This window comes from Natronomonas sp. CBA1123 (genome assembly GCF_009741925.1).
Taxonomy (GTDB): Archaea; Halobacteriota; Halobacteria; order Halobacteriales; family Haloarculaceae; genus Natronomonas.
Window position 1 is genome coordinate 169,620 of sequence record NZ_WPCC01000001.1, and the last position, 56,636, is coordinate 226,255.

The following is a 56,636-nucleotide window of genomic DNA, read 5'->3' on the forward strand; positions in this document are numbered from 1 at the left end:
AACCCGACTGGACGGCCGACCGCGACGACCGCATCTTCGAGCTCGAGAACGGCACTGATCTGTATCGCTACCTGATCGGTAAGTGGATCGCCGACTTCTTCACTGGCACCCATGACCGCGAGCGATCCAGCCACAACGAGACGACACCCCGCCGTGACCGGTACGACACGCATGCCTCCGGCACCCGCCATGACAGCGGCTACGGCTCCAGCCCAACCCAGTCGTCGCCGGATCTCCAGCCATCGGAGACTCGACGCATCGAGGCGCTCAACGCCGTGGACACCCGGCAGTCGTTCACGGTCAACGCTCGGGCCGTCGCGCTCGACACCGACCCTGATCCAGCGGATGCGACCTGCCGCCCGCTCGTCGATGCGTTCCAGCCGCTGACCGGCGCTCACTACTGCATCGAAGGCCGCCGCTACAGCTACGGCTCGAAAGCCGCCAACGACGTCTTCGAGGCACTACTGGACCGAACACTGCAGACGAATCCGGAGCGTCGCCGCCACATCGTCCCCGGCATACCGAATCGCAGCCCCGCGATCGTCGTCGGACCGGCCGCTCTCGGTGGCCTCTGTCTCACGGGCGGCCCTGCACTCGAGAGCGACGCCCGCCGCGCCCTCGAAACGACCCCTCGGGAACGAACCGGCTTAGAGCTGCCGCCACGAGCCGTCCTCAACCGCTATCTCGAAGCCGAGGGCATGCACATCGGTCATCCCTGTACGGCCGACCGCGAGCCGCTGAATGCCACTGTGTCGTTGCCGCCCACCGTCCAACAGCTCCACACCGCGATTACCGGGCAATCGGGGACCGGCAAATCCGCACTCGGCCACGGGATGCTCGCGGGGAACTTCGAGGCCACCGACGGCGCCAACATCTACATCGATTCCAAAGGTGACGGCGGCCCTGATGCCTATCTCCGAGCGCATTACGCCCGCCATGGGGACCTCGATGACGTGTACTACTTCGACTGCGCAGAACTCCTGCCCGGTCTCCCACTACTGTCCATCAAGCCCCAGCTCGACGCCGACATCGACCGCGTCCAGGCCGTCGAGAACGTCGCTGACCGCCACCTCGAAATCCTCGCCGGCTACATGGGCCAAGAGACGTTCCACAGTGCGCCGATGGCCGTCGACGTCGTCGAGGCGCTCATCAAGGCGCTGTTCGACCCGGTGCACGGCTCCGACACCATCTCCCAGACCGCGCTCTTGCAGGCGGCCGCCCGCATGCACCGCAGCGGGGAGGCGCCACCCGTCTCCGACCCGCATCTCCGGGAAACGCTCGACGACGTCACCGCCAACAGCGACCGTGTCTTCGACAACATCATGGGGGCTGCCGGCCGCCGCATCCGGCAGGCCTCCAAGGACGCCCGCCTCGCACCACTGTTCACCCATACCGATGGCACTGACGCCGCGTTCGATCTCCGTGATCACCTGGACGAACAGTGTGTCATCATCTTCGACACCAGCGGCTATCGCGACGACCCACGAAGCCTCCTGACACTCGCCATCATCTCGGAGCTGTGGACGGCACTCACACGCCGCGCCGAGGACGCCGATCCCCACGACGACCTCCCGCAAGTGAACCTCTTCCTCGAGGAGGCGGCCGACATCGCGGCCTCCGAACTCCTCACCGACCTGCTCTCACAGGGGCGGGCGTTCGGCGTCGGTGTCACCGTCATGCTCCAGTTCCCGGAACAACTCCGCGACGATTACCCCCGCGTGTATCGCGAACTCATCAACGACATCGGTACCCACATCACCGGGCCCGTCAACGACGCCACCGGCCTCGCTCGGGCCTTCGCCACCGACGCCCACCCGGTCGACGACATCGCCACCCGAATCAGCAACCTCGAACGCGGCGACTGGCTCGTCAACCCCGCCGCGCCCTTCGCTGACACGCCACCCACGCCGTTCTACTGTCAGTCCCGCTCGCTCCCACCCGGCCATCCCGATGGTGAGGACCCACTCGACGAAACCACCAATACATCGTACGACGCCCAACGCACACTGCTTGAGACCCGTATGTACCGTAAGTACGGCCTCGCGATCGCCGAACACACCATCACTACCAGTGAAAGCGAGGCAATCGAATCGACTCCCACTGACGGCGAATCCACACCCGACACCACGCCGCTCCACACCACTATTCCACACACCAACCGCCTTCCCGACTGTCTCACATACGTCGACGACCCACCCTATCCACTCGTTTGCACGGCCTGTGAACGGCGGTACGCGCCCTCGACAGAGGGCCTCCGCAACGCCATCCAGTGCTGTCACGAACTCGCGGCTATCGACCGCGCCGACATCCCGATTACGACCCTCGACGTTCCGCTGACGGCCAGTGACCGGCGCCGAAGCCCCCTAAGCGACGCCCAACTCCGCTTTCTCGCCGCCATCTACATGGCCCACCAGCAGCGCTTCGACCCCGACATCGAATTCGACATCGTCCGTGACAGCATGGTTCGCCTCCAAGAGTACGTCGGCATCGATTCCGACGCCGTCCGCGACCTCATCGATGACGGCCTCCTCAAACGCGACTGTACCCATCCCCACTACCTCTACACCGTCACGCCCGACGGCCGCGACGCACTCGAAATCGAACACCGCGAAGGCATCGCCCACGGCGACGGCAAAGGCGACCTCAGCGAATCCAGCCTCCACGTCGCCCTCGTCGAAGCCGGCTACCGCTTCCTCACACAGGCGTACGTCGACACCCCCGACTCACCCGCCGTCGAGGCCACCCGCTATCTCGACGTCGAGGGCGGCCGCCTCGACGCCGCCGCACTCGACGCCGACGACAACGTCGTCGTCACCCTCGAAGCCGAACTCTCCAACAACGACACCCGCCGCGCCGTCCCCAGCGACTTCGATACGATGGCCGCTTGTGACCCGAACGCCAGTATCTGGGTCGTCAAGAACCGCGACGGCGCCCACGAAGTGCTGCAGGCACTCAACGACCCCGCCGAGGGCGACCCACGCGTCCAGAAAACCTACAGCGAAAACATGCGCCCACAGGACTTCACCATCGACACCGCCGGCCTCACCGACGTCTACACCTTCCAGACCATCCGGAACCAACTCACGACCGAGTAGCTACCGCCGACGACTCCTGTCAACGCCGAGGGCAACTCTAGACGCGTACCCTGTCAGTCTCTCACGCCAGCCCGACCGATGGCCAGCTATGACGCTCGCCGGCGTCCCCAGACAGCGACCTTCCCAGCCCACATCAGTACGGTCGATGACCCGCTCTGGCAAACCGCGTATGCCCAGGTCAACAGCTACCCGATAGGGTTGTTAGCGCGCCACCTGCGCTCACCAAAATACTACAGTGCCGAATCTCCCGGAAGAATACGTGAACCGGGGATTCTGTACACCAACCAAGCGGGACCCACGAGTGGACGAATAGCGGACAGCAGATGGGATTCTAAATCAATCGATAGAGCGCGTCTCAACACAGGTTTGCAGGACGGTTGAAGAAACCATCATTAGAACTATAACAAGAACGATATCCATAAAACCCACAGCAAGCGATACGGTGTAGCTAGCTATATGGCGGTATAGATTCCAGAATTATCAAAATAAAGTTGTATCCTCCATCACACCGAACGTAGCTCAGACGCCCGATATCGAGCGTATGAGTTCGGTTCCGCCTCGATTCGAGTACACAAGCCTGCTCGCACCAACACCGCGTCGATACCCAGCAAACCACCAGCAAGCGGCCGCCTGTACCGTTCCAGGACACCTCGAATCAGAGCAACCCAACCCCCGGGACCTCACTCCCGAACCCCCGAACGTCACAGCACAGTCCGACATACCCACGTTCACCACCATGCGACACATTCCATCTCCATACGCACCTTCACCATCCATAATGCTAATTTTGGCCCCGAACTACAGCCTGTAACCACCTGTATTATTGCGGTTAAGCGACTCTCTGTAGAGACAACCAGCTGAAATTGTCCGAAATATCGTCGATATCGGGCTTTGTCATGGGGGAGTGGAGAATAGGTTAAGTCTCAACCGGTAGAATCAGCATCAGAAGGCTGCTAACCGCTGGTTTGTTCGCTGTAGTAGCGATTCGTGTGATGGAATTTCCGATTTCGCACACCTGGATTTCTACGAGTATGATTTCTACACAGGGCGAATCAGCCACTGACCGGAATGTATCGAGTGGAGCATCCAGATTGTGGAAGATTATACCCTAGATAATCATACTTTTGAGTATGCAATTTCAGAGTACCATTTTCCTAGCGGGACGACACCCAATTTGCCAACTACTCGAAGCGTCCACTGGACTCTGAGACCGTTTCCGACGGGAATGCGCTTGGCCGCAAACGGAAGCCTAGTAAAGAAATCGCAAATTCGGAAATCTAGATTTCCGAAATCAAAAGTTCTACACTGATGGACGTGGTACGGTAGCCATGGATCGATTCGTCGATCGGGAAACCGAACTCGAGCAACTCACCGGCTGCTATGAGTCCGAGACGGCAGACTTCGTCGTGCTGTACGGCCGGCGGCGTCTCGGGAAGAGCGAACTCGTCCGCCAGTCGATTACCGACCGGGACGACGCGATCTACTACCAAGCCGTCGAATCGACCGCCGAGAACCAGCTCGAACAGTTCGTCGACGCCGCCACCTCACAGTTCCCCGCATTGGAAACCGTCCGCCGCGACTGGGAGACACTGCTCGAAGCCCTCGGTGGACAAGACGCGATTGTGATTATCGACGAGTTCCCCTTTCTCATCGAGGAGGATGAGTCACTGCCCTCGCGAATCCAGCGCGTCTGGGACACGGCGTTACAGGAGACCGGGATGACACTGGTCCTCGTTGGCTCTTCGATTAGCGTCATGGAAGACAAGGTCCTCTCCGGGAGCGCACCGCTGTATGGCCGCCGAACAGCAACGATTGACCTCAAACCGCTCTCCGTTGCTAATGCACGTCAGTTCTTCCCGGCGTACGACTCCGAGACCGCAATCACCGCATGGTCGATCTACGGTGGGACGCCGTATTATCTCCAAACGATCGATCCCGACGAGCCATTGGAATCGAACGTCCAAGAGACGATTCTCTCAGAACAGGGGCTGTTGTACTCCGAACCGGAGTTCCTTCTCCGCATCGAACTCCGACAACCGAATACGTACTTCAGTATTCTCCGCGCACTCGCCCACGGACGTCGGACACCCAACGAAATCGCGGGCATGGCTGGCGTCGAATCCAGTTCGCTCAGTACGTACCTCCAGACGCTTCGTCGGCTGCGTCTCGTCGAACGTCACATCCCCGTGACTGCATCGCCAACGGCCTCAAAACGCGGTCGGTATCGAATCGTGGCACCGCTGTTCCGATTCTGGTTTCGGTTCGTCTACGGGAGGCAAGACCAACTCGGGCTGCTCGGGGGCGACGCCTACGAGGAACTCGTTGCGCCCGATCTTCCGGATTACGTCAGTCCGCTGTTCGAGCGCCTCTGCCAAGAGGCGCTCCCAGGGCTCATCGACCGGCGATTTCGGAACGTCGGCCAATGGTGGTTCAAAGAACACGAACTCGACGTTCTCGGTCTCACTACCGAGGGACTCGTCGCCGGCGAGTGTAAGTTCACCAGCCAGCCGGTGAGTGAAGGCGTCCTCGCCGATCTTGAACGAACAGCATCGGAAGTGCGGTGGTCGGAGGCCCCAGCAGATGGGAAACCACTCTTCGTTCTGTTCAGCCGCTCGGGATTTACCGACGACCTCCAACAGGTCGCTGACACGCGCCGGGATGTGCGGCTCTTCGGGCTCTCAGATCTCCTTTAATGTTTCAGATGGGTGGTCATGCTGGGGTATCCCCACACCCCTCGCGGTGAGTGAACCACCAGTGCCGAGGCGGCCAATCACAGCCAATCAGGAGTAATGTACGTCACTGTTTCCATCGCCTCTCGGTCGTGGAACGCTTCGATAACGCGCTGGATGATGCGGTAGAGTTCATCTGGGGGAAGCGATTGGTCAGGGACGTAGAACACGCCACGATGTGAGTCTACAGGGATTTGGACGAAGTCGTCGTCGCTGGTGACGATTAGACGGTCCTCTTGGACGGCGTACTGGCAGATCGTGGTGTCGTCGACTCCTTCGCCCAACTCACTCACGTCGACAACACGCTCGACGTCGTGGCCTGCTTTCTCGAGTTTGTCAGACAGTGGCGCTGCGATGTTCTCGTCAAGCAGAAACGACACCTCCATGACTACGAGTCCGGCAGGTCCTCGGGGCCGGTGATGATTTTCGGGTCGTCTGCTGCGGCTTCCTGAAGCTCTCGACGGCGTTCTTCGACCGCCCGCATCTCTTCGGGGTGGTCGTGATAGTACGCCAGTGCGTGGTAGACATCCGAGGCCGTGAGGTCAAAGCGGTCCGCTACCGTCCGCGCGTCGAGGCCGCGCTCTTCCACCAGCGTGTGAATGTGGCTCACCGTGATTCGGCGGTCCCGAATATGGGGCTCGTCGTGAATCTCCGACTCGTCACCGGAGACGACGGTGTTCATCTGCCTCGACATAGTGTCTACTACCATTGCAGTGGCCTTCAGTCTTTGCCGCCCGCCATCAGCCGGCGGCACTGTGACTATCTGGCCGACGAGGCACGAGCGACGGTCGACGACAACGAGATGTTTGCTCCCGAGCCCTTGAGAGAACTGTTTGCACGAATCGAGCACAGCGACCGGTTTTGCGAACTCGCCGGGCAGCCACGGCCGTCAGTAGACGCAAAAACCACCTCACGACCAGACTAATTACTCAGGGAGACGCTGTCAAGTTGTTCGCGGTGGTGGTTCAGAGGAAGGACAGCAATCTCGATTCGTATAGATCGGATTTGGATAGGGGGAGCCCCTCAGCCGCCGAACGGCGATCGTTTCTCCCCATGTCGGCTTCCACGGCTAATGCCGTGTATTTCCGCCTCGGAATTTCTATAGCGGATGAAGGCCCTCGATCGCTCGGCATCCCGCGATCACCACCGTAGTCATCGTACCTGTGGTCCCTTCGTCGCCGGGGGTCGTCGAGCCCGCCTCGCACTTTCAGTCCACCAGGGAGACCACGTGGTTCGAGTCCCGTAGACGTCCAGAACGGATCAGCGGAGAAAGAATTGTAACCCTCTTTCGAGTATAGCCGCCAGTGAGTGACGTATCAACCGACCGTTGTGGCTACACGTGGCCCTGTGACCACGAAATCGATGATGACCCGAACAAGCAGAATTGCTGTTGGCGGGAGGCACTCCCAGAGACAGACCGTTGTGCCTGGCATGCTGACCCGCACGAAACCGAGGCTGTCACTACTGCTTCACTCCAATCAGGCCGCATCCCTCCAGAAGACACGGAAAATCCACCATCGTACGAACTGTTGGATGGAATAACCGTATCTGCGAACGTAATAGACGATACGATCTCCTTTGAGCGTGTGATTATCCGTGACGGTGATCTCTCCGGAGTTGATCTTCAAGCTGCGAACTTTTCGGATTCAGTCATCATAAACACCGATTTTCGTGGCTCAGATCTCACTGATTCTGTTCTCGATGACGCGCTATTTCAGGACTGTAACCTTTCAGAAACGAACCTTACTGGGGCATCACTCTGGGACACCCGGTTCAGTAATACGGACCTTTCAAACTCCGATCTAACTACTGCTCGCCTCGGAAACACGAGATTTCAGGAAACAACTCTCACAGGTTCCAACCTATCACATCTGGATCTGGCCAATTCATACTTCGAAGAAGTAGATCTTACAGCGGCAACTCTCCATAATTGTGACCTCTCGAAGCTCAATTCGATACATGCTACCCTGGCAGATGCAGACCTCACAGATGCGAATCTCTCCTCGGTACGTCTCCCAAACGCCGATCTCTCCGGCGCAAATCTCGCCGGGGCAGACCTCACAAACATATGGCTTCCCGATGGGAATCTCTCTGACGTTTCTCTCAGAGGCGCTATCCTCTCAGATAGCACGCTTGATCGTGCCACCTTCAGTAACGCCGATGTAGCCGGCGCTGATTTTACTGATGCGAGTCTTGATGATGCTGATTTCACCGACGCGGATCTCTCCGACGCCACTCTTCGCCGTTGCAGTCTTACAGCAGCGAATTTGACATCAGCAAGTCTACTTCATACTGATTTGAAAAACGCGAATCTCCATGATGGTACCCTTGCTGAGGCCACTCTCAGTACCGCAGACCTTACCAACACTGATCTTTCGGCCGCTGATCTCACCGGTGCGGATTTATCAGACGCCACGATATGTGAGGCGAACCTGGAAAATGCGTTCTTGAGTCGGGCGATGCTGTTTGATGCTGATCTGCGTGGAGCAAAACTCCACGGGAGCGTTATCGGTGACGCACAAATTAATGAAGACACAGCGATTATCGGGGCACCAAACACCGAGGGGATGCAGTCTCCACACACGGTGACTGCGATCCACTCGAAGCGAGGCTGCGTGTATGATCCCGCGTATCCGAACGGAGAAGCTGAAACGGATACTGACAAAGCCAAAAGCGTGTATCGAGCACTGGAGGAACTCGGGCGGCGACGGGCTCGGCCCCGGTTACAGGCACGATGCTTCGTCCGACGGCAAGATCTACAAAAACGAGATTATTGGGAAGACGCAACAGCGAACGCCACTTCAGTTGAAGAACGGATCATAGCAGGCTCCCGGTGGAGTCGAGCGAAAGTCGCACGAGCGACACTCCTCTACGGGGAAAGTCCATGGCGAGTGATTGCATGGAGCCTCAGCATAATCCTCTCGTTTGCACTCCTGTATCCGCTCGGTGGATGGATAAAGCCGACAGGCGGTGATCCGCTGACCTATGCAACTATTTCGTCTAACCCTGTCGAGATCCTCAATTCGGTGTACTACTCTACCTTGACGTACACGGCGCTCGGCTTCGGTGACTTTCAGCCAGTTGGGTTCGGACGACTATTGACCACTCTCGAGACAGGGTTTGGAGCAGTGATGCTCGCGCTGCTCGTATTCATCCTCGGTCGCAGAGCGGCAAGGTGACCTCCTCCAACGGCTGAATCCGTGGGCTTCCGCTCGCACCGTGTCAGATACGACGACCGGCTGATCTGCGTCGATGAGGAATCGTAGCTCAAACTTTTTATTCGCCACACCCCCGGGAGTCTCATGACGGACGTGATTATCGACTACGAGGTAGAAGACCGAATCGGAACGCTCACGCTCTCGCGACCGCCCGTGAACGCGATGCGCTATGAGGATCTCGGCGCGCTTGCGGACTTCCTCTCTGAACTCCCACGTGGTGAGGAACTTTCGGTCGTCTTTGAGACGGCCGGCGAAAAGACGTTCATGGCCGGCCACGACGTCAACGAGTTCTTAGACTACGACCTTGAAGAGGAACCCGCACACACCGAGACGTACCTCTCGTTGCTCGATACAGTGTATGAATTCCCCCTGCCAATCATCGCCGCCGTCGACGGTCCTGCTGTGGGCGCGGGGTGCATCCTACCCTCGCTTTGTGACATTCGCGTCGCGAGTCCGGACGCCCATTTCGCCGTCACGGAAATAAACGTCGGCGTCATCGGCGGTCTCGGCCCCATGAAGCGTGTCTTCCCCGACGGCATCGCCCGGCGGATGGCCTACACCGGCGATTCAGTCTCGGCCGAACGAGCCTACGAGGTAGGGATGGTCGAAGAACTGGCCGACGACCCGACTGCTGCGGCCCAGGCTATCGCCGCCGACATCGCCGCGAAGAGCCCCGACGCCGTCCGCGCGGCCAAAGAGTCGGCCATCGAGGGACAACCCGAATGGCCAGTCGAGGAGTACGCCCAAGAACGCGAGTACAACGCCAAACTCCGGGCCGGCGAGAACGCAGAAGAGGCCGCAGCGGCTTTTCTAGAGAATCGCGACCCCGAGTTTGAGTACTAGAGCGATTTAGGTTGCCCACACTGGCCGTAAGTCACCGTCCCGGACATCCTCACGGACGGTGAGCCGAATCTGGATTCGGTCCCCACTATCAGCGAACCACTTGCCTGCACGAATCGCAGTGCGTTTCGACGTCAGCGACACGTTCACGTGAACGATATGCCCGGTGGCCTTGTTCACGTACAGTTCGCCACTCGTATTCGAGATGTACCAGTCGGGGTCGTCATCGACAGTTCCCGGTGTCTGAACCCAACCGGAGGTGGGTACGTATCTCTCGACACGATTACCTCTGAACGTTGTCGACCCATCGTGCTCGAACGGCACTCGGTCGATGAATCCAAGCGGAGGCATCAACTCAGGGACGACCTCAAAGGCGCTTTGTGGTCGCTTTCGGTAGTGGACGTACGTTTGCGACGTGTCGTTGACGGAGAGCGACTCCGTCTCCGGGTCCAAGTCGTCACGAATGGAATCGACTCTGGAGTCGAAGGCGTCCGATTCGGGATGGTGATACCGATTGTACTCTTGAGTTGCGTTTTGAGAGTACCGCTGATACTGCCCCATAGATACCTCGCCGTCCTCGATCGTGGAGTTGAGCCACCCGAGACGCTCCTCCGCGTCGGAATCGTACATAACTCTGGCCGACCAGTTCGTCGTATCGGACGGCTCCTCGATAGCTTGGGTCGTTACCGCCGCAGTCATCGTGAATTCTGGTGGCGCTGTCGAGAGGTTTGGATCCGGCGTGGTTGCATTCAGGTCGCTTTCAGTCGGTGACGGCGTAGCAACGAACAGAAACCACAGGCCCGCAACCACCACAACCGTCACCACGAGAACGGCGAGGCCGGCTTTCAGGAGCCGATTCCGCTTCATCGTGGCGTGGGTGTATTCCCTCACTATTCATTTTTTGCCGATTTTCAGGCACTAGCTCCGCAATGGATTACCTCCAAGCACTCAGCCTCCAGCCGAAGCCGTCGATTGGCCACCGAATGTCGTCGCTAGCCAACTCCCGACGAACCCGCCAAGTCGCCCGGACAGTCCACACAGCGCGAGCAGGAACGAACAGACCATGATTGCGATAACAATCGCTGGCGTGGCTGCCCACGAGGCAGCTACGTCGCGAAGGTAAATGACAGTCTTCCCCAACAGTAATAGCCCTGTATGAGAGATCCTACCTTGGGTGCAACACCGTTGCTGAACACGCAGATATCCCGGAGTCGTTGCACCCTTCGTAGGCATCGTTCGCGCCATCGAACTGCTAACGAATCAGTGGGTTTTCACACTCCCGCTTTCGGCCGCCGCATCTCTCATGCGGACTCCGGGATTTCGACGCAGGTCGGCATACTTGTGTCTGAATAATTACTTATTGTCACCTATTCCACTGAAATCACCACCTCCAACTTATTGGAGCCGAATCGGCCGACATGGTCCCCACACGACGACGCCTCCTCCAAGTCGGCGGGGCAGCGATGCTGCCCGCGCTGGCCGGCTGTACGGCCGGCGATCTGTTCGGGTCGAACGAACCGACGACTGAATACACCCTCAGTATCGATTCAATCGAGGTTGACCCAATCGAACACGCTCTCTACGAGCCCGACGATGGAGCAGTGTTCGGAGCGCCAGCCCGGACTGCACTTGCCGCGATTCTTCCGGACGGGCGCCATACGACGTACGGCTATCGACCGCTCCCGGAGGATGCCTACGTCGAGCACGACGATGCGTACTACCAGACGAAATACATCGTCACCGGGCGGTCGAAACAATCCCGCCAAATCGTTCGCGTGGACTCGGTCCCCAAAGAAGACGTTCCCGAGGACGCCGTTTTAACCGACACGCTTGCACAGCCGAGTGCCCGCGTGCTCAAAATCCTCCACACCCACACCCAGAGTGATGGCGAGGCGAGTACCGCCGAAGTACTCCGTGGGGACGGCTACGTATTGCGGCGGCCAGCAGAACGCGAGAGTCGACTTGCAACCGGCGATCTCGACGGACGAGTCGTCACGATGACCGACAGCGGAAATTGGGCGTATCGCGTCGATGTCACCGAAGAAGAACTCCGCGAACCAGCACACACGGCACTCGCCATCAAGGTCGCTGCCTCCCGCTCGCAGTTTCGGTCGGTCGTGTTCGGTTCCCGAGTCGATGCCGAACTCACGCCAGCAGCGCTTTCGAGCGACGCCCAAGAGCTGCTTGCACAGGCGATTGCACGTGGTACGTATACGGAATCGGCGCCGATTTCGGAGTCATTGGACGCCCTCCTTGGCGCTCTCGGGCTCAAAGCAGTCGACAGCGCAGCGACCGGGAAACAACTCTGGTACGACGAGCAGTTCTATCGATACGGGCTCTACATCGACGACGATTAGTGAGTCGATTTTCGCTGAGACGTAGCGTCGTTTGATTACGGCAGCGTCGGAGCATGTTCTACCCCTTGGACAAGCCGTCCCGTGGCCAAATCCCGAAGTTTCTGGGCCGCCCGTAGGAATACGTCTCGAGAGGCTCTATTGGAATCCCATTCTTCAGATAAATTCCCGCCTGAAACAGTCGGTCGATGAGGGTGCGAACTGGCCGGCTATTTCACCCATGAATTTGGATAGAGAAATCGTATCGGCAACTGCGACTACCGATGTGCTCGGCTATGCGGCTTCGTCTTCCTCAGCACTATAGATTTTCCAAGTACCGTCATCTGTTTGGAGGTAGTAGATTTGAGATCTCGTTGATTCCTCATCGGCTTCTGGATTTTCAAGAGTGACCACCGTGTCAACCGTGGCGGTGTTCTCACTTTCTTCGGTAATCTCAAGCGATTGGATTGTCAGATTGAGAGCCTCATTTCGTTCGGCCGCGTCCTCGGTGTACTCACTAACCTCCCCATCAGGGTGGATGAGGGCATTCGCCTCCTTCACTTGACCCGCGAATATCGCGGTCAAGTATGACCGAACAGCTTCTTTGGGAGTTTCTGCGGCAGTCTGGGACGTGGTTGTTTCTGGTTGTGCTGTAGGAGATGGTGTAGGGGTCTCTGTGGAGCCTTGTCTATCGTTACCATCGGATGCCTGAGAGCAGCCTGCGACACTAGGTACCGCCGCAGCCACCCCGAGAAGGTATCGTCTCCGATTCACAATCTGGCATTTCCGTGATAAATATTAATAGTACCGATAGGCTGAATTTTTTCGAGGCTACCCCACGGTTTGTGCGTCTTTTTGAGGAGTTGCCAGCGCAGTTTCTTCACTCAGCCCCACATTTATAACCAGAATTACATTTAAGAATTTAAATCGATAAGTAAAGCGACTGTATTGACCGGACCGAGTTAGAACCTGTCTCTTTCTGATGATTTCAAAAGAGCTTCTCTAGAACGCTACGGCAACGTATAGCGCTGGTAGCATCGGACGGCATACCGATACGATCCGTACGATACGCCGAACGTCACGGTGAGATACACGCCGAGGCCGACAAGTACCAAGGGTGTGGCGGCGAGGTGACCGGAGAGTCCGTACCAGGTCGTCAGCAACCCGATTACGATACCGCCGGCAACCACGAAGAGATACACGAGCATCACAATCGTCGAGGGCACGACAGTCACCGTCCCCCAGAACTCTCGCTCGTCTGCGTTATGGGAGGGCATCGGACGCGTCCGTGTTGTTGATGTTGTCGCCTAATCGTTACGAAATGGAGTGGGTCGCTCGTTCAGAATCGAAGGAATCAACGGCCGAATGACCACCAATGCTACCGAGACAAGGCGAACCACACAGTTTTATGCTGCCAAACTGAGTAGTTCTGTGCGATGCCCTCCACAAGCACCACTGGAAAGGTTACCGACTGGATGACGGCCCAGCAGAACGTCACCGTCTTCACGGCAATCCTCGTCGCGCTCCCGTTGTTGTACGCGTTCAATACGGCCGTGTCCGATTCCTCCGGAAGTTTCCTCTTCTTGATTACGCTCGCCGTCGTGGTACCCACGGCATACAACGAACTGTGGCCGCAGTACGAACAGACGTGGAAAGCCATCGGCTGGGTGGTTGTCGGCTGTACGGTGGCGGCCATCGAATTCACTGGCATCTATCTGGTCAGTGTTGAAATCGGAGCTCCCTCCTCGCTCATTGCCAGTACCGCCGCCTTCCTCGTTACGACACTCGGCAACATCGCGTGGCTCACCATCCGAAAACGCCGATGATTACCCACGGCTAGAGACGGAGGATTTGTCCCGTTCTTGCTCCCACCCAAAATTGAAGGCCGTGCGAAAGAGCCCGAACTACGCTGCCGTGACGTCTTCGAGGTCGCCGAGGTAGGTCTTCCGCTGGACGGTTCGGTCGCCGTCGTCCGTCCCCACCGAGAGGCTGTACACGCGTCCACCCATCACACCGGTCAACTGGTCCTCGTCGGTTTGGACGAAGAAGCCACGCTTGCCCTCCGACTCGGGCACCTGGAGGACGGTGCCCGTCCGTGAGACCTCACCGCCGGAGCGGTCAGACAGATACGAGATTTCGACACGGTCGCCGCGTTCAAATGCTTCAAACATACGTCCACAATTCAGTTCCCCCGAAATAAAACTGTAGTAGTATTACGGCGGGGGCGAAACCAGATGCCACCGAGAGCGAGACATTAACTGGCGCAAACACTTACTAGAGACATGAATCGCAGGGAGGTCAGGGACGCTTGGGAGGCCATCGCAGCGACGTACGCCGACCGCCGGGATGCCGACGGCTCCGATGCGGCGCTGGTCGGTGAGTTGGCAGCATCGCTCCCGCCGGAAGCGACGGTCCTCGATGTCGGTTGCGGTGACGGCGCGCGGACGCTTTCGAACCTGCCGCCGGGCAGCGTTGGACTTGACCTCTCTCGCGAGGGCTTGAGGCTGGCTCGCCAGAACGTCCCGGAGGCGCGACTGCTCCAGGGCGATATGACCGCGCTGCCAGTTGCCGACGCCTCTGTCGACGCCATCACCGCCTACCACGCCGTGTTTCACGTCCACCGCGAGGACCACCCGACGGTGTACCGCGAGTTCGCCAGAGTGTTGCGCCCCGGCGGGACGCTGTTGATGACGCTACCGAGCGGACGGTTCCACACCGTCCGGGAAGGGTGGATGGGCGGACGGATGCTGTTTTCGGCGCCCGGCCCCGAGCGAACCCGCTCGCACCTGGCCGACGCTGGCTTCGAGAACCTGCGAACAGAGGAGGTATCCGACCCGCTGGGCAGCACCGCCACGTTCGTCTTCGCCGACCGTACAGCCGACGCTGGCGGTGACGACGACGAGCAGTAGACCCCGTCACCGACCGGCATTCGAACAACGGCCGAGGAACGTCGCCAGTCAGGGCCTCGATTCCGCGCCAGCGTCCTCTTCAACGAGTTCCGCGAAGTTCCGAAGAAACGTCTTCTCGTCGGTTTTACCCGCCTCAGCTTCGACGAGCAACGACTCTAAGCCGTCTCGTGAGTGATTGCATCGCTCTTTGTCGCAAGGCTTACAGAGGTACTCGAATCGCTTGCCGTCGCGATTCCAGCGGTCGCCGTACTTGTCGTACTCCCGCGCTGCCGATCGCGAGACGGTGTCGCCACAGGCGATACAAACGACCGAATCGTCGTCGGCGTCAGTGGTGTTCCAGCGTCCCATCTCTATCACCGTCCCTCGTCGAACGTCTCGGTCGACACACAAGCTGTCGAAGGTGACCACATCGAACCGCCACGCTCGGGGAAAGCGTTCGCCCGCTCGGCGCGACTCCCACCGGCTTCCATCGGGTCGTTTTCGTCGAACCACATATCTAGATGGAGACCCGCTACCGCGGACTGAATTGCGCCGTACGCACTAGCTTGTTTAAGTCGCGACGAATACAGCTACCGCGGCTACAGCGGCGAATGTTATAACGCGACCGTAATCTCGAACGGCGACGAGGAATCACCCCTCGATGCGATGCGGATGCTCGTCGACGCGTCCCGACTACCGATACCCAAGCAACCGAAGCCCGTTCAGCGAGACGAGTACTGTCGAGCCCTCGTGACCGATTACTGCAAGTGGCAGCGGGATGCCCCAGAGCAGAATCGTGCCGACCATGAGCGCGATCGCGCCGAACGCGATGGCGAGATTGACGGTGAGCGTCCGGCGGGTCTTGCGTCCGAGCCCGAGGACGTAGGGAATCTTGCTGAGGTCGTCGCCCATCAGTACCACGTCGGCAGTGTCGAGGGCAACGTCGGTTCCGGCACCGCCCATCGCGATGCCGAGCGTCGCCGTCGCCAGCGCCGGCGCGTCGTTGACGCCGTCGCCAACCATCGCCACGTTCTCGTGGCGGTCGACGAGAGCTTCGATAGTCGTCACTTTCTCCTCGGGCAGCAGTTCCGCCTGCACTTCGTCGATACCGACCTCGTCGGCGATCCGCTGTGCGACGCGCTCGTTGTCGCCCGTCAGCATCACGATGTGCTCCACGCCGAGCGACCGCAGTTCGGCGATCATCTCGGCAGCTCCGGGCCGAACCGTGTCGGTGAACGCGAGCCACCCCAGAACGGTAACGGTGTCGCCGTCCTCTCGGGCGACGATGACGCTCGTTTTCCCCTCTTCCTCCAGCGTTTGGAGGCGGTCGAGGCCGGGGTCGAGCCCCTCGATTGCTGCGTCATCGAGGACGGTCCCGAAGTAACTCCGATTCCCGATGTGGACGGTGCTGGCTTCGACGTCGGCACGAACGCCTTTCCCCGCAGCGGACTGAAACCGCCGTGCGTCGGGGACGTCGAGTGACCGCTCGTCTGCTGCTGCCACCGTCGCACGAGCAAGGTGGTGTTCCGAGCGGGACTGTACTGCGGCCGCAAGCGAGAGCAGCCCGTCGTCGGTTAGCGCCTCCGCGGCCGTCTCGCGAACGAAGACGTCCGTCAACTGTGTATCGCCTCGCGTGAGCGTCCCCGTCTTGTCGAAGGCGACCGCGTCGATGTTCGCTGCCGCCTCCACGTGTTCGCCGCCCTTGAACAGGACGCCCTGTCGGCCGCCGGAGGCGATTGCCGAGAGGACCGCCGCGGGCGCGAGATGATGACTGCACACGGCGACGCGGCGACCATGAGCGTCATCGCACGGTAGAACGTGCTGGTGAACTCGCTTCCGAGCGCGAGCGGAAGACCGATCGCCGCGATCGTGAGTGCGAACACGCCGAGGACGTACGGTTGTTCGAGGCGGTCGATGAGTCGCTGGGTCGGCGCCTTCTCGCTTTGTGCGTTTTCGACCATATCGATGAGGCGGCTGATCGCCGACTCGTGGGCCTGCCGCGTGACTTCGATTTCGAGACTCCCGCTCTCGTTTATCGTCCCGCCGAACACCTCGTCGCCGGACTCCTTCGGCACGGGCACGGACTCGCCGGTGAGGGAGGCCTGGTCGACCGTTCCTTCGCCGGACGTGACGACGCCGTCGAGCGGGATGCGGTCGCCGGGGCGGACGACGAACACGTCGCCAACGACGACATCATCGATAGGGACGGTAACTTCCTCCCCGTCGCGGAGTACCTGGGCTTCGTCCGGCCGCATCTCGATGAGGGACTTGATCGCCCGCCGCGAGCGCCCGATCGCGTAATGCTGGAGTGTATTCGACAGCGAGAACAGAAAGAGGAGCATCGCGCCCTCGAACGGAGCTCCAATCGAGAGGGCGCCGACTGCGGCGACGATCATCAAGAGGTCGATGTCGACGGCGCGGTGGCGAAGTGTCTCGATTGCGCCTTTGAGTCCGTACCAGCCGCCGAAGACGTAGGCGACGCCGTAGCCGGCCCACATGAGCAGTGGCGGGCCACTGAGCCACCCCGTCAGGAGACCGGTCACCATCCCGAACAGCGTCAGCCCGACGAACACCGCCTCGCGTCGGAGTTCCGACCGCGTACTCACCTCGTCCGTTGTCGTGTCGGGGTCGTCCTGAATCGAGACGTTCCGGTCGCGGACCGCGTCGCGAATCGTCTCCTCGGAGATGACTTTCTCGTCGTAGGTGATCCGAGCGCTCCCCGTTCGGAAGGAGACATCAACGTCGTGGACGCCGGACATACCCTTGAGGTGGCCTTCGAGTGCCCGCGCGCCCGCTTCGCCACGACCTCCCCGTCGTTCAATCTGAACCGTACACGTAGAGAGCGGGGGAGATTCAGTAACGGCCACGTTCTCTATACCATTGGCGTGTCAGGATTTGACGTTTTAGATTCGCTAACGAGTTTCTCGAGTCCTTCGAGACTCTTGAACGCGTGTTCGTTCTGTTCTGCTTGAATCATGCGATGATCGTAACTGGAATTCGCGCTCGTCGGGTGACGGTCTCGGCAACGCTGCCGAGAAATGTCCGGTCGATTCCCGAGCGGCCGTGACTGCCCATGACAATCTGATCGATGTCTTCTTCGTCAGCATATTTCAGGATCGCTCGTGCGGGCCTGCCCACTTCGGTTACCGTCTTGAGGTCGATGTCGTGTTCTACCGCGATGTCCGTGGCCGTCCCGTGGATGCTGGTTGCGCGCGATTTGGCATTGTCGTACCAGTCCTCAGCCGCTGATAAACCGCCGGCCTCTACGTCCATCACCGAGTTAATCGGGTTGATGACGTACATCGCAGTGAGGGTCGCATCCGAGAAGTTCTCTATCGCGTACGTGAGCGCACGCTCGGCAAGCGGTGACCCGTCGAAGGCGATGAGAACGTTCTCGGGCATACGAAGAGACTTTGACCCGGACAGAAAAGAGTGTACTGCTCAGAACACCGTGTGGCGGAACTCCGTCAAGGCGTGTTTCTACTACACGGGTTTGTGGCTGTTCGGGTGTCTCACTCTCCGTCCAGCAGGAACGACCGGACGTCGGGGGCCGTCCGCGTTGGGTCCTCTTCCATCGGGATGTGGCCTAACCCCTCGTAGACGACGAGTTCGGCACCAGCTATCTCACGGGCGAACCGCTCGCCGTGTGCCGGCGGGATGATTGCGTCCTCGCTGCCCCACAGCACGAGCGTCGGCGTGTTGACCCGCGGGACGTCGGCGCTCCGATCGCCCGTCTGGACGTCCAGATCGGCGATCGCGTCGCGGTTGCCCGCCCGCAGGAGTAAGTCGTGGTAGCGAGTCACCGTCTCGGGTGCCATCCGCGCAGGGTTGCCGTAGGCCTTCCGGACGGCGAGCAACGTCAACGTTCGTGGCGTGAGGTGTCTGAGTGGCCACGAGAGCGGGCCGAGGTCCCGTACCCGTCGCAGCCACCGCGTCTCCGTGCGTGGATAGCCCGCGGCGCCGACCAACACCAGACGGTCGACGCGGTCGGGGTAGTCAACCGCGAACCGCCAGGCAATCTCGCCGCCCCGGGAGCTCCCTGCAAGCGACGCCCGCTCGATGCCAACGGCGTCGAGGAAGGCCGCGAGAAAGTCGACGGTCTCCTGGATGCCGTTGTGTCCTTGCGGGTGGGGGCCGGTGAGGCCGAACCCCGGTAGATCGAGGCTCACGATTCGCACCTCATCTGAGAGTTCCTCGGTCCACCCCTCCCAGGTATGGAGCGACGCGAAAACCCCGTGACAACACACCAGCGTCGGCGCGTCGGGGTCCTCGGGGCCGACGTCGCGGTAGTGAACGGCCAACCCGTCGACGGTCACGAACCGTGAGTCCGGATACGTGTACCGCTCGCGGAGTATCTCCGGCTCCCGGTCCGATTCGTAGCCCGCATACAGCGCCAGACCCAGCATGCCGCCTGCAAGAGACCGGCGAATCCACCGGCCGAGTCCCCTCTCGTCACGCCCCGTTTCGCCGTCCCCGTTATCCAGCCACCCGGGGACCAGGTTATCCATGGAGGTACCACGGCGACTGCCCCCAAGTGCTTAGGGGATTCGCCTCCGGAAGGGCCCAGCTACTACTGTCACCCTCTTAATCACAAAAGAGATAATGTACTCGCCCACGACTACTCACCTGCACGCAGGTCAGTTCTGTGTCCCAACCACTGCACTGCTGTGTGCCAGCCCGGTCACGTCGTGTGACCGGATTCCTACTACCGGCCGTCAGCCCAACCGATGAACAACGACCCAATCGAAGACCCCCAGTCGGCAGCAATCGAGCAACTCGAGCGATTCGGGTTGAGTGCGTACGCCGCACGGACGTTCGTCGCCCTCGCGAGTCTGGGGACGGGAACGGCCAGAGACATCAGTCAGGTATCAGACGTACCACGTACCCGCGTGTACGATGCGGTCGACGAATTACACGACCGGGGACTCGTCGATATCCTCCAGTCCTCACCCAAGCAGTTCTGGGCGATTTCCGCCGAAACCGCGAGTCGAACCTTCGAACACGAACTCCAAAATCGGACTGACATCCTTCGAGCGGCACTGAGTGAGCTCGAACCCATCGAACGACGAACCGAACAGCGGGGCGTCTGGACGGTCGATGGACAGCGGTCGGTCACGGACCGAGTCATCGAGTTCTTCGAGAACGCGGAGGAGGAAATCGTCTACATGACAGTCGAGGACCTCCTCACCGACGACCTAATCGATGCGTTGAGCGAGGCCGCAGCGCGTGGTGTCTCCATCAAGCTTGGCGGCGTCTCGGCACCTGTCCAAGAGCGCATCCAAGACGACATCCCTGGGGCGACGATGTTCGAGTCGCTGTGGGTCTGGTCGGACACGTCCGCGGGCCGGCTCATGATGATCGACGGGCGAAAGACCCTCGTGAGCGCACTCGTCAACGGCGCGGACGCGTCGCCATCCGACCCACGCTCGGAGACCGCCATCTGGGGCGAAGGCGACAGGAACAGTCTGGTCGTCGTGTTGAAGGCGATTTTTACCTGGCGACTTGATCCAGAGACCCCAGAGGAATAACCGCCAACGAACCCCCACTCTGTGTAATCCTTCATATGAACCCACAATCAGAATCACACCAACCCGCACGGAAGAGAAATCAGTCATGACGACACCGAATCGACCAGGGGAAGATGATTCAGTTCCTGATGAGAACCCGATAGTTCAAACGGAGTTCGACTGGGAGTCGGTCGCTCCAAGTACGGCCGTTATCGAGACGATAGCCATCGCAGCGAACACGGACCCGTCTGAAATCGAGCCGCTGTACGACTCCGTCAACTCGGATGCCTTAGACAACCTCATCGAGTCAAGTGCGACACGTCCAACCAATGGCGTCACTACCGTCTCGTTTACCGCCTCGGCGTACGAGGTGAGCGTCACCGGTAGCGGAACTGTCGCCGTTCGCCACATCGACGAAGAGAGCTGATACTGCCTGATGCCCCACGTGTCTCTCGGATAATCAAAATTCCATCACCTGTGAAAATTGATGAGTTGAAACGGTAGCGCACCCTATCCCGTTGGAAGATGAATGACCTTGATGGAGTGATGCATGCGCTATCGGACGAGCGCCGTCGACAGATACTAATCGCACTCCGCAAGGAGGAGCAAGTCCGTCCGTTCTCCGGTGGCGAGGCCGAAGAAGACGGAGCTATCCAGCTCCACCACGTCCACCTCCCGCTCCTCGAGAAACACGACCTCGTCGCGTGGAATCAGGAAACGGGCACCGTGAAGCGAGGGAGCGATTTCGAGGCCGCCGAATCCATACTCACCGCGTTGGAGGCCCGCAGTGACGTACTGCCCGACGACTATCTTCCCGAGGAGGGGAGAATATGTTAGGGAAAGTCAAGACCATACTTGGCCGACTGCAGATGGGGGTCGCAGACGGGGTCGGTAACGGGTGGCCACAGGGGCACACTTCGGTTAGCGGGCATGGCGGGCCGCCGGACGACTCCACCACGGAAGGGTCTGGTGTCGCCCAGCAACCGTATCTGTACAGCTGTTCGTCATGTGACCAAATCTACGTGGCCACCGACAAACACACGTGTTCGACGTGCGGCACCGCCGTCGAGCGCGTCGAACGGACCGAGTGAACGACGGGATTCGTTCGCAGTAAGATAGCGATTGTGAGTTGTCGAGTAAAACAGTAGTAGCACGAACGAGTCCGCGTTGTGTCCGTCTGTTTTCTCGAAGAGTAGTTGTACTTTTCTGAGTGACAATACGCCAGCCATTCATCCCCGCAGCAGGCGAATGTCTGCTTTGTGAGAGGTACAAACCGTCCCGTGTGACATCGAAGTAATGTTTCGAGTGACAACCTCTATCCGTATCCCGTGACAATTGGTAGTCTAGCCCGTTCAAACGGGACGGTTGGGACACAATGAATGCACCCGAAAACATCGAAGAGGCGATCGAAGTACTCCAGCAACTCGGGTTGAAGGAATACGAGGCGCGGTGTTTCGTCGGCTTGTCACGGGTAGAGACGGGGACGGCGAAGAAACTCAGCGAGTTGACCGAGGTGCCTCGAACCAGGGTGTACGACGCGATTCGGGTACTGCAGGCCCAAGGGCTGGTCGAAATCCACCATTCGAGTCCACAACGGTTCCGCGCGGTTTCACTCGAAGAAGCGACCGAAACGCTCCGCGACCAATACGAGGCCCGCGTCGAACGACTTCAGGACGCCCTCGACACCGTCGAAATCGTCGATGAAGACGACGAAGAGCCGGTTCAACAAGTGTGGTCGATGTCCGGGAACGACGGCATCGAAAATCGAGCCGAAGAGCTCATCGAGACGGCAGACGACGAAATCGTACTCGTCATCGGCGACGAGTCGCTACTGACAGAGAGCCTCGTCACCACCCTCAACGAGGTCGAAAGCGGCGCCGAGTTACTCATCGGCGCGTTGACTGAACCGCTACAGGAACAGATTCAAGCCGCCATCCCTGACGCTACGACGTTTATCTCGGGGCTGGAGTGGTTACACGGTGTGGACGCCACCGAAGACGAAACCGCCATCGGTCGGTTGTTGCTAATCGACCGCTCGACGATTCTCGTGAGTTCGATTATGCCCGTGACGAAAGAGGAACAAGCGATCTTCGGAGAGGGATTCGGAAACGGCCTCATCGTTATCGCCCGCCGGCTCATGTCACAGGGGCTGTTGACCGAGCGCGACCCCGCCTCGTAGGCCCTCGGATGCCGCCCGCTGGCCCGTCACCCGAGGTCGCCGTCAGCCCCGTTCGAACGCTCGTTGCGGATATCGGATTCGAGTTGTTCGAGCGTGAGGTACTCGCCGTTGTCGACCGTAACCCAGCACCGGCTGTAGACGAACGTCAGACGGCCGCCCACTCGTGAGCGGCCGTCACCCTGCGAGCCGAACAGCGAATCCAACGCAGTGGGTTCGAGAACGTCCGCCAGCGGCCGGAGCGACCGCGGGTCACGACCCTCGACGGCGCTCACCGCACGGACCACGGCCGTACTCGTGGCTTCTTCCGGTCCGATCTCGTACTCCATACTACCGTATCGTGGTGGACGAAGAAAACGCACCTGAATTTCACCCATATTATCAAAACAGTACTTCAGGCTAGTCCAAACCGTGAAATTGGCCGTGCCTATTCCGCGAGCGTCCGACCACCTGCTGTCTCTTAAATAAGTGCGTCGTACCGGAAAATGGCGCTAAATAACTAACCGTGGGTATCGCCACCGACGATATGTACCATGCCACTGTATATGGACGTCCACAGAGATGTCGATGCAAGCGTTGAGGATGTCGTAGAAGCACACAAGAAGGATCTCGAGACCCAGGAGAAACACGGTGTGAAATACCTGAATTACTGGGTGGACGAAGACGAGGGGGCCGTCTTTTGCCTCTTTGAAGGCCCCAGCAAAGAAGCCGGTGAGAAGGTCCACAAAGAAGCCCACGGTCTCACCGCGGACGAGATCTTCGAAGTCGAACAGGGCGAGTAAATATTGACGACCGAGACGCCACTTTTGACGACTTGCCAGACGTATTCCCTGTATTCCCCAGTCCGGCCTCAGTTCGTGAGAATTTCACTAGAGCCGACCGCCACTACTAGCTCATGAACGCTTCACAACCCACCAACGACCTCGCCGCGACTCTGGATGACGGAGATATCGCACTCGGAATACTCGATAACACGTACAGTCCGACGCTCGTGGAGTTCTACGGTGAACTCGGCGTCGACTTCGTCTGGTTGGATTTCGAACACGGTGGACCGGACCCGTGGAATGGGAGTCGGATGGAAGACCTGCTCCGCGCAGCCGAACGGACGGACGTGGAGTTACTCGTCCGGATTCCCGATACGGAGCCCACACTCGTCCGGAAAACACTGGACCTCGGCGTACGGAACGTGTTCCTCCCCCGAGTGGAAACCGCCGACGAAGTCCGCGAGGCGGTTCGGTCCGCTCGATTCCGGTACGACGATGGCCCCGGTCATCGAGGCCTGGCGTCGCCACGCGCTCGCCGCTGGGGGCTCGCTGAGGAGTACGTCGCGACCGAAGACAGAGAAACCCTCGTCGGTGTGACCATCGAGACCAAGGCGTCCGTCGAGAACCTCGACGAAATCCTGGCCGTCCCGGAACTGGGCTTCGTCTTCATCGGCCCGCTCGACCTCTCGGTGTCGCTCGGCCATCCCGGTGAAATCGACCATCCGGATGTGCAGGACGCCGTCGAGACGGTTCGATCGAAGGCCGTCGATGCGGGCGTTCCCGTTGCAGGCCTCGGGTTCGGGATGGACGATGTCAATGAAAAAGCGGCAAACGGCTACCAGATGCTGAATCTCGGGAGCACGACCGGGGCGCTCAAGCAGACAATCACTGGCTGGTTCGATGCCTACGAAGGGACCGACGACTGAGCTGGACACGACTGTTGCAACCGGTGGCGATATTTTCGATTCCGCTGGTGTACCTCGGAGTACTCCTCGGCGTCGCCGCCAGTCATTGAACGAATCTCTCCGCGGTCGGAGGTACGTCGACCGGAAGAAGCGCGAGTGCGCGCCTGAGCAGTGGCGGCGTCATCACGGACGTAACGATAGCGACGAACACGATAACAGCGTAGATAGTCGGCGTGAGGATTCCGATTGCCAACCCGAGGGCCGCAACGACGAGTTCCATCGCACCGCGAGCGTTGAGCCCGATGGCGAGACAGACCGTTTCGGCTCGGGAGAGGTCGGTGAACATCGATCCGAATACCACGCCAAGTGCCTTTCCGAGCACGGCCACAGCGAGTGTGACGCCTGCGACCAGTAGCGTATCGAGCGTAAACAGGCCACTCAAATCGACTTGTAACCCGGCCGTTGCAAAGAAGATGGGCGCGAACAGTCCGAGCGTCACCATCTGAAATACTCGTTCGGTCTCTGCGTCTAGTCGAGTTCTCACGAGAATGCCTGCGAGGAACGCGCCGAGAACGGCCTCCAATCCGAGTGCGAGCGAGCCACCGGCCATCGCAAGCCCGACGACAATGACGATCGAGAATCCGGTCAACACCGGCGAGCGAACGTATGCGGTCACATCGAACAGCGCATCGACGATTCGTGGCCCGAGAACAACAGCGACGCCGACGAACACAGCGAGGACGGCGAGTGTTCGACTGACCCCGAACGGGTTTATTTGGCCCACACGAGCGATATCAGAGACTATCGTGAGCATGATCCATCCCGCCGCATCGATAACGACAGCGACGGTAAGGGTGAGCTGCCCTACTGTGCGGTCCATCGCATCGAGATCGATAAGCACACGGACGGCGACGGGGACCGCCGAGATGCTCAGCGCCGTCGCCAAGAACAGCGCAAACGGCAGTCGCTGCTCGGGGGCGACGAGGAACCTCGCAGGGAGAACCCACCCTAAGGCGAATCCCAGAAGGAACGGGACGACGGAGGCCCCGGTAGCGAGCGCGATGGTCGGTCGAACGTAGCGACGGACCGTCTGAACGTCGACTTCCGTTCCAGCCAAGACGAGAAGGAAGATGAGTCCGAGCGACGCGAGGGCGGCCAACCGATCGGGTACCGGGACGACCAGCGCCGTGACGTTCGGCGCGACGAACCCGAGAACCGAGGGGCCGAGCACCAACCCGGTGAGGAGTTCGCCGACGACCGGTGCGAACCCGAGTCGGTCAGCCACCATCCCAAGCGTATGCGCAACGGCCAAGACGAGCGTCAACCCGGCGAGGAAGGTCAGTAACAGACCCGACTCAACGACCATGAGTGTATTCACTCCTGTAGGTCAATCAACGTACGCCGATTGGTTAATCAATCGTCAACGAAGCCGCTTTGCAGTCGTCGAACGTACCGTTCGTGAAAACCGTTACCCGGCCGTCCTCTTCGCTGAGCGTAATCGCCGCGAGTACTTCCTCGCGTGTTGAAGTTTCCAGCGCACTCATGTGACGGGCACCCATCCAACCTGCAAATGGAAGGTCGTCGTTTCGTCGGCCTTCAGCCGCAGAGAGTTGCTTGACTCGAACCATCGTCTCCTCGATCGTGCCATCGTCGTGAACGACGACTGCGCCATCGCGGGACAGCGCGACCTCTCGTGCGGTCTCGAGAAACACGTCGGTCTCGGCAAAGACACTCGCACAGTCCTCGACCGGCCAGCGGTTCGCTCCCATTGGAGCCGCGAATTCGGTCTTGGAGTTACGTTCGACGACAAAATAGAGCCCGGGGCCACGGGCGCGGGGGTCGTCCCATCGCTCGAACCCGAGGCTGATGTCCTTGAGACACCCCACGATTCGTTCGAGTATCGCGTCGGTGTCTGCACCAGCAGCTGTCAGCTCCGCCGTCGCAGAACTGGGGATGGGCTCAGTCATTCCGTTCACACTAGAATACGGCTGCCGAGAGGATAGTAGCCCCGAATTTCTCAGTGAGACGGTGTACTGAGTAACCGGGTGAATCACCCGTTGCGCCGCAGCGAATCCGCGGACGCCGACGTACTTCGTTCCCTGAGTACCCGCGCGTCCCGCTCGGACGCCGAACGTCCCGCCACCGTGTTGACTCGAGTACCCAACCGAGAACGAAACCGAACATCCTCGGCCGACTACCTTTCTACAGCGAGAGAGTCCCGTCGTTCACGACGGGGAGGATGTCAGACCGGGTCGAGTTCGTCCTCGTCGTCGGTGATGAGGTCCTGTATCTCCTGGTCGCGCCGCTGTTCGGCGGCAGTGATTCGTTCTTTGGCATCGACGGCCTGCTGTTGGAGTTCCTTGACGCGCTGGATGTCGGTCACGTTCGACAGCAACACCGCCACGGAAATCACGTCGCGAGCCCTCCGTGGGTCGTCACCGGCGAGCACTTCGTTGCTGTCGGTTTCGCCTTCGAGCCAGCGCCGACCGCTTTCGACTCCCTTTCGGGACAACACCTCCGAGGGCCCGGAGACGACGATGAGCGACCGCTCGGCCGACGAGACAGTCGATGGGCAGGTCAGCCGGGACTGAACGCTTTTCTGGACGAGACTGCTGATTTTCGTCGCCGAGTCGGCGCCGTCGGTGTCGGCCGGCGCGGTGCCGCGGAGCCGGTCGAGCAGCCCCGTCCGGTCGGCGCTGCGGCGGTCGGCCTCGGCGTAACCGATGACGCTGAGGCCGCCGGTCGCGAGGGTTCGGCGGATGTCGCTGGAGTCCATCGCGTTTTCCGACACCTGTGAGCCGTCGATTTCGCCGGCCGAAAGGAGCGTCGCCACGCGTTTGGCGAGTTCCTCGTTCGTCGATTCGTACCCTGCCTCGACGGTGTCACCGCTCTGCCGCCAAGCGTCGTTATCGAAGAGGATGAGGTTCTCGGTGGCGTCCGCAAACGACTGCAACGACCGGGCGGCGTTCAGCGCCGGTCGGCCACCCTCCTCGGTGCTCGGAAGGACACCCAGCCCGTACACCGGTTCGTTGTACGTCTCTCGGAGCGTCTCGGCCAACACCGGCGCGCCGCCGCTGCCCGTGCCGCCGCCGAGGCCGGCAACGATGAGGAAGGCATCGATTGCGTAAATTGGGACTCGGTCGAGTGCACGCTCGATTTCGTGGGCGTCTTGTTCGGCGATTTCGGCGCCGAGGTCGGGGTCGCCACCCGCGCCGTGACCCTTCGACCGGTGGTCGGTTTGCCCGATGAGAACTCGATTCTCCTCGGGGACGTACTCGAGCCGTTCGAGGTCGACTCGTGCGGAGTTGACGGCGAGCGCGGCGCTAGTCAGCGTCCGACCGGTTTCGCGTTCGAATTCGAGGAGTTTGTCCGTAATCTTCGACCCCGCGTTCCCGAAGCCAATGAGGGCGAGTTTCATCGTCTCCAGTGGTCGTCCTCGTTTCGGCTTAGTTAATTGCTAGCTATGAACGTACTTCGAGCCGTACTCGGTCAAACCCGTTGTCGAAGCAACAGCCCCGCATATTCATTTGTTGAAAGTATCGCATCTCTGTTTGATAATCCGGGTTAACAGCAGAGGTTTCTGCATAGACCGTGACTTTATCCACACCACGTTCAAGCGAATGGATACCCCGTCGGGACATGGTGAGACAAAACATGACCGCACCTTCACAACAGCTGTCGACCGATACAGCCTTCGAGTTATTAGCCAACAAGCAGCGACGAAGGGCCCTCCGACACGTCGTTGGCGAAGACGGACACACGACGGTTGACCAACTCGTCGACGCACTCCTGACGGACACGTCACTCTCGGTCGACCCGGAAACGGCGCGTGAGCAACTCGAGATTCGACTTCACCACACGCATCTGCCGCTGTTGCAGGAGGCGGGCGTCATCGAATACGACCCGCAGCGCGAAACGATTCGGTACCACGCCACCGACATCGTCGAGGAGCTACTGAAGCAGTGTTAGTGGAAATCACCGCACCCGCCAGCGTGCTGGGGCTTCTCGAGAACCGACCACTTCCGGAGGGGACCGAACTCGAATTCGAACGAACCGCCTTCGGGTTCGATGGCCGGCTCCACTCGCTCGTAGTGACTGGCGACGATGTTTCGAGTGTGACGCGCTCACTCAGAGAGCGGCCGGCTATCGACGGCGTCACGGCCACGAGCGACACCGAGACAGTGTTGCGGCTGCGTTTCGACACCATCATTCCGGAGTTACTGAAGTGTATTCGAGAGACGGACGGCACCATACGTTCGGCGACCGCCACGACCGACACCTGGACGTTCGAGGTTCGGTTCCCCAACACGGATGCTTCCTCTCGGTTTTACAGGCGCTACGACGACGAGAGACATCCGATTACCGTCCGACGTCTGAACCACCAGGGAACGACCGACCGACGCTCGAACGGACAGCTCACGGCCGACCAGCGGGATGCGCTCGCTCGTGCGGTAGCCGCGGGGTATTTCGAGGTGCCCCGGCGGACGACACTCGTCGAACTCGCGGACGAGTTGGACATCTCCGATACCGCGGTTTCACAGCGAATCAGACGTGGGATGGCGAACGTGCTTCAGGACTCGGCGTTGGCGTCCGAAGCGGATGACACCACTGTTCACCACGACGAGTAAACTACCCCACCCTACTCGCTCACGGCTTCGCCGTTCGCTTCGTTGAGGGTGGGGCTTTCGCGTGGACTCCCGTTCTGGCCACTGCTGGCAGGCTCATAATCGCCGTTCACGTTCAACGTCCCGCGATTCAAGCGCACATTTACGGGTGCGCCTCCGCCCGACGACGTTTGCGCCGAGCGGAGATGCTTCAGACCGATGTTCTTCGCCGCGTTGTAGTCCGCGTGCGGTGAGTACCCGCACTTCAGACACTCGAATACGTCCTGTCCGTCCGATGCCGGGCGGTTGTTCTCGTGAGTGAACCCACACTTAGAACACCGCTGGCTCGTGTACGCGGGACTCACCTGCTCGACCGAGATACCCTCTACTTCGGCCTTATACTCGACGTAGTCGTACAGTCGACGGAACGCCCATGCGTGGAACTTCTTGGCACGAGGCATCCGCTCACGAATCCCCGTCAGGTTCTCAAACGCGATTACGTCACAGTCGTGTTCGACGGCTTCCGCGACGAGTTCCTTCGAGACAGTGTGTAAGAAGTGGTCGTAGCGGCCTGTCTCCGTGCGTCCGACCGATTTCATAGTTTCGTGAGCGGCTCGCGTTCCACGCTGTTGGAGCGACCCGCGCCGCTTCTCAAACTCGCGGTGCCAGTGGTTCACCTCCGACCCGTTCCAGAACTCGCCGGTTGAGGTGACAGCGACGTTTTCGATGCCAAGGTCAACGCCGAGGACTGTGCTGTGCCCGTCGTTGCCGTCGTCGGCAGTCTCGAACTCCACGTCCGCCTTTGTTCGGACGTGAAGGTAGAACTCACCATCTCGGTAGTGGAGTTCTGCGCCCGTCACTTCGTAGTCGTCGTTGAATAGGTACTCCGAGTGGGGCGTCTCGCGGCCCTCGTCGGGAAGAACGTACTCGGCAGTGATGCGTCCTTCGACGGTTGAGAGCGTTGCGTGGTCGTCGTTGAACGTCGCACATCGCTTGTCATAGACGAGCGTCGGGGCGGTGAAGTTCGGTTTCCCCGCGTAGTCACCGTGCTTCCACCGAGCGACGACGCTCTGGACGGCGTCGGCGGCCTTGTTGCGGGCGTTCTGGACGAGATTCGCTTGGAGTCTCGTTTCGGCCCGCACGTCGTCGTAGGTTTCGCGCTGAAGTTCGGCTTTGCTCGTAGTCTTGTACTCGCCTTGCCATGCGTGGTCGACGACGTAGTTGGCGGCCCACAGGAACTCGGTGATGGTTTCGTGGAGGAGGTCGGCGTCGCTGTCGGCCACGTCAAGTTTGACGGGGACGGTGCGACGTACCTCCATCCGTGTTTCAGATGTAGTGCCATGCCTTTATACTACCAACGATTTGGTGGGGGAGTCGGCCAGTCATCGAGCGTGGTTGGTGTAGTACCATGTCGGTTTCCTCTCCGACCTACTCGCTCGCTACGCTCGCTCCTTGAGGTCGGAGGCTCCACCTCGAACGACGGTGATTCGAGGGTATGTCTGGAACAGTTCTCAAAAACCACCGAGTAGGGTGGTTCCGGCGTGTAGTGACAGAGAGGTTGGGACCAGTCTGCGGCCACACGCCATATTATCCTGCGTGCCAATCCCACATAGATGTACTGTGATTAACTGGGTTAATCCACTCACAGAGGCAGTCGTTCGATGCCTCGAACCCGTGCTATCGACGAATATCGTGACTACCCGAGTGACAGTTCGTGAGTACGAAACGACGTACTAAACACCTAGGACATGAACGAACCGCTAGCGGTTGAGGTTGGGACCAATGGATCATACGTCAAAACAAGAACACGCGATTGGATTGCTCCAGGAACTTGGGCTCAAGGAGTACGAGGCCAAGTCGTTCGTGGCACTCACGCGCCGGCAGAGTGGCACGGCGAAAGACATCAGCGAGACCTCCGAAGTTCCCCGGACGCGCGTCTACGACGCGATTCGGGTCCTCGAAGAGAAGGGGCTGGTCGAGACCCAACACTCCAATCCACAGGTGTTTCGAGCCGTCTCGATAGACGAGGCCATCAACACCCTTCAGGCGGAGTACACCGAGCGCACCGAATCGCTCCGTGACACGCTGCGGGGCCTCGAACCGGTCGAGGACACAGAATCGACGGACGTCACCCACGAGGTGTGGATGCTCTCCGACGACCAAGGCATCACGAGTCGGACGGAGCAATTAATCGAGCAGGCCGAAGAGGAAGTGATTCTCGTCGTCGGCCACGAGAGTATTTTCACCGACCACCTGACCGAGCAGTTGCGGGCGGCCCAAAGGCGGGGCGTCGACGTCATCGTCGGCACCATCGACGAGGCGCTCCACACCGAGATTCAAGGGTCGCTCCCCGAAGTCGAGGTGTTCGTGTCGGAACTGGAGTGGTTGAGTCAGTCCCCACTACCGGACGACGACACCGAAATCAGTCGGCTGTTGATGGTCGACCGAGAAGCGATTCTGGTGAGTTCGTTCACCGAAACCGAAGCGGAGCGGCGAGCGCACGAACAGGGCGTGTTCGGGACCGGATTCGACAACGGCCTCGTCACCATCGTTCGGCGGCTGATGGCCACCGGACTGCTGTTCGAGAACGGCCGAGTGGACACCGACAGCTGAACAGCCCGCACAGAATGCGGTGGTTAGGTGAGCCGCCAGAGCAACGACCGGAGTTTGTAGCTCACCGACCCGTTCTGGTAGCCCCGCCAGCCGCTCATCCCACCGCGCAACGTCACCGCATCGTATCCTTCCTCGTTGAGCAGGCTGGTGGCGCGTTTCGCGACGACGCCCATCTTACAGATGACCACCACATCGCGGTCGCTCGGGATGTCGTGGAGGTGCCGCCGGAGCGTGGCGTCGTCGCCCCCGCGGAGGTCGTCGTAGACGGCGACGTTGTGGCTGTTTTCGATGGCGCCGGACTGGAACGAGCGTTCCGGGCGGATGTCGAGGAGGAACGGGTCGGAATCCGTGTCGGAGTCGAGGCGGTCGGCCAACTCGTTCGGGCGGATACTGCTCATCGAATAGAGATTGTACTCGCGATACAAAACCGCCCCGTTTCGCCCGCTTTCGTGTTCGTGAAAATCACAAAAACGGCCGCAACGGCTCCCCACCTGTGACCGCCTCAGCGGCGATGACGCGGTCGTGAGCGACGCACGCGCCCGTGGCGAGCAGGGCGGCGCCGATGCCGGCGATTCCCACCGGGGCCGTCACGAGATTCCCAGCGCCGGCGAGATACACCACCGAAAGCGCCCCGAGCCCGTTGAACGACCCGTGGAAGAACGCCGCGGCCAGCACCGACTCCGCCCGAACCGTGAGGTAGGTGTACACCGGCGAGACAGCCACTGTCGCGGCGGTCATCACGAAGACGCCGACAATCGGTGCCTCGGGAAAGTTGTGGCCCTGCAGGATGATTGGTGCGTGCCAGAGCCCCCAAACGGCGCCGGTTAGCCCCGAGACCTTCCAGAACCCGAGCGGCGACAGTTCTTCGAGCAACAGACCGCGCCATCCGAGTTCCTCACCCAGCGCGGCGAGAGCGTTAATCGTCAGCCCGGCACCGAGTCCCTGGACGGCGAACAACAGTGCGGGCGGCCCCGGGAACGCCTCGAGTTGGGCGATGGCTTCCTCGACTTGCGCCTGTGGAAGGCCGAGGTCGAGGAGAAATGCCGCGTAGTCAGTCGTAATCGACACGCCGGGCAGCAGCGCGCCCACGCCGATGGTCGCGGCGACGAGAGCGAGGGGGGCGAGCCAGCCAACGGCCAGCCACCGAGGTCGGCCGAGACGCAGACCACAGCCGTCACGAATCGACCCGCCGGCGCGGTACTGAACGAGTATCGCGGCGATTGCAGGCGTCCACATGAACAGGGCGACGACGAGGACGGTCCCGGCAATGGTTTGCAGTTCGACACCGGCAACGTAGAGAGCGGCCGCACTCGTCCAGGAAATGCCGAAAGCGAGCGCGAGGAACGCCCCCACTTTCCGAGTGTCGACCGCATCGAACCCCGTTTCAGCGGCAGTTCTGGAGGACATTGGTGAGTCTGGACCGCCGGACCTCAAAAACGTAGGGCCCGGGGTCTACTCGTCGGCGACGGGACGGCGGTCGGGAATCAGATCGAAGTCGGGTTCGATATCGCCCAACACGAGCAGGGCGTAGTACCGCAGGTACGCGAGCACCGGAACTTGAGCGAGCGCCGCGAGGACGATGAGCGCCACGACGAACACGGCCGCGAGCACCCCGATGATGACGAGGCCGGCCGTCGAGAACGACAGCGCCAGGTACGTGATGCCGCCGAGGATGGCAAACGGAATCGCCACGATGACTGCGCCGATACCGACCACAATCGACAGCAGGAAGGCGGCGACGATACCCAGACCGAAGGCGACGAGCGCGTAGGCGAGATACTGTTTCCATTCGGCTTTCACGGACGACCAGAGTCGACCCCAGGCGGCGAGGACGCCGCTGTCGTTTTGAATCATGAGCGGAACGACGAACGCGGTCGTGAAGCCGTCAATGACCCCGTAGACGAGTGCCGCGAGGAAGATGAGCGGAATCCCGATGACGAAGGCGGCGATACCCGGGGCAGCGTTACCGGTGAGCAGCGGCACCAACAGAAGCGCCAGCCAGCCGACCACGAGCAACAGGAAGGGGAGGCCAATAAGCAGACGGAACCCGAACAGGCGAATTCCCTGCCTCCACCGTCGATTCCAGTAGCGCCGAATCGACACCCTGCCGCTGCGGAGCGATTCGATGAAGACGAACTCCATTATCGACCCGATTATCGCGAACGTGAGGCCGATGACGAGAACGGCGGCCACGACCAGGCCGACAATCAGAAGGAAGTCGTCCGGAAGCGTCGAGGGGATGCCGTCGGGGAGTTGCCCCGGCTGTTGCCCCGGCGTGTCGCTCGGCGTCCCGCCGGTGTTGAAGTTCCCCGTCGGCGCACTCGTCGACCCGCCGATGAAAAAGGCGACGAGGGCGAGTTTGAGCCACCGCCGTAACTCGAACGGGAACAGGAACTCCCGTGTGACATCTATCGCGTCGCTAACGTCGTCGATGGCATGGAGGGCCATACAGAGGTAATCGGCGACATCCCCGATAGCGCTTTGGGTGGTTCTCAACCGCTGAGACACCGTCGGAGACGGCAAAAGGCGTTGACGACGTGTCAGAAGCGTATCAGCCCCCATACCACGACCCCTTCCTACTCGAGAACCCCAGAATCGAGGGCGCGAACTAATCCTTCCGTGACCAGGCGGCAACCACTACCGCGAGGGCGATGGCCACGAGGCCGAAAAGCGCCGCGGTCGGGATGCCGCCACCGATGCCAGCCGTTGGCTCTCGGGGAGTCACCGTTTGGCCAGCGAGACTCGCCGTGATTGGGACGACTCTCGTGACACGCGCCGTGCTTCCGTTGGCTCTCTCGATGGTGAGCGTAACCGCCGTTTCCTCGCTCGTCTTCACGGGCAGTTCCAAGACTCGTCCGTGTCGGTCGGCGGACCCATCACCGTCGATGTCCCAGCTGTATGCTTCGACGGCGTCTTCTGTTACTGCCGGTTCGGCGGTGAGTTTGACTGAGTCGTTCTCGCTGGGGTCGTTCGGGCTGTACCGGAACCACGCTCCACTGTCCGTGGCCGTTTCGGTCGTCGACGTCGGAGTCGGAGTCAGGGTCCCAGTCGACGAGCTTGCCGTCCCCGATTCGGTTGGAGTCGGCGTGACGGTCGAGGTCGGAGAAGTCGTCGGTGTCGGTGTGAGAGTCGACATTGGCGTCGTCGGAGTGGCTGTTGGTGTCGGGGTGAGCGTCGGCGTTGGTGTCGGCGTCGCTTCGGTCACGGAGAGCGTGCCACAGGACGCGGTGTCACTGGATTCGCCACCGCTGTAGGACCAGACCTTCACCCGCGGCTCGTAGGTCCCCGCTTCGGAGTAGGCGACCACTCTGGAAGGCTGAGTAGTGTACTGGCCGAAGGAGCCGTCCCCGTACCGGTCGTACTGGAATTCGTCGGCGTTCTCGGAGTTCGAGGCGTCAATCGTCACTGACTCCCCAACCTGGACACTCGTCTCCGAGACCGTACAGCTGGCAACCGCCGCCGACGTGGGAGTGGGCGTCACCGTGGGCATCGGAGTTGCCGTCGGTGTCGGCGTCACTGTGGGCATCGGGGTCGGCGTCGGTGTCGGCGTCACCGTAGGCATCGGGGTCGGTGTCGGCGTCACTGTGGGCATCGGAGTCGATGTCGGTGTCGGCGTCACCGTAGGCATCGGAGTCGGCGTTGCTTCGGTCACCGTGATACTGCCACAGGATGCGACGTCACTGGATTCAGCATCAGATGACCAGACTTTCACTTGCGGTTCGTAGGTCCCTGCTTCGGAGTACGCGACCGTTCTCGAAGACTCATACGTATACTCGCCGAACGAGCCATCGCCATACCTGTCGTACTGGTAGCCAAAGGCGTTTTCGGACGCCGAGGCGTCGATAGTCACCGACTCACCTACTTGGACGCTCGTGTCCGAAACAGTACAGCTGGCGACAGGATGGCTGCTGGTAACGGCCATCATTGTCGGCGCCACGTCGCCGTCAGCCATCGTATCGCTCGTCGTGCCCCCACCGACGGCCGGGGTTGCACCGAATATCAGAACCCCGGCCAGCGCCAGCAGAACGACCACACCACCCGCGTAGCTGAGTCCCAAGAGACGCCTCGGCGTCGCCCGATTACAGCGGTTCCACTCGTCTGTCTCGTCGTCAATCCATGGATTCATCCCGATTCACTACTCCCGTGACCCACCCAATGCCGTCGGTACACTCCGGTGTGAGTGTCGGTGAGAACGGTCGCCCGTCGCCTCGATTCGGCGGTTTCCAGCCTCACCGTGGTCGTTGTCTCTGTGCAGCCTCATCTGTGCTTGTTTCTCCAACCCCCGATATAAATCTAAGCGTGGATTACGGCGGTAACCACAGTTACGCGCGGAAAATCCGAATCATTCGGAGGCGTCGGAATCGGGACGCTGCCCTACGGAAGTCACGGCCGAAAAGAGACTTCCAGCAAGTCCGAGTACCCCAATTCCGAGCGAGGCGAGAACAATCGTTCCGGACGTACCGTACCCTCTCGCCTCGATTCGAACGGCCCAAAGCATCAACACGATACTGAACAGGAGAGCATCTCTCGACAGGGACATCTAGTAGGGCGGGAACGGCAGCCGTATTAAGAATTTTTCACCCCACTCGGGGGAGTCCCACATTGGCGAAGAAGCAGACGCTATCGGGAGTTAGCAAACACATGAGATGCAGAACGTTTCTCAGCCTATCTGGACTGCGAATACAATCTGATTGTTCAGCATGACGTGAAGTGGCTGGCCAGCGTCGTCCCACGCTTGTGTCTCCGAGTACGGTGAGTCTCGAGTCGAATCGGTAAAGGAGACCTCCACGTCGTAGTCACCCCCCATTATTACGTTGTTGTTGATTACCGTCTGTTCGTTCGGGCTGAGTTCGAGGCGGGTGTCGATTGGGGAAGCCTCGCTGTCCCGTTGTGTGACGGTCAAATCGACGGTCCGTGACACGTCGCCATCGTTGTGTACGATAACATCAGTTGCCCCCCGGCTACTCGCGAAGGGACCGCTACACCCGGAAAGACCCACAACAGTCATCGAGCCAACGCCGCCGAGGAGGGCACGCCGAGACCAATTCGAGCGCATACATCGGGGTCAGAACAGGTGCATAAGTATCTTCTCCAGAACCCCCTCAGGAAACGGTATGTGGTCGATGGGAGTGCTGCGGTCTGCGTTCCACGCGAACAGGTGCGAGCGCCACGTACTCAGTCGACCCACGTTCGTGACAGTTGCTCGCGCGGTGTCGTACTGTACTCGCCCTCCTCGAAGACGGTCACACGACCGGTCTCTTCGCTCAGCGTCATCGTCGTGACCACGTCCGGCCGAGCGGATGTATCGAGTGCGCTCATGTGCCGAGACCCCATCCAGTCGGCGTACGGACTTGAGTCCTCCCGAGAACGTTCCGACTCAGGAGAGTAGCTTCGGAACCGGACCAGCTGTTCCTGTACGACACCGTCGACGCTCACGACCACCGCACCGTCTCGAGTGCGAGCGACCTCGGTCGTCGCCTCGTAGAACCCATCCACGTCGTCGAGGATATCACGACTGTCGACGTCGGGCCAGCGATTGTTCCCCATCGGGTCCGCGTGATTTCTGACGGTGGGCCCGGAGACGACGGCGAAATACAGCCCCGGGCCGGTGACGTACGGCTCCTCCCAGCGCTTGAAGGACAGGCTGACGTCCTCCATACAGACCCGAATCCGGTCGATCAGCTCCTGCACCCGTTCGTGCGACCGATAGGCGATGTCCAACGGGTCGGCGGTAGTCATACTCCCCACTCGTATCGGGAGGGATATAGAACTCCGTACGCGTCCCGTTTCGGCGTTCGTATCGGCAAACGGTGAAGGGAGTGCCCCGCCAACGTCCCACCAGAGATGTACGACCGAATCGTAATCGCCGTCGATGGGAGTGAAGAAGCCCGTCGAGCGGCGAGACGGGGGCTCGCACTCGCGAAGGCCTTCGATGCGGAGGTGGATGTGGTCTCTGTCGTCGAGCGGAAAACGCTCCGACTTACGGAGACGGCCGACGAGAAGCGCCAACTGCGAGAACGCGGCGAGGAAGCCCTCGCAGAAATCGAGGACATCGCAGCGGAGGGCGGCCACACCGTCCGGACGGAACTGCTCGAAGGCAAGCCCGCCGCCCAAATCTGTGACCACGCAGAGTCGACTGACGCCGATTTACTCGTCGTCGGGAGACAGGGACGGACGGGGCTCGGTCGGCGTCTGTTGGGCGGCGTTACCGAACAGGTCCTCCATCGGGGCGACACGCCTGTGCTCGTCGTTCCGGATGGCGACGTGAATGAACTGAACACCGACTATTCGGACGTTCTCATCCCGACGGACGGCAGCGACAACGCCGAGGTGGCGGTCCCGCACGGTATCGGTGTCGCCGAACGCTGTGGTTCGACGCTCCACGTGTTGAACGTCGTCGACCTGCAAGCTGCAGGCGGCGTCTTCGACGCCGGCGGACTCGACCGGGCGTTCATCGAACGACTCGAAGCGAGAGGCCAGGACGCAGTCGAGCGCGTCGCGACGGACATCACGGAATCCGTCCCGTCGCTGACGGTCGAGACCGCCGTCGAACGGACGACTTCGATGGATGGAGCGGCCGCCGGCATCGAAGCATACCTCGAGGAGAACGGAATCGACCTCGTGGTGATGGGGTCACACGGCCGGTCGAACCTCACGCGTCAGCTCCTCGGTAGCGTCGCCTCGGCCGTGCTTCGGACGGTCGACGTTCCGGTTCTCGTGGTGAAACGACCCGACTGACCCGGGCGGCGAAGCGACGGGCCACGCGACGAGCCCCCTCGAGTTGATTTATCCTGATTCCCACGGTACGATGAGTATGTCAAGTTCGGAGCCATCTCCCTCCCGACGCCGCTGGCCGCTGCTCGCGGCAGCGCTCGGAGTCGTCATCGCCGCCATCGCGGTCGCCCGCCGCCGGTTTGTCAGCGAAATCCACGACCACGTCGACGCCCTGTATGCGGCGGCCGACTCCGAGCGGCCGACGCCCCCTCGATTCAACCCGGACGACATCGAGTCGTTGCCGGCGCCAGTCCGCCGGTACTTCGAGCGCGTCCTCGAACCGGGACAGCCCCACGTCCGAACGGCGCGATTGCGACAGCAGGGGACGTTCCGCCTTGGCGGGGCCGACGCCGACTGGCGCCCGCTGGAAGCAACCCAGCACGTCACCGTCCGGCCACCGGGATTCGTCTGGGACGCACGTATCGATATCGCCCCACTCGTTCCCGCCCGCGTCGTCGACCTGTATCGAGCGGGCGACGGCATCCTGAAAGCGCGGCTGTTCGGCGCCATCCCCGTGGCGAGCGCCGGGCCCACCCCCGAAATGAACGAAGGCGAACTCCTCCGGTATCTCGTCGAGGCGGTCTGGGTGCCGACCGCATTGTTGCCCGAGGCGGGCGTCACCTGGGAGGCCATCGACGACGACTCGGCGCGTGCAACCCTCGAAGACGGCGACGTGACGGCCTCGGTCGTGTTCCACTTCGATGCCGACGACGAAATCGAGCGCGTCACTGCCGAACGCTACCGACAAGAAGATGACGACTACACCTCGTGGAGTGGGCACTTCCGCGCCTACGAGCGTCGCGACGGCATGCGAGTGCCGACCGAGGCGGAGGTGGCCTGGACCCTCCCTGACGGTGACCTCCCCTACTGGCGGGCGACCATCGAAGCTATCGACTACTCGACGTGAAACAGCCTCGTGACATCAGGGCCGGGCACCGGCATCCGTCGCGTCCGGCATCTCGCCGTCGGTAAGTCGTTCCCGGCCGTAGACGGCGATGACGGCGAAGACGATGAAGACGTACACCGCGAGGTGGACGACCGTGACGACGCCGACGGCGCTTTCGTCGATGATGCCGTCGATGACGATTTGGTCCGCCGCCAGCGGAATGACTACGTCGGCGGTGTTCGCCATCGCGTGTAGCACCATCACGAGCAGAACGCTGCCGGTGTTGTTGTACAGCCACCCGAGCAGAATCGACAGCGTGAGAATCCCGCCGACCCAGCCGAGCGTGTTGACGAGCGGGAAACTGGAGTGCGGCGTCACGGGGATGACGAAGTAGGGGGCGTGCCAGCCGGCCCAGACGACGCCGATGAGCAGGCTCGCCGGCACCGCCCCGTAGCGCTCGTTGAGGTGTGGCTGGGCGAACCCACGCCAGCCGGGTTCTTCGTTGAGACCGCCGCTCAACAGCAGCGCGAACAGGAAGATGACGGCGAACAGAATCGGCGAGGGAAACGCCTGCCCGAGGTCGACGGGGCCGCGAACGACGACGAGCACGAGCGTGATACCCACAGCCGCTGCAATCGGGAGACCGGCGGCGACGGCCCACCACTTCCAGCCGACCCGCCAGCGAGTAATCTGTCGCGCCCACGCCCGAACGTCGTCGCCGCGAAGCCACGTGATGACCGCGGCGCTAATCGGCGGGCCGAAACTCCCCACGTAGACGAGAATCGCGGCCGACCAACTCGGCTCCATGAACACGGCCGGCGCCGAAACCACCCACGTATAGAGATACGCACCGAGGAAGAACGCGACGACTGGACGGTCCTCGACGAGCGGTATGCTAGAACTTTCCATAGAAGAACACTCCTCGGAATCGCATTAAACGCTTTTCCGCTCCAAGGAGGGGCCCGTCACCGCACAGAAACGGTTCGTCGTTCAGTCGGCCGTCGCCGCACAGTTGTTCGGCCCGCGTTCGAGTTGCAGGGCGCGCTGTCGTGGGATGTCGCGCTGGCCGAGGTTCGTCGCGATGAGCTGGGTGTGGTTCGCGGGCCGCGGCGGCATGTCGGCGAGGACGGCCTCGACGAACTCCTCTTCGGGCAGCGACAGGATGTCCAGTCGCTCGACGACATCGCGTAGGGGGGCCGTGTAACTGCCGTCGGCAGCCGGTTCGGCATGGGTCCCGTGGTGTCCCGGCGCGATGAGCGTCTCGTCGGGTAGCGTGAGAACCCGCTGTTGTAGCGACTGATACAGTTGGGCTGCGGCTTCCGGTGCGCCGTCGGCGCCGGCTTCGAGGTCGGGCCGGGCCACGCTGTCGACGAACAGCCCATCGCCGGTCAGCAGGACTGCCTCGTCGACGTAGTAGGCGGTCATTCCCGAGGTGTGTCCGGGCGTGTGAATCGCCGCAATCGTGCTGTTCCCGACTTCGAGCGTCTCGCCGTCGGCAATCGTCTCGTAGGAGATGTCGTAGTCGATGCCGCGGTCGACCGCGGCCGCGGGGACGACCGCAGTCGCGTCGGTGTGTTCGCCGAGTTCGCGGACGCCGCTGACGTGGTCGGCGTGGACGTGCGTGTCGACGGCGTAGGTGAGTTCGCTCCCGTGGTCGGCCGCAACGTCGACGTACTCCCGGGCGAAAGCCGACAGCGGGTCGATGACCGCCGCTTCGTCACCGGAGACGACGAGATACGCCAGACAGCCGCTGGAGGGGCGCCGGAACTGCAGCACCGTCGCGTCGGTGTCCGTCGTCAGTTCCGTGTACACCGAGAGGTCCGCCCACGCCTCCATCCCGCCAGCGAGATTTCGGACGTCGACGTCGGCCCGCCGGAGATGACGCGCCGATTCACGACTGATTTTTCCCGTTCCACAGACGGTCACGACCGTCTCGGTCGGATGGTCGGCCAGCACCTCCCCGGGGTCCGACTGGGTCAGCGTCCGGTCGGGCACGTTTACCGTCTCGACGCTCGCCCCCTCGATGTGCCACTTCTCGTACTCGTGCGGTTGGCGCACGTCGACGACCGTGACCGGTTCACCCGCCTCGATGTGCTCGTACAGGTCCTCGGGCGTCATCTCGGGGACGGAAGACATGGTTCTACCGAGTCAATCTCACCGCAGGGACAAAAAGGATTCGACAGTATTGTTCTATTTACGGAATTCTATTGGGCCGAAACGAGTGCTAGTATCGCGATACAAAGGGGTCACTCGAGGTGACACCTCGCGTTATCAGACCTCGATTGCTCAGTCCAGTTTGCCCTGCAGGACCTTTGCCGCGGTGAGCACCGGGTCCCACACCGGACTGAACGGCGGCGCGTACGCGAGGTCGGTGTTCTGCAGTTCCGCGACGGTCATCTCCGCGGCGAGAGCGGTCGCGACCGTGTCGATGCGTTTGACGCCCTCCCGTCCGACGAGGCTACTCCCGAGGACGCGACCGGACTCCCGGTCGGCCATCAGCGTGACCGTCAGTTCCGAGCCGTCGGGGTAGTAGTGTGCCCGCGAGGCCGCCGAAATCGTCACCGAGACGGGGTCGAAGCCGGCTTCTCGGGCCCGCTCTTCGTCGATGAGCCCGGTCCGGGACGCGCCGAGGTCGAAGGCCTTCACGATGGCGGTCCCGGCGATGTCGCCCGTCGGCGTCGGTGACCCGGAAATCGTTTGGCCGATAGCGCGGCCGGCGCGGTTGGCCGTCAGCGCCAACGGGACGTGGTCCGGTTCGCCGGTCACCACGTGGCGTGCCTCGGCACAGTCGCCCGCGGCGTAGACGTTCTCGTAGTTCGTGCGGCCGTAGTCGTCGGTCGCGATGGCGCCGGTCGGACCCAACTCGATGCCGGCGTCCTCTGCGAGGTCGACGTTCGGTGCGACACCGACGCCGACGATAGCGATGTCGGCTGGCTGGGTGCCGTCTTCGAGTTCGACGACCTCGACGGAGCCGTCGCCGTCGAATCCGGAGACGGCAGTCTCGAGATGGAGTCCGACGTCCTGTTCTCGCAGGTGCTCTTCGACGGTTTCCGCGACCGTCTCCCCGAAGGGCTGGAGCACGTGCGGCAGCATCTCGTAGATGGAAACGTCGACCCCGCGTTCGGCCAGCGCCTCGGCCATCTCGATGCCGACGTAACCGCCGCCGACGATGGCGGCCGTCTCGGGGGACTGCTCGCTAACGAACGTCTCGATGGCCTCGGCCTCGTCCATGTCGTGGATGGTGAATACGCCGTCGAGGTCCATTCCGTCGAACGGCGGTTCGATCGCGGTCGCCCCCGTCGCGACGAGGAGGTCGTCGTAGGGCTGTTCGAACGTCTCCGTGCCATCGTCGACGGTGACCGTCTGGCCCTCCGGATCGATACCGACGACTTCGTGGCCGGTCCGCAAATCCACGTCGCGCTCCTCGCGGAACGCCTCGGGCGTGACGGTGACGAGGTCGTCGATATCGTCGACGGCGCCCTTCACGTAGTACGGCATCCCGCAGGCGGCGTAGGACACCCACTCGCCCTTCTCGAAGACGACGACGTCCATCTCCGGGTTATCCCGTTTGACCTTGCTCGCGGCGCTCATTCCAGCTGCGTCTCCGCCGATGACGACAAATGTATCACCCATGCGTCATAGTTCGGGTGGGAGTGCCAAAAGTATTTCTCAAATTCCACAATACTGAGAACGTCCAAACCGGACGAACCACCCGGGGGTTCGCGAGCGAAAACTGTCAAGAGGGTCCGCTCCCTCGCAGTGACAATGAACAGCACCGACGAGTGGTACGACGTGGAGGCCGTCTCCGATGGCACCTACCGGATTTTGGAGGGGCCATACTACGGGATGTATCTGGCTGCCGGAACCGAGCGGTCGTATCTCGTCGACGCCGGCATCGGCATCGGTGACCTCCGCGCGCTCGTCGAGGGGTTGGTCGACACCCCCGTCACGCTGTTGCTCACCCACTGGCACTGGGACCACATCGGCAACGCAGCGCAGTTCGACGACGTTCGCATCCACGAACGGGAACGCTCGCCGGACGGTCGGGTCGCACTCGACGGTCGCTCCGAGGAGTTCCTCGGGCGTCCGGCGAACTTCCTCGAGCGCTGGCGAGCTGCCGGGGAGGCGTTGCCCGACGGCTTCGACGCCGACGACTACGCCATCGAGCCAGTCGAGAACCCGACGCCACTGTCGGGCGACGAGACCTTCGACCTCGGTGACCGAACGCTCGAAAGCCTCCACCTTCCGGGACACTCCCCGGGACAGTTGGGCTTTCTCGACCGCCAGTCGGGCGTCCTCTACGGCGGTGACGTGATACACGTCGACGAAGGGCTGTACGTCCACCTCGAAGGCGGTGACTTGCGAGCCTATCTGGAGACGTTCGAACGACTCCGCGAGTTGCGAGACGCCGGCGTCTTCGAGACATTGCTCACGAGTCACAACCCGCCGTTCGTCGGTGAGGAGTTGGCGATTCTCGACCGACTCGAAGACGGGCTTCGACGCATCATCGACGGCGACCCCGACTACGAGGTGGTCGAGACGGACTGGGGTGACGCTCGTCGATACGAGTTCGGGGGGTCGGTGGTGTTTACCGAACCGTAACGAGCGTCGCGGTTCGTTTCAGGCAGTCAACTCAGCCACACGGCGATGAGGGTGAGCACGAACGCGAGGAGGGCCAAGAGTAAAACGCTACTCGGACTAACCGAATCGGGCTTCAGGGAGGGCATCAGTGCGAACTTGACACCAGCGGATTATAAAACCAGTCAGTATTCCCGAGACCAACGAGCGCCCACTCGCTTCAGCCGTCAGTCCATTCCGGTCGTATCGACGACTTCGTTCGTTTCCAGGTCGACGATAACACTGAAATACAGTTCGTCAGTAGCCGGATTCGAGACTCTGACGGCGACTTCGTCGCCAACGTAGTCAGGTTGTCGGTCAACGACGACGCTTCCATCGGACTCCGCCACATCGAACGTGTAAGTGGTACCGTTGTCACTTTCCACATCGCCAGCCGAGACAGTGCCATTGAGACGCACCGAAGACTCCGCTGTCAGCTTGTGAATCGGGTCGACGGTGAGTTCGTAGCGATGCAACTTCGCCAGAGACCGCTGGATGGTCTCGTTGTCCCGGATGATTTCCTTGGCCCGTCGACGCTCGGCGGTAGACACCGGGTCGGCAGTCGCCGTGTGAACCGTGTACTGCTTGTCGTTGGTTTGTTCCACTTCGAGACTGTCGACCCGCTCCATGTTGCCGACGACAGTCGTTTGCTGGTCGCCGGCTTCGAAGGTAACGTTCTGATCGGAGACGACGAACGCCGGTGGCGACTCCGAGTCGCGGAGGGAATCAGTTGCATCGACAGTGGCTCCGGTAACCGCGAGCCCGATACCGAGGAGAGCAAGCCCAGCGAGGAGGGCAAGACGTGCGCGCAAGTCGGTCATCGTTATCTACAGTATTGGGTGAAACACCAAATCAGTCCTTGGCTGAAACGCGTTGGAAACCGGTTTGAAAGGCGTTTCACAGGCGTTTCACGCCCGTTTTTCGGCGAGAGAGCGATACTCATTAAACGGTGCCGTGAGAGACGTATCGGTATGGACGTGCCGGCCCTCCACGGCAAGCGACTGCTCGCAGCGATTCTCTTCGTGGCTGCGACGCTCGTCCTTGCCCTCCAGTTGATTACGCCCACACCAGTCGTGGTCTCCCTCGGGCAAAGCGGCGCAGAAACCACCCAGTTAGGTGAGTACTTCACGTATCCCGAAGTCGCCGTCGTCGCCGTCGCAGCAACACTCCTCGGCGGGAGCGGGACCTACCTCCTCTTCGACGACGCTCCCGACGGAGTGGACACCGAGACGCGAGAGCGTCAACAGACAACGACACCCGTCGGCCGAGGCACCGACAACGCGGACGCCGTGCGCGGCGACGGTGACGGTATCGCTCAACCACAGTCGGAAGCTTGGGACGACACGATCGAGCGCTTGCACAACAACGAAAAGACCGTGTTCACCATTGTTCGGGACGCCGGTGGGAAACTCCCCCAGCGTGACATCGTCGAGGAAACCGACCTCTCGAAGGCGACGGTCAGCCGGACACTGGATACCCTCGAAAGCAAGGACCTACTCGAGCGCAAACGACGAGGGATGGGAAACGTCGTTGTTCTCACGTAGCCGCTACAGCCGCTGAAACGGCTTTCGAAACCGTTTCGGAACACATTTCCAATCAAACACTTTCAGGTCTTTCTTCGAAGGGTACGACGAGAGCACCACCCCACCGGCGGACCCGAACCCTCGCTGATTTCGAACGGTTTGCGAGGGGTAGACGGTCGATTTACCGTATCCACCGGCCGGGCGTGGCGGCTCTCACACGAGGTGAACGAACACGATGCGACACAAACTAGCCGTCCTGGCGGTCGCCGCACTGCTTGCCCTCAGTACAGGCGGTGTCGTCGGCGCGACCCTGGACACCCCGACCGATGAATCGACAGAAACCGAACTACCGAACGACCACACCGTCGAGAATGTCAATCCCGACGAGCTGAGCGAGGAAGAAGCCGACCGCGCCCTCGAGGCGGCGTGGGCGAACGAAACCGTACGGAGTTACTTCGACGACGACACGGGCGTCCACTTCAAGCTCTGGGCCTCGGCGTTCGACGAGGACTCGGTGTCCGTCCACGTGGCACCCGTCGACGCCCCCGATGACACGCGAGTCATCGCCGAGGTCGACCTCACCGACGGAGTCGTCACACGGACCCACGAACCCGTCCGACTCAACGCCTCCAACGCCATCGAAATCGATGGGAGCAACTACGACATCGAAACTGTAGATGCCCAGAAACGAGCCGACAGCGACGAGAACGCCACGCGAGTCAGCTCCGATGAGCTCCATCAGGTCCAACTCAACGAGAGCTCGATAGAACGTGGCGGTGACGGAACGTTCACGATGGAAGTCGAAGGCAGCGAGGAGACGACTTCCTCCGAAGACATCATCCGAATCGACCTCTCGGCGGAGAACTGAACTACCGTAGGGGCTGAACGGCAGCCACCTCCGGTTTTCCTCGCTCGCCGTTTCGGTCCTGACCCCCGATATTAGTCAGTAAGCCATCGTTTAATCGGCGATTATTCGTTTCGACTGCTATCGAACACCGTTGGGCGCCCGCCGAATCGCACCCGGCGACCGCGAAAATCGCTCCCGGTTTTACTACCCCGGCACTCACAGACGAGGATGCTGTGTCAGAGACGCCGAAGTGGATCGAAGAACGCATCGATCGGAACCTCAACAACACGCTTACCCAACGGCACGTCGTCGAGACGATGCTCGAGGCCGATCGACCGTTCTTCTCGATTCGACAGCTCCAAGCGCGTGTGAAACCGGACGTCGGGAAAGGAACGGTCCGGAACCGACTCAAGGAGCTACAGGAAATCGATGTAGTCGCGACCGAGACGTATCCCGAATCGATTACGCTGTACTACATCGATCACCGAGAATCGGACTGGCCGCTCTCACCCGAAGGCAAGCGTGCGTTGACCAGCGAATCCCCGCTGGATCGGCTCTCCCTTCGCGGATTCCTCACCCTTCAAGACACCGTGGGAATCCGCACGCTCGTACTGGCAGGCTTTCAACTCAGTCTGCTACTATTCGCACTCGGCGCCGTTGCCCTCGTTCTCGGAGTCAACGCGGGAACGCAAAGCGACAGCCGACTGCTGGCCGCCGCCTTCGACCTCTTCGGCATCTGTCTGCTCCTGTTGATAGGTGAACGAATCGCGCGTTGGATTCGTAACAAGGACTGGTTCGGAACCGACTGACGACCGAGTGACCGTATCGCATCGAAACAACTGAGACACGAACACACCCTCCCACGAAATGACAGAAACGACATCGTCGCCCGACCTCTTAGAGCAACGCCCGATTACCGGAATATTGGTCCACATCTTCGGCTTCCTGACCGGCCTCTTCGGAGCCGGTATCGTCGGCGCTGGCATCGTATACCTGGCCTCGAGTCACCAATTCACCAAAGAGAACGCACGACACGCGCTGAATTGGCATCTATCCATAACCATCCTCGCAATCATCACTATCGTGACCTTCCTGTTCGGTGCCGAAGAACTCGAAACCGGGACGGGAGGGACGATAGAGCTCATAACGCTTCCCGCTCCGTTGGATACCGTCGTCACGGTGGTGGCGATCGTCTCCGCGTTCGTGTTCATCGTCGCCTCGTTCCTCGGCTTGATATTCCCGTTTATCGCGACGGGGAAGGCCATCTTCGGAACGGCTTGGAAGTACCCACTGGTTCCCGAATTCGTGTCGAACGATGAGTAATGCACACCCCGCTACGAAGCGAGTCAGCCCTCGGAACGCAGGACCCGACGTCGACCTAGAGGGAATCGCAGCCCTCCTCGAAGACGAGCACGCACGCTCCATCCTCCGACACACGAGCGACGAACCGTTGTCGGCGCGTGAGTTGATGGACCGCTGTGGCACCTCGAAAGCGACGACGTATCGACGCATCGACCGCCTCCGGGAACATGACCTCATCGAGACGCGGCAGCGACACGACCCGGACGGCCACCACTGTGAGACGTACGTCGCGACCTTCGAGGCGGTAACCGTCGAATTCGTCGACGGCTCTTTCGAAGTCTCCCTCGACCGGTCACATCGTTCGACAGGAGAGTCACTGACCGTAGACACCGAAGACGACCGTCAGCGTTGATATCGTCCGGGGTGAACCACTCGACATCGACGTACAAAGCGCAAAAGAACATGAGAGACAGCAATACCGTGTCGTCGGAGAACGACGACGAGGAGGAGCGAGGAACGCTAGACAAGGTCGTCAACGTGGTTCTCGAGCTACTTGGCCTGTTTTGACAACGCCGAGGGAAAATCGATGGCTGCTCGGTTCGAACCCCCCCGAATACCGTTCGGATGCCGCCCTTCCTTAGCCGCCGCTGACACGACGGTCGAACACGTCGATAATCGGGTCGGGGTGACGAACGTGTGGCAGCCGAAGGTCCCGCTCGGAACACTCGATGACGACCGTCGACGTGTCGAGTACGCCGTCAAGTCGACCCTGCTCGATGCGCAAGCCGCTTTCGTCCCACGGCTCGATTCGCCACAACCGCGTCCGAAACAGTCGGTCGTAGGCGACAACCGCGTCTCCCGACACGCGATACTCGATGCCACCGTACCGCAGCCAGTAGTCGAGGAGGAGAAGCATCATTGGAACGACGAAAGCGAGTATCACCAAAACGAGTACGGTATCCCAGACGCCGCCCATGACGAAGAGCAGCGACACGAGGAGGATGAAGCCACCGACGGCCAGCGCACCCGGATGGCGTCGCACGTTCGAGACCGAAACGCCGCCCACGGCTCTGCCCACGCCGGTCGGGCGCAGTCGTTCGGTTACGGGCTTGGCCGGAAGGATGGAGTCTTCGGATGGGGGTTCGTACGCCCACCCGAGTTCGAAGTACGACGCCTCGTCGAAGGCGACCAACCGGTCGCGATAGAGACCACCGAGGTCGAACGCGAATTTCACGAGGACGATTCCAACTAGGAGCGGGAAACCGACGACAGTCGGGTCGACCGCCGTAATCGGGTCGTCGGGTTCGACCGCCCCCGCACCAAGCCCGACGAACATCGCGGTCAACATTCCGCCGACACCGATTACCGCGGCGCGGATAAACACGCCCTGAATCGCGGTTTGCGCGCTATGTTCGCGGTAGCCACCTCGGTAGAAATACTCGAGGAGCGTCGAGGCCCCTTCGCTGCAGAAGATGCCGAAGCCGGCGAGTACCACCATCACCAGTGCGTCCGGGTCGGGCGTCTCGGTCCCGACCACACCGACGGTCACGGCACCCGCAAAAAACCACAGGAGTGTGAGGATGGGGATGGCGACGGCCATGACGGGTAGCGTCGAAAGCCGAATCCCGAGGTCGGTAAACGGAAGTCGAATCGTCGTTCGCTTACTCGCCACCGCGCCCGCAATCAGTGGAGAACCATCGAGTTCCGAGGGGCGGCCGGCAAACAGCGCTTGAACGAGTGCCCAAAACGAGAGGATACCGAGCTCGAACCAGTAGAGAAAGACGAGGGCCGCGAGGTCCCAGCCCAAGAAGACGACGCCGACGAGTGGCATCGCGTTCGCAACGATGACGGCTATCGTCTCCGCTGGAGGACGGAAGTGTTGTACGGTCTGGAGGGAGACCATCGGCCGAATATGCGGATTGGCCGAGACAAGTATCTGGCTGTCTGCGGTTCAGGAGTCACTCGGCTTGTGCCGCCGCGATTGCTTCAGTGGGCGTCCGACGCCGTTGTACGCGCGCCGATTGCCGGCCAGTGGCCGCAGAATCTCCGCACCGATTTATCCCGTTCTGGAGACGAGGGGGCTTTGCCATGTCCGCCCTCCCGCCATGGATAGAACGTCGAATCGACCGGGGGACCGATTTCGACGCGATTCGAGTCGGACTCGTCGAATCGCTACTCCAGACAGACCAGCCGTTCCTCTCGACTAGACAGTTGTGTACGGACGTTTTTCCCGATATCGAAGACGAGATACTTCTGGAGCAACTGGACGAACTCCGAGCGAGCGACATCATCGCCACGGCATCGTACGACGAGCCGGCAACGCTGCATTACATCAGGTACCCGGAATCAAAGCAGCCACCGACCGTCCAGTCGGGCCGACATCTCACGGCAGCCAATCCGTTAGACCACCTCTCACTGCGTCGGTTCCTCACGATGCGGGACACCGCCGGCGTCCGTACGTTGGTGCTGGCCGGCTTTCAATTGAGCCTCCTACTGTTGGCTCTCGGCAGTGTATTGACTGTGCTCGGTATCGACCCGGGGTCGAAGAGTGACCTCGTTCTCTGGGATACTGCGTTCGACCTCTTCGGCGTCTGCCTGCTGCTGTTGGTCACCGAGCGAGTAGTCCACCGGGTGCGCTCCAACCCCACCAACTGAACGACGGGACGACTGCCCGAATCGGCCATCGAAGTCGGTACTCAACGTTTTTCAGCACCTGTTCCGAAGCCGTTCGTGATGCCCTCCAAGCACCTCGAATTGTATGTTGGAATGGTCGGTGCCGTCGCCGGAATCGGCGTCGTTACCGTTGGGTTTCTCGCGGGAACGTGGGGCGTCTTTTACGCTATTCTCACTTTTCTCGAAATCGGTTCGCCAGCCATGCTTTCGGCCGGAATCACTGCGATAATCCTGTTGACCGTCGGCTATCTCGAATACAGGCAGGTCGACACGATAGAGCGGTTCGCGGACGCCCAGACCGTGAGTCGAGATACGGCACCGGAACTGTACGAAACGGCTACTCGAATCGCAGCCCAACTCGACGTACCTGTCCCCCGTATTGCGATAGCGGAACGGGACGTCCCCGAAGCGTTGGCGGTCGGCTTCCGGCCAGATGCCGTTCACTTGGTGCTCTCGCGTGGCACCCTCGAAGCGCTCGAGGGAACTGACGAGTTGGAAGCGGTACTCGCTCACGAACTCGCTCACGTCAAAAACCGAGACGCGATGATTATGACCGCCGTTTCGCTCCCGGTCGTCCTCGCCGAGGGGCTGGGGACTCGGGTTTCGAAGGTGGAGAATCCCGGTTGGGGCGCCATTGTCGTCGTCCCGCTGGCGTTCCTCTCGACGGTCGTTTGGGTTATCGGACGAACAATCGTCGCCCGGCTTTCGAGAGTCCGAGAGCGGGCAGCCGACCGGGCTGCCGCGGAGGCGACCGGTTCGCCCGCCGCTCTCGCCAGCGCGCTCCAGCGGCTGGACCGAAACATCGCCGAGACACCGAACCAAGACCTCCGGGCGGTTGCGGGTGTCTCGTCGCTATCCATTCTCTCGCTCGAACCGGACGACCCCGAGAAGGTGATGCTCGGCCCCGACGGCGAAACCGAACCGTCCTACTGGTGGCTTCGAAAACGGCTCCACAGAATCGAACGACGGCTCTTCGATACGCATCCGCCGACGCGGGACCGAATCGAGGCACTGTCGGCCGAAGCGCGTCGACGAGAACAGACAAAAAAGTAGATAGACCGAGCAGCGTCAACGAGGCACCGTTCGATGCGGACGTTCGTTTTCGTCGCCTCGAAAAGAGGGCGGCAGTGGGGGATTACGGAGGGGGTGGAGGGAACGGATTTTCGCTTCGGCGTCGGATACTGCTCCCGCCTCCGACTCGGCGGGCACCTAATCGTGCACAGGTAAGTAACATCAAACCGCCCGCAGTGTTTCAATTCGTGAAACAGTGCCCTGCCGGTTTTACTCATCAGTTGTGAAACCTCGGGTGTCGCCATGAACTTAGAAGAATTCACCCAATCGCACGCCCCCACGGAGAGCGAAGACGGCTTTCGGAAGACGAACAATCGACTGCTCGAAATCCCCGTCGATGGGACGGTGATGATAAAGGCCGGGTCGATGATTGGATACACCGGCGAGATGACGTTCACCGGAAAATCCTCCGCCGAGGGTGGACTCACCGGGTTCGTCAAGGAGGCGGTGACGAGCGAGGGGACGCCGATTATGGAAGCCGAGGGGAGCGGTCGGCTCTACGTTGCCGACCGAGGCAAAAAGGTCCAAATCCTCGACCTCGACCCCGACGAATCGATTTCGGTCAACGGCAACGATATCCTTGGCTTCGGGTCCACGGTCGATTACGAAATCAACACCATCGGAAGCCTCTCGGAAGCGGCCGCCGGGGGACTGACCAACGTCTATCTCACCGGTCCCGGACAGGTCGCCATCTCGACGCACGGCGACCCATTGGTGATGACACCGCCGGTCGTGACCGACCCCGACGCAACCGTCGCGTGGAGCACCAATCTCTCGCCGTCGTTCAGGACGAACAAGATGATTGAAATCGGACAAACCTCGGGTGAGACGATACAGATGGAGTTCACCGGCTCCAACGGGTTCGTCGTCATTCAACCGCACGAGGAAGGCTCACAGCTGTGACCCAGCGCCGAGCTGAAGCGGCGCTGTCCCCGATTGTCGGAGGGTAATCGAGAGGTCAGTTCTGTCCATGCATCCATCCCGTCTGGTATCGGCCTGTTTTCTCGTGGTTAGCATCCTGCTGTTGGCGCAACTCGGAACGACCGAACCACTCCAGGCGACAGCGGCCACGGTGCTGCAGGCCAGTGGTGGTATCGTGCTGTTCGTCGGTGCGGTATACGGTTTCGTTCGATACGAAGCAAACCCGATTGTGACGGAGTACGGACCGATGACGTACGTACTCGTCTTTGGGACGTTCGTGTGGGCAACTGGAATCGCCGTCCGATTGCTGCTTGGCTAGTCGGCGGCGACGGAATCAGGAACTGCTCTCGGCGTCTTCGAGGTCGCTGAGTTCTTCGATGACCGTTATCTCGATGGGGTTCTCCGAACTACCGACACCGAGACCGACGACGATGTGTTCGTCCGCCGGCGCGGTGACATCCACCGACCGTTCGGCCGACCCGACGCCGTTTATTTCGCTGTCCTCATCCAAATCGAGCGTAATCGTATACGCCCCGGCGTCCGTCAGGACGTCTCCGTAGGTGTTGTCACCGTTTTCGTCGGGGTCGTCGGTTCCCTCGCTGCCCGCGTCGTCTTCCTCGTCACTCGCCGCGAGTTCGAACTGCTCGTCGAGGACGGGTTCGTCGTTCGGGTCGGTAACCTGAATCGACCCTGCCCGCACCTCGTTCGTCTCGTTGAACAGGTTTACGTCGTCGAGAACTAGGCTTCCAAGGCTGTTCATCAGGTGCGTACAACCGGCGAACCCAGCGACCGCTGCGCTCGTGCTGAAGGCGAGAAATCGACGTCGACCGACTCCTGATGCAACTGCGGACTGCAACGTACCGTTGTCCGATGGCATAGCAACGACACCTCCACACGCGGGGGTTATCAGTCACCGAGCACCGTTTCAGGCCCTGAAACGCTTCGGTGATGTACGAGACCGTTTGTCAGTCGATGAATCGACACACACCGGAACGACGACTCGAAGCCAGCAAGCACCGTTCGGAACCGGTTTCGTGGCGGTGTCCGCACCCTCCATAGCGAACGCGGGGGCCTACATCTCCGGGCAGTGTTTCAGAGACTGCAACAGAGGACCGCGTTTTATTCATATCAACAAAGTAGAGGCGTCGTGTGGTGTCGACTGAATTGGGCGCCGTCGCCGTGTTTACAGCCGTCGTGCTGTTCGTCTGGTCTCCGTTGTTGGTCGTCGAGCGCCTCCGGGCACTGTTTGTTTGGCCGACGCGCTGGATGGCCCTGAATTACGCTCTCGTCGGAGCGGGGGTACTCCTCGTTCAGTGTCTGTCGTATTTCGCCGTATTCCTCCTCGCAGCAGGGACAGGGATGGTCACCGGTGGTGACGCGGCCGCAATCGTCGGCGGCGTCGTCATCGTGAACCTTGCCGTTCCGAGCGCCGGAGCGATTGCGGCGCTCCGAACGCTTCCAGCCCGCGGCATCTGGTCACCGGCTGGCGATGGATTGAGCGGGCGAATCGCACTCGGAGTGGGAGTCCTTTGGTACGCCATCGTCACGACCGTCCTCTTCCTCGTCATCGGAGCGGTGATTCTGGTTGCAAACCTTCCGACGTAGCCGAGGGCCAAGACAGCTACTCTCCGGATGTGAACTGCGCCGGCGTGACGTTTTGAACGAATAATACGCCGTCGTAGGTGTCACCGGGGGATGCCGGCAGGGGGACGGACCCTCGCTGGGCGGCGCTCGGGACCGAGAACTGAATCTTGGAAATCCCCTCGAGCCATCGGTCGATGTTCGCGTCGTTTCGAGCGTCGTCGAAATCGAGGAAGAGCCGTGAGTTCGAGGCCGACACGAACGTCGCTGCAAGCGTTCCGTCTATCGGCTCGCCAAGGTCGAAGGACTTGAATTCGGTCCGAGCGTGATTCGTCGGGACGCCAAACGACCCGGTGCCGAACAGTTGTCCGAGCGAATAGTAGTCCGCCCCGAACTCGTCGGTTAGGTGCTGGCCCATTCGCGCGTTTGTCTCGCCCGACCCGCGGTAGCCCCGCATCGTATGATTTGAGTTTCCCAAAACGACGGCGCGGTCGGCGCCCGTCCAGTCACGCAGCCACGAGACGTTCCGAGCCATCGCCCCGTCACGAAGCGCCTCGGCGTGAGCAGTCCCCTCTTGGTGGCTCGTCTCGAAGAACCGCAGTCCCCGTTCGAGCGTCCAGACGTGTCGCATCGTCAGTTGCCACGCCGACAGCGAACGCCGGTCGACGTACGTTGATTTCTTCGTCCGGAGCCGTTCTCGGAGTTCTTCGAGGAACGAGACACGGTCGTCGGTGATGAACTCGGCATCCGACTTCTCCGAGGGCGGCACCGTGAGCGGCTCCAATCTGTCCGTTATCTCGCTCAGATACTCCGAATCGACCGCCTCGAAATACGAGCGAATCGCCTCGGCGTTCGTGTGGTAGAATTGGGCGTCGTACCCGTAGACGACGACTTGGTCGTCGTCGGCACGCCCGGCATTGAACTCACGAAGCCACTCGAAGAGCTCTCGGAGACCCGCTGTCTGCCAGAAGTAGAAATCCAACGACGACATCGCGTCTTCGAGACGTCCGTCGCCACCCGTGACGTACTCGTTGATTGCTTCGAAATCACCGAGCGTCCCTTCCATCGCAATCAGTCGATACCCGTGATTCGAAACGAGTCGCCGAATCAAGTGATACGGAGCGGTTTTGAACTCTCGCACCCCGTGGGAGTTCTCACCGATGCCGACTATCGGTGCCGTCGAGACGGTCGAAGCGACGGTGTCGAATCCGTCGGACGAAGCCGAAAACGCGACGGGGACCGACTGTTGCTCGATTGCGGCGAGGGGGACACTAGAGTCCCCTTCATCCGGTGTGCCGGATGGGGTGGCGTCGTCCGGCGTGGGCGTCCCGCCAGTCTCGGAGTCGTTCGAGCACCCGGCGAGTGAACTGACACCCGTCGTGGCAAGTATCGTAGCGAACTGTCGACGCGAAATTCGGTTGGAGGGCAGCATGCGTCAACATGGGAGTTGCCACCCTCGGGTGAAAAATCTACATATCAAGTGTTCGTCGTTTGCCGATGAAAGTTGTTAACTGTGGGGCGTACGCAGAATGAACCTTGACCTGACAGAACGCTGGTGTGAGGCCGCAGTGGGTCGTTACGACCGTCTCCGTCTCACTCCTTCCGCCCCCACGCTTTGAACAGTTCGTCTCGTGTTCGAAGCCCGTCGGTCGGCAGGGCGTGGTTCGCCACGTAGGACTCGGCGTCGTGTTCGTTGTCCCACATCGCCTGGTGGGCTTCGGGGAGGTCCTCCCAGTCGACCAGTTCGGGCGTCGTGATGTCGAGAGCGCCGGCGTCGATGGCGGCGTTCAACTGCTGGACCTCGTAGGCGTTCGACAGGTGACTGCCGAGAATCGACGCGGTCGGCATGTGAATCTCGCGTTGGCGCATCCAGACCTGCGGCGCGTAAAACGAGTACCGCCGGTCTTCGAGGCTCTCGCTGTAGACGACGCGGCCTGTGTGGGGGCGGACGAGCATCGTCGAGACGCCAAGCGAGTCCTGCCCGGCGCGTTCGAACACCACGTCCGGGTAGCCGCGTGGGTTCTCCGGCGTCCGGAGGTGTTCGCCGATTGCCTTCCCGAGCGGCTTGAACGCCGAATCGGTGTAGGCCTGGACGGCCTGCTTGAACGCCTCGGGGTCGGCTTGTGGATGGGGCAGTTCCGGCATCGTCTCGGGCCACTCGAAGTCGTCCTCGCGGCGCTGTAACCCTTCGATGGAGTAACTGCCGGCGACGGAATCCCCGTAGCCGAGCGATTCGACGAACTCCCGCTGTTCGTCGGTGTAGGCGACGACCACGACGGTCGCGTCTTTCTCGCGGGCCGCCTCGATTGCTCGCAGCCCCACCTCGTCGAGAACATCGTCGGGGCCGGTATCGGTGCCGTAGTAGACGACGGCACCGTCGCCGGCACGCAAATCGACGCGGTCGAACATCGTCTCGGGCGTCTCGCTGCCGGGCTTACCGAGGAACGTCAGCTCGTAGCCCGTCGAAGCGCCCCAGAAGGTGAGCGTGCCGCCCTCCCCGAGTGTCTGGAAGGTGCGGGGGAAGGACTGCTCGCCGGCGTGACTCACCGCGTAATCCGCACGCGTGCCGTGGTGTGATTCGAACGCTTCGACGAACGGCTGGCCGGCTTCCTTCCAGTCGTCCCACGCCTCGGGGTCGCGGGGAATCGGCCCCCAGATGTCGTCGTACGGCGGTTCGGTCCGGTCGATTGCGTGGGCGCCCGCCGAGGCTATCCGGTCGGCCCGGTCGGCGCTCGAACACAGGCCGGTCACCGAGACGCCGTTGCGCGT

The 56,636-nt window shown here is 61.1% G+C and carries 58 protein-coding genes and 2 pseudogenes (2 of these 60 cut by a window edge); 30 read left to right on the forward strand and 30 right to left on the reverse strand.

The window, feature by feature from the left end; translation table 11 throughout:
- Positions 1-3,095: the 3' portion of an ATP-binding protein gene (locus tag GJ631_RS00830; protein WP_156707317.1), read on the forward strand. The gene continues 661 nt to the left of window position 1, outside the view; only the last 3,095 of its 3,756 coding nucleotides appear in the window; its start codon lies off the left edge, out of view; the stop codon is at positions 3,093-3,095.
- Positions 3,096-4,423: 1,328 nt separating this feature from the next.
- Entirely contained in the window at positions 4,424-5,788 is a 1,365-nt protein-coding gene (locus GJ631_RS00835; protein WP_156707318.1) for an ATP-binding protein, read from the forward strand.
- 77 nt (positions 5,789-5,865) lie between these two features.
- Here GJ631_RS00835 and GJ631_RS00840 read toward each other — a convergent pair whose 3' ends face one another.
- Positions 5,866-6,210: a DUF5615 family PIN-like protein gene (locus GJ631_RS00840; protein WP_156707319.1), complete on the reverse strand. Its 345-nt coding sequence runs from the start codon at positions 6,208-6,210 to the stop codon at positions 5,866-5,868.
- Between the two features lie 2 nt (positions 6,211-6,212).
- Complete coding sequence (locus GJ631_RS00845) at positions 6,213-6,518, reverse strand: DUF433 domain-containing protein (protein WP_156707437.1); 306 nt, start codon at positions 6,516-6,518, stop codon at positions 6,213-6,215.
- A gap of 610 nt (positions 6,519-7,128) precedes the next feature.
- Here GJ631_RS00845 and GJ631_RS00850 point away from each other — a divergent pair.
- Both GJ631_RS00850 and GJ631_RS00855 read left to right on the forward strand, forming a co-directional pair.
- On the forward strand, positions 7,129-9,003 hold the full coding sequence (locus GJ631_RS00850; RefSeq protein ID WP_156707320.1) for a pentapeptide repeat-containing protein: 1,875 nt from the start codon (positions 7,129-7,131) through the stop codon (positions 9,001-9,003).
- A gap of 123 nt (positions 9,004-9,126) precedes the next feature.
- Positions 9,127-9,885: an enoyl-CoA hydratase/isomerase family protein gene (locus tag GJ631_RS00855; RefSeq protein ID WP_156707321.1), complete on the forward strand. Its 759-nt coding sequence runs from the start codon at positions 9,127-9,129 to the stop codon at positions 9,883-9,885.
- A gap of 6 nt (positions 9,886-9,891) precedes the next feature.
- Here GJ631_RS00855 and GJ631_RS00860 read toward each other — a convergent pair whose 3' ends face one another.
- On the reverse strand, positions 9,892-10,512 hold the full coding sequence (locus tag GJ631_RS00860) for a hypothetical protein (protein WP_156707322.1): 621 nt from the start codon (positions 10,510-10,512) through the stop codon (positions 9,892-9,894).
- A 788-nt stretch (positions 10,513-11,300) separates the two neighbouring features.
- Here GJ631_RS00860 and GJ631_RS00865 point away from each other — a divergent pair.
- Positions 11,301-12,239 carry a hypothetical protein gene (locus tag GJ631_RS00865; RefSeq protein ID WP_156707323.1) on the forward strand — a complete coding sequence of 313 codons (939 nt, stop codon included), beginning with the start codon at positions 11,301-11,303 and terminating at the stop codon, positions 12,237-12,239.
- Positions 12,240-12,509: 270 nt separating this feature from the next.
- Here the strand turns inward: GJ631_RS00865 and GJ631_RS00870 are convergent, their stop codons facing one another.
- Entirely contained in the window at positions 12,510-12,776 is a 267-nt protein-coding gene (locus GJ631_RS00870) for a hypothetical protein (protein ID WP_156707324.1), read from the reverse strand.
- A 449-nt stretch (positions 12,777-13,225) separates the two neighbouring features.
- Positions 13,226-13,474, reverse strand: a pseudogene (locus GJ631_RS00875) (hypothetical protein); the annotation flags it as partial.
- A 177-nt stretch (positions 13,475-13,651) separates the two neighbouring features.
- On the opposite strand from GJ631_RS00875, the gene GJ631_RS00880 reads away from it, so the two are divergent.
- Positions 13,652-14,041: a hypothetical protein gene (locus tag GJ631_RS00880; RefSeq protein WP_156707326.1), complete on the forward strand. Its 390-nt coding sequence runs from the start codon at positions 13,652-13,654 to the stop codon at positions 14,039-14,041.
- Between the two features lie 78 nt (positions 14,042-14,119).
- Here GJ631_RS00880 and GJ631_RS00885 read toward each other — a convergent pair whose 3' ends face one another.
- Entirely contained in the window at positions 14,120-14,386 is a 267-nt protein-coding gene (locus GJ631_RS00885) for a hypothetical protein (protein ID WP_156707327.1), read from the reverse strand.
- 111 nt (positions 14,387-14,497) lie between these two features.
- Between GJ631_RS00885 and GJ631_RS00890 the strand changes: the two genes are divergently transcribed.
- Positions 14,498-15,124: a class I SAM-dependent methyltransferase gene (locus GJ631_RS00890; RefSeq protein WP_156707328.1), complete on the forward strand. Its 627-nt coding sequence runs from the start codon at positions 14,498-14,500 to the stop codon at positions 15,122-15,124.
- Positions 15,125-15,172: 48 nt separating this feature from the next.
- Here the strand turns inward: GJ631_RS00890 and GJ631_RS00895 are convergent, their stop codons facing one another.
- The 5 genes and pseudogenes from GJ631_RS00895 to GJ631_RS00920 all read right to left on the reverse strand — a co-directional run bounded on the left by GJ631_RS00895 (position 15,173) and on the right by GJ631_RS00920 (position 19,611).
- Positions 15,173-15,472 (reverse strand): hypothetical protein, encoded by a 300-nt coding sequence (locus GJ631_RS00895; protein ID WP_156707329.1) that lies wholly within the window; start codon positions 15,470-15,472, stop codon positions 15,173-15,175.
- A gap of 5 nt (positions 15,473-15,477) precedes the next feature.
- Complete coding sequence (locus GJ631_RS00900; protein WP_156707330.1) at positions 15,478-15,618, reverse strand: hypothetical protein; 141 nt, start codon at positions 15,616-15,618, stop codon at positions 15,478-15,480.
- Positions 15,619-15,796: 178 nt separating this feature from the next.
- Positions 15,797-17,970, reverse strand: a pseudogene (locus tag GJ631_RS19330) (heavy metal translocating P-type ATPase).
- A 106-nt stretch (positions 17,971-18,076) separates the two neighbouring features.
- Complete coding sequence (locus GJ631_RS00915; protein WP_156707331.1) at positions 18,077-18,505, reverse strand: universal stress protein; 429 nt, start codon at positions 18,503-18,505, stop codon at positions 18,077-18,079.
- 110 nt (positions 18,506-18,615) lie between these two features.
- Positions 18,616-19,611 carry an alpha/beta fold hydrolase gene (locus tag GJ631_RS00920; RefSeq protein ID WP_156707332.1) on the reverse strand — a complete coding sequence of 332 codons (996 nt, stop codon included), beginning with the start codon at positions 19,609-19,611 and terminating at the stop codon, positions 18,616-18,618.
- Between the two features lie 219 nt (positions 19,612-19,830).
- Here GJ631_RS00920 and GJ631_RS00925 point away from each other — a divergent pair, with 219 nt between their 5' ends.
- The 5 genes from GJ631_RS00925 (at position 19,831) to GJ631_RS00945 (ending at position 22,789) form a co-directional block, all read left to right on the forward strand.
- Complete coding sequence (locus GJ631_RS00925) at positions 19,831-20,631, forward strand: TrmB family transcriptional regulator (RefSeq protein ID WP_156707333.1); 801 nt, start codon at positions 19,831-19,833, stop codon at positions 20,629-20,631.
- Between the two features lie 85 nt (positions 20,632-20,716).
- On the forward strand, positions 20,717-21,037 hold the full coding sequence (locus GJ631_RS00930; RefSeq protein WP_156707334.1) for a HalOD1 output domain-containing protein: 321 nt from the start codon (positions 20,717-20,719) through the stop codon (positions 21,035-21,037).
- 119 nt (positions 21,038-21,156) lie between these two features.
- Positions 21,157-21,447, forward strand: a complete 291-nt coding sequence (locus GJ631_RS00935; RefSeq protein ID WP_197424694.1) for a hypothetical protein — start codon at positions 21,157-21,159, stop codon at positions 21,445-21,447.
- Entirely contained in the window at positions 21,441-21,701 is a 261-nt protein-coding gene (locus GJ631_RS00940) for a hypothetical protein (RefSeq protein WP_156707336.1), read from the forward strand. The genes GJ631_RS00935 and GJ631_RS00940 overlap by 7 nt, the downstream gene beginning before the upstream one ends.
- A 284-nt stretch (positions 21,702-21,985) precedes the next feature.
- Positions 21,986-22,789 carry a TrmB family transcriptional regulator gene (locus GJ631_RS00945; RefSeq protein WP_156707337.1) on the forward strand — a complete coding sequence of 268 codons (804 nt, stop codon included), beginning with the start codon at positions 21,986-21,988 and terminating at the stop codon, positions 22,787-22,789.
- A gap of 26 nt (positions 22,790-22,815) precedes the next feature.
- Here the strand turns inward: GJ631_RS00945 and GJ631_RS00950 are convergent, their stop codons facing one another.
- Positions 22,816-23,115: a HalOD1 output domain-containing protein gene (locus tag GJ631_RS00950; protein WP_156707338.1), complete on the reverse strand. Its 300-nt coding sequence runs from the start codon at positions 23,113-23,115 to the stop codon at positions 22,816-22,818.
- Positions 23,116-23,319: 204 nt separating this feature from the next.
- On the opposite strand from GJ631_RS00950, the gene GJ631_RS00955 reads away from it, so the two are divergent.
- Together GJ631_RS00955 and GJ631_RS00960 are read left to right on the forward strand one after the other, a co-directional pair.
- Positions 23,320-23,568, forward strand: coding sequence for a DUF4242 domain-containing protein (locus GJ631_RS00955; RefSeq protein ID WP_156707339.1), 249 nt, complete (start codon positions 23,320-23,322; stop codon positions 23,566-23,568).
- A 113-nt stretch (positions 23,569-23,681) separates the two neighbouring features.
- Positions 23,682-24,476: an HpcH/HpaI aldolase/citrate lyase family protein gene (locus tag GJ631_RS00960; protein ID WP_156707340.1), complete on the forward strand. Its 795-nt coding sequence runs from the start codon at positions 23,682-23,684 to the stop codon at positions 24,474-24,476.
- 82 nt (positions 24,477-24,558) lie between these two features.
- On the opposite strand, the gene GJ631_RS00965 is transcribed toward GJ631_RS00960, so the two are convergent.
- From GJ631_RS00965 to GJ631_RS00975, 3 genes are all read right to left on the reverse strand, one after another.
- Positions 24,559-25,821, reverse strand: coding sequence for a cation:proton antiporter (locus GJ631_RS00965; RefSeq protein WP_156707341.1), 1,263 nt, complete (start codon positions 25,819-25,821; stop codon positions 24,559-24,561).
- A 43-nt stretch (positions 25,822-25,864) separates the two neighbouring features.
- Complete coding sequence (locus GJ631_RS00970; RefSeq protein WP_156707342.1) at positions 25,865-26,422, reverse strand: diadenylate cyclase; 558 nt, start codon at positions 26,420-26,422, stop codon at positions 25,865-25,867.
- A 275-nt stretch (positions 26,423-26,697) separates the two neighbouring features.
- Positions 26,698-27,873 (reverse strand): tubulin/FtsZ family protein, encoded by a 1,176-nt coding sequence (locus tag GJ631_RS00975; protein WP_156707343.1) that lies wholly within the window; start codon positions 27,871-27,873, stop codon positions 26,698-26,700.
- Between the two features lie 236 nt (positions 27,874-28,109).
- Here GJ631_RS00975 and GJ631_RS00980 point away from each other — a divergent pair, with 236 nt between their 5' ends.
- Both GJ631_RS00980 and GJ631_RS00985 read left to right on the forward strand, forming a co-directional pair.
- Positions 28,110-28,424, forward strand: coding sequence for a hypothetical protein (locus GJ631_RS00980; RefSeq protein ID WP_156707344.1), 315 nt, complete (start codon positions 28,110-28,112; stop codon positions 28,422-28,424).
- Entirely contained in the window at positions 28,418-29,083 is a 666-nt protein-coding gene (locus tag GJ631_RS00985) for a helix-turn-helix domain-containing protein (protein ID WP_156707345.1), read from the forward strand. Before GJ631_RS00980 ends, GJ631_RS00985 begins: the two co-directional genes overlap by 7 nt.
- An 11-nt stretch (positions 29,084-29,094) precedes the next feature.
- Here the strand turns inward: GJ631_RS00985 and GJ631_RS00990 are convergent, their stop codons facing one another.
- Positions 29,095-30,378 (reverse strand): RNA-guided endonuclease TnpB family protein, encoded by a 1,284-nt coding sequence (locus GJ631_RS00990; protein ID WP_156707346.1) that lies wholly within the window; start codon positions 30,376-30,378, stop codon positions 29,095-29,097.
- Between the two features lie 463 nt (positions 30,379-30,841).
- On the opposite strand from GJ631_RS00990, the gene GJ631_RS00995 reads away from it, so the two are divergent.
- Entirely contained in the window at positions 30,842-31,672 is an 831-nt protein-coding gene (locus GJ631_RS00995; protein WP_197424695.1) for a TrmB family transcriptional regulator, read from the forward strand.
- Positions 31,673-31,695: 23 nt separating this feature from the next.
- On the opposite strand, the gene GJ631_RS01000 is transcribed toward GJ631_RS00995, so the two are convergent.
- The 6 genes from GJ631_RS01000 to GJ631_RS01025 all read right to left on the reverse strand — a co-directional run bounded on the left by GJ631_RS01000 (position 31,696) and on the right by GJ631_RS01025 (position 37,411).
- A complete protein-coding gene (locus GJ631_RS01000) occupies positions 31,696-32,070 on the reverse strand; it encodes a rhodanese-like domain-containing protein (protein WP_156707347.1) in 375 nt (124 codons plus the stop codon).
- Between the two features lie 64 nt (positions 32,071-32,134).
- Entirely contained in the window at positions 32,135-33,079 is a 945-nt protein-coding gene (locus GJ631_RS01005) for a CPBP family intramembrane glutamic endopeptidase (RefSeq protein ID WP_156707348.1), read from the reverse strand.
- A 45-nt stretch (positions 33,080-33,124) separates the two neighbouring features.
- Positions 33,125-34,168: a hypothetical protein gene (locus GJ631_RS01010; protein WP_197424696.1), complete on the reverse strand. Its 1,044-nt coding sequence runs from the start codon at positions 34,166-34,168 to the stop codon at positions 33,125-33,127.
- 112 nt (positions 34,169-34,280) lie between these two features.
- Positions 34,281-35,798, reverse strand: a complete 1,518-nt coding sequence (locus tag GJ631_RS01015) for a hypothetical protein (protein WP_156707349.1) — start codon at positions 35,796-35,798, stop codon at positions 34,281-34,283.
- Positions 35,799-36,332: 534 nt separating this feature from the next.
- Positions 36,333-36,593 carry a hypothetical protein gene (locus GJ631_RS01020; protein WP_197424697.1) on the reverse strand — a complete coding sequence of 87 codons (261 nt, stop codon included), beginning with the start codon at positions 36,591-36,593 and terminating at the stop codon, positions 36,333-36,335.
- Positions 36,594-36,847: 254 nt separating this feature from the next.
- Positions 36,848-37,411 carry a diadenylate cyclase gene (locus tag GJ631_RS01025; protein ID WP_156707351.1) on the reverse strand — a complete coding sequence of 188 codons (564 nt, stop codon included), beginning with the start codon at positions 37,409-37,411 and terminating at the stop codon, positions 36,848-36,850.
- A gap of 105 nt (positions 37,412-37,516) precedes the next feature.
- Between GJ631_RS01025 and GJ631_RS01030 the strand changes: the two genes are divergently transcribed.
- Together GJ631_RS01030 and GJ631_RS01035 are read left to right on the forward strand one after the other, a co-directional pair.
- Positions 37,517-38,410, forward strand: coding sequence for a universal stress protein (locus tag GJ631_RS01030; protein WP_156707352.1), 894 nt, complete (start codon positions 37,517-37,519; stop codon positions 38,408-38,410).
- Between the two features lie 76 nt (positions 38,411-38,486).
- Entirely contained in the window at positions 38,487-39,353 is an 867-nt protein-coding gene (locus GJ631_RS01035; protein WP_156707353.1) for a DUF6920 family protein, read from the forward strand.
- 15 nt (positions 39,354-39,368) lie between these two features.
- Here GJ631_RS01035 and GJ631_RS01040 read toward each other — a convergent pair whose 3' ends face one another.
- The 3 genes from GJ631_RS01040 to GJ631_RS01050 form a co-directional block, all read right to left on the reverse strand.
- Positions 39,369-40,241 (reverse strand): CPBP family intramembrane glutamic endopeptidase, encoded by an 873-nt coding sequence (locus GJ631_RS01040; RefSeq protein WP_197424698.1) that lies wholly within the window; start codon positions 40,239-40,241, stop codon positions 39,369-39,371.
- Between the two features lie 81 nt (positions 40,242-40,322).
- Positions 40,323-41,468 carry a rhodanese-like domain-containing protein gene (locus GJ631_RS01045; protein WP_156707354.1) on the reverse strand — a complete coding sequence of 382 codons (1,146 nt, stop codon included), beginning with the start codon at positions 41,466-41,468 and terminating at the stop codon, positions 40,323-40,325.
- Between the two features lie 150 nt (positions 41,469-41,618).
- A complete protein-coding gene (locus GJ631_RS01050) occupies positions 41,619-42,965 on the reverse strand; it encodes an FAD-dependent oxidoreductase (RefSeq protein ID WP_156707355.1) in 1,347 nt (448 codons plus the stop codon).
- Between the two features lie 132 nt (positions 42,966-43,097).
- On the opposite strand from GJ631_RS01050, the gene GJ631_RS01055 reads away from it, so the two are divergent.
- Complete coding sequence (locus GJ631_RS01055; protein WP_156707356.1) at positions 43,098-43,934, forward strand: MBL fold metallo-hydrolase; 837 nt, start codon at positions 43,098-43,100, stop codon at positions 43,932-43,934.
- A gap of 203 nt (positions 43,935-44,137) precedes the next feature.
- Here the strand turns inward: GJ631_RS01055 and GJ631_RS01060 are convergent, their stop codons facing one another.
- A complete protein-coding gene (locus GJ631_RS01060; RefSeq protein WP_156707357.1) occupies positions 44,138-44,770 on the reverse strand; it encodes a hypothetical protein in 633 nt (210 codons plus the stop codon).
- 150 nt (positions 44,771-44,920) lie between these two features.
- Here GJ631_RS01060 and GJ631_RS01065 point away from each other — a divergent pair, with 150 nt between their 5' ends.
- The 5 genes from GJ631_RS01065 (at position 44,921) to GJ631_RS01085 (ending at position 48,033) form a co-directional block, all read left to right on the forward strand.
- A complete protein-coding gene (locus tag GJ631_RS01065) occupies positions 44,921-45,493 on the forward strand; it encodes a MarR family transcriptional regulator (protein ID WP_156707358.1) in 573 nt (190 codons plus the stop codon).
- 214 nt (positions 45,494-45,707) lie between these two features.
- Entirely contained in the window at positions 45,708-46,340 is a 633-nt protein-coding gene (locus tag GJ631_RS01070; protein ID WP_156707359.1) for a hypothetical protein, read from the forward strand.
- 212 nt (positions 46,341-46,552) lie between these two features.
- Positions 46,553-47,128, forward strand: a complete 576-nt coding sequence (locus GJ631_RS01075) for a hypothetical protein (protein ID WP_370518517.1) — start codon at positions 46,553-46,555, stop codon at positions 47,126-47,128.
- Positions 47,129-47,243: 115 nt separating this feature from the next.
- Positions 47,244-47,642: a DUF4870 domain-containing protein gene (locus GJ631_RS01080; protein WP_197424699.1), complete on the forward strand. Its 399-nt coding sequence runs from the start codon at positions 47,244-47,246 to the stop codon at positions 47,640-47,642.
- On the forward strand, positions 47,635-48,033 hold the full coding sequence (locus tag GJ631_RS01085) for a winged helix-turn-helix domain-containing protein (RefSeq protein WP_156707361.1): 399 nt from the start codon (positions 47,635-47,637) through the stop codon (positions 48,031-48,033). The genes GJ631_RS01080 and GJ631_RS01085 overlap by 8 nt, the downstream gene beginning before the upstream one ends.
- 225 nt (positions 48,034-48,258) lie before the next feature.
- Here the strand turns inward: GJ631_RS01085 and GJ631_RS01090 are convergent, their stop codons facing one another.
- On the reverse strand, positions 48,259-49,524 hold the full coding sequence (locus GJ631_RS01090; protein ID WP_156707362.1) for a DUF6498-containing protein: 1,266 nt from the start codon (positions 49,522-49,524) through the stop codon (positions 48,259-48,261).
- Between the two features lie 185 nt (positions 49,525-49,709).
- Between GJ631_RS01090 and GJ631_RS01095 the strand changes: the two genes are divergently transcribed.
- The 4 genes from GJ631_RS01095 (at position 49,710) to GJ631_RS01110 (ending at position 52,605) form a co-directional block, all read left to right on the forward strand.
- Positions 49,710-50,276, forward strand: coding sequence for a hypothetical protein (locus GJ631_RS01095; protein ID WP_156707363.1), 567 nt, complete (start codon positions 49,710-49,712; stop codon positions 50,274-50,276).
- Between the two features lie 78 nt (positions 50,277-50,354).
- Positions 50,355-51,347: a M48 family metalloprotease gene (locus GJ631_RS01100; protein ID WP_156707364.1), complete on the forward strand. Its 993-nt coding sequence runs from the start codon at positions 50,355-50,357 to the stop codon at positions 51,345-51,347.
- A gap of 261 nt (positions 51,348-51,608) precedes the next feature.
- Positions 51,609-52,268: an AIM24 family protein gene (locus tag GJ631_RS01105; RefSeq protein ID WP_156707365.1), complete on the forward strand. Its 660-nt coding sequence runs from the start codon at positions 51,609-51,611 to the stop codon at positions 52,266-52,268.
- Between the two features lie 103 nt (positions 52,269-52,371).
- Complete coding sequence (locus GJ631_RS01110; protein WP_370518518.1) at positions 52,372-52,605, forward strand: hypothetical protein; 234 nt, start codon at positions 52,372-52,374, stop codon at positions 52,603-52,605.
- A 15-nt stretch (positions 52,606-52,620) separates the two neighbouring features.
- Here GJ631_RS01110 and GJ631_RS01115 read toward each other — a convergent pair whose 3' ends face one another.
- Positions 52,621-53,163 carry a hypothetical protein gene (locus GJ631_RS01115; protein ID WP_156707367.1) on the reverse strand — a complete coding sequence of 181 codons (543 nt, stop codon included), beginning with the start codon at positions 53,161-53,163 and terminating at the stop codon, positions 52,621-52,623.
- Positions 53,164-53,438: 275 nt separating this feature from the next.
- Here GJ631_RS01115 and GJ631_RS01120 point away from each other — a divergent pair, with 275 nt between their 5' ends.
- Entirely contained in the window at positions 53,439-53,891 is a 453-nt protein-coding gene (locus GJ631_RS01120; protein WP_197424700.1) for a hypothetical protein, read from the forward strand.
- 16 nt (positions 53,892-53,907) lie between these two features.
- On the opposite strand, the gene GJ631_RS01125 is transcribed toward GJ631_RS01120, so the two are convergent.
- Positions 53,908-55,299 carry an erythromycin esterase family protein gene (locus GJ631_RS01125; RefSeq protein ID WP_156707368.1) on the reverse strand — a complete coding sequence of 464 codons (1,392 nt, stop codon included), beginning with the start codon at positions 55,297-55,299 and terminating at the stop codon, positions 53,908-53,910.
- A 161-nt stretch (positions 55,300-55,460) separates the two neighbouring features.
- Positions 55,461-56,636, reverse strand: partial view of an AMP-binding protein gene (locus GJ631_RS01130; RefSeq protein WP_370518519.1) — the 3' end only. Its footprint extends 4,215 nt past the window's final position; the window shows 1,176 of its 5,391 coding nt (coding positions 4,216-5,391); its start codon lies off the right edge, out of view; it ends in the stop codon at positions 55,461-55,463.

Coding starts and splice junctions, on each gene's coding strand:
- GJ631_RS00835 (WP_156707318.1), top strand. CDS start 4,424: ATGGATCGATTCGTCGATCGGGAAACCGAACTCGAGCAACTCACCGGC.
- GJ631_RS00840 (WP_156707319.1), bottom strand. CDS start 6,210: ATGGAGGTGTCGTTTCTGCTTGACGAGAACATCGCAGCGCCACTGTCT.
- GJ631_RS00845 (WP_156707437.1), bottom strand. CDS start 6,518: ATGTCGAGGCAGATGAACACCGTCGTCTCCGGTGACGAGTCGGAGATT.
- GJ631_RS00855 (WP_156707321.1), top strand. CDS start 9,127: ATGACGGACGTGATTATCGACTACGAGGTAGAAGACCGAATCGGAACG.
- GJ631_RS00860 (WP_156707322.1), bottom strand. CDS start 10,512: ATGTACGATTCCGACGCGGAGGAGCGTCTCGGGTGGCTCAACTCCACG.
- GJ631_RS00865 (WP_156707323.1), top strand. CDS start 11,301: ATGGTCCCCACACGACGACGCCTCCTCCAAGTCGGCGGGGCAGCGATG.
- GJ631_RS00880 (WP_156707326.1), top strand. CDS start 13,652: ATGCCCTCCACAAGCACCACTGGAAAGGTTACCGACTGGATGACGGCC.
- GJ631_RS00885 (WP_156707327.1), bottom strand. CDS start 14,386: ATGTTTGAAGCATTTGAACGCGGCGACCGTGTCGAAATCTCGTATCTG.
- GJ631_RS00890 (WP_156707328.1), top strand. CDS start 14,498: ATGAATCGCAGGGAGGTCAGGGACGCTTGGGAGGCCATCGCAGCGACG.
- GJ631_RS00895 (WP_156707329.1), bottom strand. CDS start 15,472: ATGGGACGCTGGAACACCACTGACGCCGACGACGATTCGGTCGTTTGT.
- GJ631_RS00900 (WP_156707330.1), bottom strand. CDS start 15,618: ATGTGGTTCGACGAAAACGACCCGATGGAAGCCGGTGGGAGTCGCGCC.
- GJ631_RS00915 (WP_156707331.1), bottom strand. CDS start 18,505: ATGCCCGAGAACGTTCTCATCGCCTTCGACGGGTCACCGCTTGCCGAG.
- GJ631_RS00920 (WP_156707332.1), bottom strand. CDS start 19,611: ATGGATAACCTGGTCCCCGGGTGGCTGGATAACGGGGACGGCGAAACG.
- GJ631_RS00925 (WP_156707333.1), top strand. CDS start 19,831: ATGAACAACGACCCAATCGAAGACCCCCAGTCGGCAGCAATCGAGCAA.
- GJ631_RS00930 (WP_156707334.1), top strand. CDS start 20,717: ATGACGACACCGAATCGACCAGGGGAAGATGATTCAGTTCCTGATGAG.
- GJ631_RS00935 (WP_197424694.1), top strand. CDS start 21,157: ATGCATGCGCTATCGGACGAGCGCCGTCGACAGATACTAATCGCACTC.
- GJ631_RS00940 (WP_156707336.1), top strand. CDS start 21,441: ATGTTAGGGAAAGTCAAGACCATACTTGGCCGACTGCAGATGGGGGTC.
- GJ631_RS00945 (WP_156707337.1), top strand. CDS start 21,986: ATGAATGCACCCGAAAACATCGAAGAGGCGATCGAAGTACTCCAGCAA.
- GJ631_RS00950 (WP_156707338.1), bottom strand. CDS start 23,115: ATGGAGTACGAGATCGGACCGGAAGAAGCCACGAGTACGGCCGTGGTC.
- GJ631_RS00955 (WP_156707339.1), top strand. CDS start 23,320: ATGCCACTGTATATGGACGTCCACAGAGATGTCGATGCAAGCGTTGAG.
- GJ631_RS00960 (WP_156707340.1), top strand. CDS start 23,682: ATGAACGCTTCACAACCCACCAACGACCTCGCCGCGACTCTGGATGAC.
- GJ631_RS00965 (WP_156707341.1), bottom strand. CDS start 25,821: ATGGTCGTTGAGTCGGGTCTGTTACTGACCTTCCTCGCCGGGTTGACG.
- GJ631_RS00970 (WP_156707342.1), bottom strand. CDS start 26,422: ATGACTGAGCCCATCCCCAGTTCTGCGACGGCGGAGCTGACAGCTGCT.
- GJ631_RS00975 (WP_156707343.1), bottom strand. CDS start 27,873: ATGAAACTCGCCCTCATTGGCTTCGGGAACGCGGGGTCGAAGATTACG.
- GJ631_RS00980 (WP_156707344.1), top strand. CDS start 28,110: ATGACCGCACCTTCACAACAGCTGTCGACCGATACAGCCTTCGAGTTA.
- GJ631_RS00990 (WP_156707346.1), bottom strand. CDS start 30,378: ATGGAGGTACGTCGCACCGTCCCCGTCAAACTTGACGTGGCCGACAGC.
- GJ631_RS00995 (WP_197424695.1), top strand. CDS start 30,842: ATGGATCATACGTCAAAACAAGAACACGCGATTGGATTGCTCCAGGAA.
- GJ631_RS01000 (WP_156707347.1), bottom strand. CDS start 32,070: ATGAGCAGTATCCGCCCGAACGAGTTGGCCGACCGCCTCGACTCCGAC.
- GJ631_RS01005 (WP_156707348.1), bottom strand. CDS start 33,079: ATGTCCTCCAGAACTGCCGCTGAAACGGGGTTCGATGCGGTCGACACT.
- GJ631_RS01015 (WP_156707349.1), bottom strand. CDS start 35,798: ATGAATCCATGGATTGACGACGAGACAGACGAGTGGAACCGCTGTAAT.
- GJ631_RS01025 (WP_156707351.1), bottom strand. CDS start 37,411: ATGACTACCGCCGACCCGTTGGACATCGCCTATCGGTCGCACGAACGG.
- GJ631_RS01030 (WP_156707352.1), top strand. CDS start 37,517: ATGTACGACCGAATCGTAATCGCCGTCGATGGGAGTGAAGAAGCCCGT.
- GJ631_RS01035 (WP_156707353.1), top strand. CDS start 38,487: ATGTCAAGTTCGGAGCCATCTCCCTCCCGACGCCGCTGGCCGCTGCTC.
- GJ631_RS01040 (WP_197424698.1), bottom strand. CDS start 40,241: ATGGAAAGTTCTAGCATACCGCTCGTCGAGGACCGTCCAGTCGTCGCG.
- GJ631_RS01045 (WP_156707354.1), bottom strand. CDS start 41,468: ATGTCTTCCGTCCCCGAGATGACGCCCGAGGACCTGTACGAGCACATC.
- GJ631_RS01050 (WP_156707355.1), bottom strand. CDS start 42,965: ATGGGTGATACATTTGTCGTCATCGGCGGAGACGCAGCTGGAATGAGC.
- GJ631_RS01055 (WP_156707356.1), top strand. CDS start 43,098: ATGAACAGCACCGACGAGTGGTACGACGTGGAGGCCGTCTCCGATGGC.
- GJ631_RS01060 (WP_156707357.1), bottom strand. CDS start 44,770: ATGACCGACTTGCGCGCACGTCTTGCCCTCCTCGCTGGGCTTGCTCTC.
- GJ631_RS01065 (WP_156707358.1), top strand. CDS start 44,921: ATGGACGTGCCGGCCCTCCACGGCAAGCGACTGCTCGCAGCGATTCTC.
- GJ631_RS01070 (WP_156707359.1), top strand. CDS start 45,708: ATGCGACACAAACTAGCCGTCCTGGCGGTCGCCGCACTGCTTGCCCTC.
- GJ631_RS01085 (WP_156707361.1), top strand. CDS start 47,635: ATGAGTAATGCACACCCCGCTACGAAGCGAGTCAGCCCTCGGAACGCA.
- GJ631_RS01090 (WP_156707362.1), bottom strand. CDS start 49,524: ATGGTCTCCCTCCAGACCGTACAACACTTCCGTCCTCCAGCGGAGACG.
- GJ631_RS01095 (WP_156707363.1), top strand. CDS start 49,710: ATGTCCGCCCTCCCGCCATGGATAGAACGTCGAATCGACCGGGGGACC.
- GJ631_RS01100 (WP_156707364.1), top strand. CDS start 50,355: ATGCCCTCCAAGCACCTCGAATTGTATGTTGGAATGGTCGGTGCCGTC.
- GJ631_RS01105 (WP_156707365.1), top strand. CDS start 51,609: ATGAACTTAGAAGAATTCACCCAATCGCACGCCCCCACGGAGAGCGAA.
- GJ631_RS01115 (WP_156707367.1), bottom strand. CDS start 53,163: ATGCCATCGGACAACGGTACGTTGCAGTCCGCAGTTGCATCAGGAGTC.
- GJ631_RS01125 (WP_156707368.1), bottom strand. CDS start 55,299: ATGCTGCCCTCCAACCGAATTTCGCGTCGACAGTTCGCTACGATACTT.